Origin of the sequence: Pseudophaeobacter profundi (genome assembly GCF_029697505.1) — a bacterium.
Classification (GTDB): Bacteria; Pseudomonadota; Alphaproteobacteria; order Rhodobacterales; family Rhodobacteraceae; genus Pseudophaeobacter; species Pseudophaeobacter profundi.
This window is the reverse complement of record NZ_JARJEF010000006.1, coordinates 165751-223421: the sequence shown is the minus strand read 5'-3', so window position 1 is coordinate 223421 and position 57671 is coordinate 165751. Positions and strand designations below refer to the sequence as shown.

The window sequence follows — 57671 nt, the reverse complement described above, 5'->3', positions numbered from 1 at the left end:
CGGCTTTCTATCCGATCTTGGGCGAACGTGTCTGGGGCTGGTGGGGGCACGTAGTTGATATCGTTGCGGTGTTCGCCACGCTCTTTGGTCTGGCGACATCGCTTGGTCTGGGGGCGCAACAGGCCAATGCCGGGCTGGAGTTTGTCTACGGCATTCCAACGAACGTGACGGTTCAAGTCATCCTGATCATCGGCATCACCATGCTGGCGCTGATATCGGTGGTGCGGGGGCTTGATGGGGGCGTCAAGGTCCTGTCCGAGATCAACATGGTGGTGGCGATTGCGCTGCTCCTCTTTGTGCTGCTCACCGCAGGGGCCGCTGGCATCTTTACCGATTTCGGCAATACGCTTGTGGCCTACGCGCAGGAGATCGTGCCGCTGTCCAACCCCTTTGGTCGTGCGGATGATGGCTACCGTGAAGGCTGGACCGCGTTTTACTGGGCGTGGTGGATCAGCTGGTCACCTTTTGTCGGTATGTTCATTGCACGCGTGTCGCGTGGGCGTACTGTGCGGGAATTCCTGATCTGTGTGCTGATCATCCCATCTTTGGTCTGCATCTTCTGGATGGCTGTCTTTGGCGGCACTGCAATCAACGACATGATCGCGAATGTCGACGTCAGTGCGGTAAAAGCCAATGTGATTGATGCCTACAAACCGGAATTGTCGCTGTTTGCGATGCTGGCAAGCCTGCCGCTGGCCTCAATCACATCGACCATTGGTATTGTGCTGGTGATTGTGTTCTTCGTCACATCATCCGACTCTGGCAGCCTTGTGATCGATACCATCACAGCCGGTGGCAAGGTCGATGCACCCGTGCCGCAGCGGGTGTTCTGGTGCACCTTTGAAGGCCTGGTGGCCATTGTGCTCCTTCTCGGTGGTGGTCTTGCGTCGTTGCAGGCGATGGTGATCTCAACGGGCTTGCCCTTCACCATCGTGCTTTTGGTGATGTGTTGGTGCATCTTCAAGGGCCTCATGCAAGAGCATAAGCATGTCTAAAACTTAGCAGGGAACGGGCGCGGTGACGCGCCCGTTCTGACATGCAGGCCGGTTCCCACATGCAGGGCTGTCTGCCGTCAGCGTCACTGGGACAGTTTAGGATGATTTGATCAGGGAAGGTTTCTGGTACATCGTACCCACCAATGAGTGGAGATGAGACAGAAACGCGCTGGAAGTCCTGGGGCAAAGCCGTAGGAATACCCGTGCTGCCTGTCACGCGTTTTCTGTCCGTCCATGGCAAGATTTCACCATCCTCCCTTCAAAGCATCCAAACGCCACGCCCGGGCTGACGCGTTGAGTATGTGAAGCGATTATGCCGCCGGACTGGCCGCATAACGGCCGCATTCTTCTTGACCCGGCCCTGGATGGACAACATGACAAAGCCCCCTCAATGGAAATCCCGGCTCGGGAACAAGCGTTTGGCCTGTTCGCGTGGGTGACGGGCGGCGGGGGGCGGGCGCGTTCTGGGGGCGTCGTCGGCCTGGGGCTGGGTGATGCCCACGGCGTCGTCGCGCGGGTGGCCGAGATCGGAGAGCCTGTGGGACAGGTCCTCTATGTGATCGGCGATGAGGTGCACAACGATGCCTTCACGCTCTAGCCGTCCGGTTACACGCAACAGCCGTCCTCCCATAACGGTGTGCCGAAAGCGTTTATAGACCTTGGGCCAGACCACCACGTTGGAGACGCCGGTTTCATCCTCAAGCGTTAGAAAAATCACGCCAGACGCCGTGCCGGGGCGTTGGCGGGTAATGACGAGACCACAGACGCTGGTGCGTTTCAGCGGCGCGTTGGGCAAACGGTCATGCGGCGTCAGATCGGGGATCGTTGGGCGCAGCAGCTCCATCGGGTGGGCACGTAACGTGAGACGCAGAGAGATGTAATCTTCCACGACTTCTTCGCCCAGATGCATATTGGGCAGATGCACCTTTGGCTCATGAATACCCTCGCCATCCAGCGGATCAGCAAAGAGCGGCAGCGGGGCAGGGGCACGGATTGCCCGCACCTGCCACAGCGCATCGCGGCGCGTCAGTCCCATACCGATAAAGGCATCCGCCTCTGCCAGCCGTTCCAACACGGCGGGTGCGACTCCAGCACGCAGCCAGACGCTCTGGGGATCCTGATAGCCATTGCCCCGCGCCGCCCTGATCCAGCCTGCATCCTCCTCGCGAAAGCCTTTGATCTGGCGCAAGCCAAGACGCAGTGCCAGCGCTCCATCGGCGCGACGTTCCAGGATGTTGTCCCATTCGGAGTGATTGACGCAGACAGGCCGCACCTCAACACCGTGGTCACGCAGGTCACGTACGATCTGGGCAGGAGCGTAAAAGCCCATGGGTTGGGAATTCAGCAGCGCGCAGGCAAACACCGCCGGATGATGGCATTTGAGCCAGGATGAGACATAGGTCAGCATGGCAAAGGCGGCGGCGTGACTTTCGGGAAACCCGTAATCGGCGAAGCCTTCGATCTGGGCGAAACAGGCCTCTGCCACGTCTTGCGGATAGCCGTTTTTCAACATGCCCTGCACAAAGCGGTCGCGATGTTCGCCGATGGTGCCCATGCGCCGGAACGAGGCCAGCGAGCGGCGCAATTTATCGGCCTCTTCCGCCGTGTAGCCCGCGCCGACAACCGCGATTTGCATGGCTTGTTCTTGGAACAGCGGCACGCCGAGTGTCTTGTGCGTTACCTGTTTGAGGGCCGGGCCAAAGGGTTCGGGGGCTTCCAACCCTTGCCGCCTGCGGATGTAGGGTTTGACCATGCCGCCTTGGATCGGGCCGGGGCGGACGATAGCGACTTCAATCACCAAATCATAGAAACACGCGGGTTTCATCCGGGGCAGGAAGTTCATCTGCGCCCGGCTTTCGACCTGAAACACCCCGACGGCATCGGCGCGTTCCAGCATCTTGTAGGTGGCCGGATCTTCCTGTGGCACCGTGTCGAGGGTAAGCTGGGTCTTCTCGTGGGCATCCAAAAGATCAAAGCATTTGCGCAGGCAAGTCAGCATCCCGAGCGAAAGAATATCGACCTTCAGGATGCCGAGGGCGTCAATGTCATCTTTGTCCCACTCGATCACGGTGCGGTTTTGCATCGCGGCATTTTCAATGGGGCAGAGCGCATCAAGCCGCCCGCGCGTGATGATAAACCCGCCGACATGCTGGCTCAGATAGCGCGGGAAGCCGATGGTCTCGCCTATGAGTTTGAGCGTCTGCGCCAAACGCAGATCCGTCGGGTCAAGGCCAAGCGCCCTGACCCGATCCATATCGACCCCTGCGTTGGACATGCCCCAGATATCGCCCGAAAGCCGCGCCGTTAAGTCCTGGGACAGGCCCATGACCTTGCCCACCTCGCGGATCGCGGCGCGGGTCCGGAAATGGATCACCGTGGCGCAAAGGCCTGCACGATGACGGCCGTATTTCTCATAGATCCACTGGATAACCTCTTCGCGGCGTTCATGTTCGAAATCCACGTCGATATCGGGCGGTTCGCCGCGATGGCGAGAGATGAAACGCTCAAACACCATACCGATCATATCGGGGCTGACATCGGTGATCCCCAGCAGGTAACAGAGGATGGAATTGGCTGCCGAGCCGCGCCCCTGACACAGGATGCCACGGCTGCGCGCTTCCTGAACGATATCATGAACCGTCAGGAAATAGGGTGCATAGTGCAGCTCCTCAATCAGCGACAATTCCTTTTGCATCAACCGATGCACCCGCGCGGAGGCACCATCCGGGTAGCGCCGCTTCACCCCCTCCTGGGCCAAGCGTTCAAGACGGGCCTGCGGCACCTCACCTTCGGACATCTCGTCAGGGTATTCATAGCTGAGTTCGGACAAATCAAACCCGCAGCGCGCCGCGATTTCCAGTGTGCGTTTGAGCGCGGCCGGATGTCGGTGATAGAGCCGCGCCATGTCGGTGGCCCCTTTGAGGCGACGCTCGGCATTGGGCAGTGCCTTGGTGCCGATCTGGTCAATGGTCACGCTTTCGCGCAGACAGGTGAGCACATCAGCGAGCTGCCGGCGTTTGCCATGATGCATAAGCGCATCCCCCACCGCCACCATCGGTGTCGAGCAACGCTGCGCCATGGAGGCACAGGCATCGAACCATGCCTGATCAGAGCCATCGTACCGTGGTGGTGCACCGAGAAAGACCGCGCCGGGAAATCGACGTGCAAGCCGTTGTACAGGGGCCTGCGCGAGGGCAATATCAGACGGCGGCAGCGCAATGAGGATCACCCCCTGACACCCCGCCTCCAGGTCCTGCAGATCAAGGTGACACTCCGCCTTCTCCGCCCGCCGCTTGCCACAGGTCAAAAGCCGTGACAGCCGGTGATAGGCCGCGCGGTCTGTCGGCAAGGCCAGCCATTCTACCGGGCAGTCGCGCAGCACGAGACGGCTGCCGACGATCAATTTTGGAAGATGGGGCGGTAGCGTTTCGGCATTGTGCAAGTGCTTTGGCTGCCCGATTTCATGACGCGAGGAGGCATCGACCTGATGCGACGAGCGCACAGGCAGAGCTTGGGTTGGTTCCTCGCGCAGGGTCTTGAGCGCCGAATAGGCCCGCACAACGCCAGCGAGCGTGTTGCAGTCGGTAATCGCGATGGCTGCCAGCCCCAGTTCTGCCGCCCGAAGCATCAGTTCCTCTGGATGCGAGGCACCGGTGAGAAAGGTGAAATTCGTCGTCACGCACAGTTCCGCGTAACCCGCGCTGTCACGGTGCCGGAGCATCCTTTCGCAGCCGACGGCCTCGATTTGCCTCTGGTCGCGGACCTCTTTGATCATGCGAATTCCCCCTGTACGAACCAGCCGGGATTTTGCGGGGTATAGAACAGCCAGAGCCGCCGCCCCTCGCGCGTGTCCACCTTCCAATAATCGCGCAGCCCGCTGCGCCAGTTGTCGTCGGGCAGCCACCATTCCGGTGCGATTCGTTCGGGACCAATGGTGCGCCCCACCGTCAGGCGCATCCGCCGCCAGCGGAACTGCGCGGGGGGCTGTGATCCGGTGACCGATATTGCCTCCGGTGGGAATAGGCGTAATGGGCGGGGGCGGGGCGCGTACCACCCGCTCTCAGGTCTGCTGTAGGCTGCGGGCGCAATGGAAAAGGCGTGCTCGGGGATATGGCTGTCGGCGGGGAGGAACCGCTGGACATTTTCCAACCCGATGCGCGTGCCGATGCGCGTGATCAGATCGTTGAGTTGATCGGGAGAGGTCTGGCGGCTGCCAATCTGTTGCACGGGGAGAGGTTCGACCAGCGTTGCCTCAAACCGGATCTGGTCGATGCCAAACCCCGCATCAATCGCGCCCACGCCCCGTTCGAACAGCGGCAAGATGCGATGTGGGTCGCGCATGGGCGCGGCCAGGCGCAGCTCGACCTGTTGGCATCCCTGATCAACCCGGCGCAGGGTGAGGCACAGGCTGCGCGCCCCCATTTCCTGTGCTTTGAGCTTGTCGCATAGCGGCGTGAGCAGCCGTGCGGTGATCCCCATCACGTCCTCGGTCAGTCCAATCGGTTCAGGCAGGCTCATCCGTATCGCGTAATGTGGTGGCTCGCTTTCCGGGGTGGTTGGTTCGGACACATGCCCCATGGCCTGATCAAGCCGCAGCATCAGGTCGGGGCCAAAGCGGCGAGCCAGTGGTGCGCGGGCGGCAGCGGTGAGATCGCCAATGCGGCGCAGCCCTAACCGTTGCAGCGCTGTGACCATCTGATCCCCAAGCCGCAACGCGGCAACGGGCAACTCTGTCAGCGTAGTGTTCTCATCGCCGAAATGCGCACGGGCCCATGCCGCGCCACGGGTCTCGCCCAGCCCAAGTCGCAGTTCCAATCCGGCACGCGTGGCTCGCGCCCGCATATCAGCCAGCATCTTGCTCTCACCGCCCCAAAGATGCGCCGCGCCAGAAACATCAAGCACCAACCCATCCGCCCCCTCATAGCCCACCCAAGGGCAATAGCGCGTCGCCCAACGGCGCAGGGCAGCAAGGAATGGCCTATCAAGGTCGGGACGGGCCGGTTGACTGATGAGGTCGGGGCAAAAGGCGCGCGCATCGGCAAAGCTCATACTGCGGCTCAGGCCCACCCGCTCTGCCGCTTGATTGAGGCAATAAATCCGCTCGGCATTGTCGGCCTTCAGCGTCAGCGCAAAAGGCCCATCAACCGGACGTGCCCGCAGAACCCGGTCGCTCGCCAACCGGGGAAACCACATCGAGACGACTCTCTTTCTGATCCCATCGAACATGCCAAGCTCCAAGCGTTCCTGATTTGTTCTTGATAATTTCCCAATGCGTCAGAGTCGAGTCTTCCCGCGTGAGATCGAAAACCGGGGTGGCGCGCCAGCGGGTTTCCGCAGCATTCGAGCCCATGCCGTCAGGGATAATGCACAGCCCCGTCGTTCCGCCCGCCTTTGCTGCGAGTTGCAGCCGCCGCCCTTCGCGCAGATCAAGCGGGCGGGTCACTTCGAGGACAACATGGGGCAGCGCGCCGTCTTTGAGCGCCTCCTCGGCCACGGCAAGGGCATCGGTTTGATCCCTGGGGCGCGCCTGCAAAAGCTGCATCGGATCAAAGAGTGGCAACAGCCCCTGTGGCGTCAGAGTGTCGGAAAGCCACGCCTCCCGGATCCAAAGCACTGGCCCCTGCGCGGCCATCGCGGCAAACCCCATGGCACCGGCCCCGCAGACCTCATGGACGCGGGCAGGGCGTAGGGGGAAGACGCTGTGGAACTCGACTCGCATGAGTAAGAACATAAGCGGAACAAAAGGGCGTATCAATCACCATGGCCATGGCTGGTTGGCTGCGATGTCTGGGCCGTCTGCATCGGGGTAATCTTCCCATTATCCGAAATCTTGAAGTGGGCGGCCCGCTCGGCAAGTTTGGAGGCATCGCTCTTCAGCATGTGGATCGCGGCAGTGGCCTCTTCAACCATGGCTGCGTTTTGCTGTGTTACCTTATCGAGCTGGACGACCCCGGTGTTGATTTCCCTCAGAGCGGTGGATTGCTCAACCGCACCTTCTGCGATGCCGGTGACCAGCTTGGAGATGTGGTTGACTCGATCAATGATATTGGTCAGCGCTTCGCCTGACTTGCCGACAAGGTTCACACCACGTGTCACTTGCTTGCTGCTGTCGGTGATCACGCTGATGATCTGTGCGATCTGGGAGGAGGATTGCTCGATCTCGGTTATTGCAGCGACAACGCTCTGCACAATCTTGCCCCTGTTCTCAGCCTCGGCGACTTCATTGTGCCATTGCTTCAGGACGGTTTCAGCTTCGGTCAGTCGCTGAACCTGGGCCGGGTTGTCATGACCGTTTCACCCAGCTCCTCAAAGGCTACGTAGGCGTTTTCCTGACCCGCGTATAAGGTTCCAAGAGCGGCGCTTCACCGGCCAGAAAATAGCCTCTCATGCGGGGTTTCATGTCAAAAGCGGATGCGACAATGGAGCCGACCGCTTCAAGAATATTATACGCGTGGACGACCTAGTCGGAGGTGACCGACATCTTTGTTAGATTCGTCTTCGCAACGATGCCAATTCCGACCGTTAACAATAGCGGTGCTGAGGAGGCAGGTAATCCATTGGTTTTATAACTTAAATTCTCTTGGCCATGTGCCCCGATTTGTATCGCACCTGACTGCAAAGCTCATAACCATTCGCACCAGGGGCTGAGAAGCGCAGTGAGCGAAATTTGCAAAGCCTAGCATTCTTCGCGAAGCTGACATGCAGTTCGGGCATCTAGGCGGTTGCCTGAGTGCCCATACCAGACGAGCTTCGAGGCCGCTTCAGTTTGCAATCGCGCATGTTGCAGATGCAGTCTCCGGCTAGGTCCAAGCGGGGCACCAAAGAGTAGATATCTGCCTTTTCCAAGCGTCGAGGAGACTGCTCATGGTGAGACATCGAGCTGAACTCTCCTAAAACGTGTGAAACGGCTTGATCCGTATCCGCGCCATAGTACGCTCTCTTTGACTGCGTCATTCAAGTTCAGAATAGAGGGATCAAACGATGACACGAAGATCAACGCAGATACTGCTGGCTTTAGGCGCGAGCCTGGTCATGAGCGCTGCCAGTGCACAGGAGGTCGCCGATACGATCTACACAGGCGGCCCGGTTCTTACGATCAACGACGACCAGCCCGCTGCAGAAGCGGTCGCGGTCAAGGATGGTCGTATCATTGCCGTCGGTGATCTCGCTGAAGTCATGACGCGACAGGGTGACGGAACCGAAATCTTCGATCTCGACGGGCGCACAATGTTGCCGGGTTTTATTGATAGCCATGGGCATGTTGTGTTTGGTGGTTTGCAAGCCCTTTCCGCGAACCTGCTGGCACCACCAGATGGCGCGGTGAAGGACATTGCAAGCCTTCAGGCGACACTGCGCAAATGGGTTGAGAAAAACGCTGAAGCTGTCGAGCAAGCCGGTGTGATTATCGGGTTTGGGTATGACAATGCGCAACTTGCTGAACTGCGCCATCCGACTCGAGAAAACCTTGACGCCGTGTCTGAAGAGTTACCTATTATGATCGTTCATCAATCCGGACATCTAGGCGTAGCAAACTCAAAGGCACTCGAAATTATTGGTTTTGACGCGTCAACCGAGGACCCCGCCGGTGGGGTTATCCGACGCGGCGCGGATGGTGAACCGAACGGCGTACTAGAAGAATATGCGTTCTTTTCTGCTCTTGTTCCAGTTTTAAGCCAACTTGGTCCGGATGCCTTTCTGGCTTTTGCTCAAGCCGGTTCTGAACTTTGGGCGAGCTTTGGATATACGACAGGTCAGGATGGCCGGTCATCTGCATCTGCTGTCGAAGCGCTTAAGGCGGTCGCCGCTGCAGGTAAAATCCCGATCGATGTGGTCGCCTATCCTGATGTTTTGGAAGCCAGGGATTATATTGGCGAACACACCTCGCTGGAATACGCAGACGGTATTCGCGTCGGCGGATGCAAACTAACGATCGATGGTTCACCTCAGGGCTTCACAGCGTTGCGTGACCGCCCGTACTATGATCCGGTTGGCGCCTACCCCCCAGGTTACGCCGGTTATTCCGCCGTCACGATGGAGCAGGTTCAGGACGCCGTGAACTGGTGCTATGAAAAGGGTTTCCAGATTCTGACCCACGCCAATGGCGAAGGCGCGTCCGATATGCTGATTGCTGCGATTGATGCCGCGCAGGCAGAATATGGCGATCCAGGAAACCGCCCTGTTTTGATCCACGGGCAGTTCATGCGTGAAGATCAGGTCGATGCCTACAAAAGGCTTGGTGTGTTTCCCTCGGTATTCCCGATGCATACATTCTATTGGGGCGATTGGCATCGAGACCATACCGTCGGGCCAATCAACGCTGAGAATATTTCGCCTACAGGCTGGCTACTTGAACGGGGCATGATCTTTGGGTCACATCACGACGCCCCTGTCGCCTTTCCCGACAGCATGAGAATACTTGATGCAACAGTCACGCGCCGGACACGCTCGGGCGATATTCTTGGTCCGCATCAGCGCGTTGACGCGATGACGGCGCTAAAGGCGCTGACGATCTGGCCTGCTTGGCAACACTTCGAAGAAGATAACAAAGGTTCAATTGAGGTAGGTAAGCTTGCTGATTTTGTCCTTCTCTCAGACGACCCTACCGCGATTGATCCAGAAACCCTGGATCAGCTCCGTGTTCAGGTAACGATCAAGGAGGGCGAGGTGATCTATGAAGCGCAGGATGGCGAACAGGAGAGCCACCTAAGGCAGTCACCATTCATGAGTGATCCAGGGTCGGCACATCGCTTTCTCCATGCAATGTATCATGCCACAGGCGTTGAGAAGTAGATTGTAAGCTGTCTACTCAACGATGTGTCTTGAATAAGCCGCTAGAGCGTGCTGTCGTCGAATAATAAGGACGACAGCACGCTCCGCGTGGCCCCCGCAGTTCCGCTAAGATCTGGCATTTCCTACAATGTTCGTCATGGATCGTTTCACGCAATATGCATCGGGTGCTTAGGTCTGCCGTTTTTCTGCACCGGATTTTGGAACCCGCCTTCCAAGCGAAACTTCGGGGGGAACGGTGAAATACAGCGCTGCTGAGAATGGCCGTTTCGTCCGTACCCTGCCAATGCGCAGTGTGGTGCCATCGGGACCGGCCTTGTTGCAATGTGCAAGGGTCGCGCCGCAATCTTCTGCAGCGCGACCGTTTCAATCTTACACCTTCAGCGGGGTCTCGCTGCGCTGCCAGGTCAGGGGCTGGAAGACTTCGTCGACCGGGGTTTCGGCGACGTGGTTGATGTAGTTTGACATGGTTTTCTGCGCCAGGCCAAGGATCACGTCGAGAACGGCGCGGTGGTCAAAGCCTGCATCAAAGAAGGTTTTCATCTGCTCCTGCGAGACATTTCCGCGCGCACGCACCATCTGCACGGTGAAGGTCCGCAGCGCTTCGAGCTTGGCGGTCGGCAGCGGCGTTTCATTGCGCAGGGCGTTCGAAATCTCGTCCGAGACCTTCATCATCTTGGCGATTCCGGTATGGGCCGGGACGCAATAATGGCAGGCATGCTCGACATTGATCGACTGCCAGACAACGGTCAGCTCTTCGGCGTCGAAGTTGGTTTCGGTGAACAATTTGTGCAGCAGTTGATAGCCTTCATAGGCCTGTGGGCTTTCCGCCAGAACCTTGTGCAGGCCGGGCAGGCGGCCAAAGATTTTCAGCGAGGTTTCAAGCAGTGGCTTGGAGGCTTCGGGGGCGGAGTCGAGATCGTGTGAAGGGAAGGTCATGATACAGCCTTTGTAAAATTGTCATGGAGCTACATTTAGGCTTTCTTGAGTGATCGCTCAAGTATATATTTGAGCAACTACTCAAAAATTGGTGATCCTATGCCACGCAAACCGACCTATGACCGCGAAGACCTGATCAAGCGCGCCCGCGACCTGTTCTGGCGCCGTGGCTGGGCAGGGACATCGCTGAAAGACCTGGAGGCAGCCTTGCAGATGAAGCCGGGCAGCTTTTACGCGGCTTTTGGGTCGAAGGATGCGCTGTTTGAACTGGCAATGGACAGATACGCGCAGGACGGGGCTGAAAGGCTGCGTGTATTGGCGCAGGAACACGGCCCGCTCCAGGCGCTTCAGCAGTTTCCCGATGTCGCGATTGCCAATAAGGACGCCCCTGCCAAGGCCTGTATGTTGTCCAAGACGCTGCTTGAACTGCAGGCGCATAATCATCCCTTGGCAAGCAAGGCCAATCAGCATCTCTTGCGAATGGAGCAGTATTTTGCAGAGCTGTTTCAGCAGGCGCAGGCGGTGGGTGACATCGACAGCCGACATGACCCAAAGGTACTGGCGCGCCGGTATCAATCAGATCTGTTAGGGCTGCGGGTCTCGGCAGAACGGGAGGGCATTGATGCGAAGGCAATCGCAGAAGAGATCTCTGACAGTCTGACCTGCCTATGACGGCGCTGTCAGCGGCACCTGGAGTGGCGGCAGGGGCCTAGTCGCCCAGCGGTTGCGGGTCCGTGCGCCCGTGATAGGCGGTAAGAGAGGAACGGATGCGGCGCAGGTTTTCGCGCGTCTGGTCAGAATTCTGGTGCGCGACCGACAGGGCAAGCGCGTCGAGGATGGCAAGATATGCAAAGCGGGAAGCGGTTGGTTTGAAGATGTCGGTATCTTCTGCCAGGTTGATGCTGATCGAAAGTTCGCACACCTCTGTCAGCCGGGACCCGGTGCGGGTGATGCCAATGGTCTTTGCACCATAGCTGCGCGCCACCCGGGCGGCGCCAACCAGGGCATCCACCTCGCCGCTGGAGGAAAACATCAGCATGACATCGCCTTGGCGCAGCGTCGCGGCATGCATCTGCAGCGCGTAGCTGTCATTGACCGCGACACTGGGGATACCAAGGCGGAAAAACCGGTTGGCGGCTTCGGCAGCAAGCATGGAAGAGCCACCACCAATGCCAGCAGCAACCAGTTGATGGCATTTGGCCAATTGGTCGCTTGCCCTGGCAATATCCGCCGGGTCTACCTGGCTCTGCATGGTGGACATGGTGGCAAAGAGCGCGCCGAGAACCCGGTCCAGTGGCGCGTCGGAAGGGCCTGCCTCGCCAAGAACCATGTTAGGCTGCAAATATTGGTGGCTGACGGCCAGGTTCTGCGCCAGGCGCAGCTTGAACTCACGAAACCCTTCGCAACCCAGAGTACGACAGAACCGGATCACCGTCGGGGTGCTGACATCGGCCCCCTCGGCGACCTTGGCGATTGTCATTTCAGAAACGGTTTCAAGGTGGGCCTTGACGAAATCTGCAACCTTCTGTTCGCGGGCGGCAAAGCTGCCATCATGCATCCGGAGTTCCGAAATCACATCGGCTACCGCGGCGCGCCCGCGGACCGGCAGTTCAGCTATGGGCGCAGGATCGGGTGTCTTGTTTGACATGGCTAGGAACGGCTTTCAGATGTGTACCTTAGATACGCTTTAGGACACATAAGTACAGGAGAAGCAAGAATTTCAGCGCCATTATGTATCTTAGTAACGAATTTTGTTGATTTTGCGGCTCGATTTGCAGAAGTTGTATCTGAGGTACAAATGGGATTCGGGGAGACGCATCGTGAAATCTTGGGCTGAAAAAGCCAGCGCAGGGGTCAATTCGGTTGTTGAGGGCATCGTGGCCTGCCTGATGCTGGCGCTGGTCCTGGACGTTTGGCTGGGGGTCGTGGACCGGTATTATTTCCATTGGCAGCTGCCCTGGCCGGAAGAATTTGCCCGCTATTTGATGATCTGGGCGGCGATGCTGGGGGTGTCTTGCGGCGTTGCCGGGCGCGAACATATCGGCCTGACGGCCTTTATTGATCAATTGCCCAAACCGCTACGTCGCGCCAGCCTGGTTGCGATGGATCTGCTGGCGCTGGCGCTTTTCCTATATGTTCTGTGGTTTGGCATTGCCTTTGCCAATGGGGGGGCAACCCGGCAGGCAGCGATCTTTGGCACCAGCCTGCGCCCCTATTACGCTGCAATCCCTGTTTCGGCGGCTATTGCTTCGCTTCAGCTGATTTTGGTCTTGCTGCGCGATCTTGGCACCCATGGGGAACCCATGTTTGAAGAGGATGCGGTATGATCTGGGTTCTGGCGACATTCATTTTGCTGATCCTGTTTGGCATGCCCATCGGCTTTGCCATCGGCCTGGCCGGGGTGGTCGGTCTGATCGATCTTGGCGGGGCACAGTTTCTGGCCGTCGGTCCGTCCAAGATCTTCAACGGGCTGAATGTCTTTCCCTTTCTGGCGATGCCGTTCTTTATCCTTGCCGGTGAAGTCATGAACGACACGGGTATCACCAACCGGCTGGTGGGGCTGGCGCGGGTGCTGGTGGGGCGGTTCCGGGGCGGTCTGGCGCATACCAATATGCTGGCCTCGGTGTTTTTTGCCGGGCTGACCGGATCGGCGACGGCAGATGCGGCCGCCTTTGGCCGCACGCTGGTGCCGGCAATGGTGAAAGAGGGCTATAGCCGGGACTATGCCTGCGCTGTCACCGCTGCTGGCTCTATCATCGGGCCAACCATTCCGCCCTCTGGGTTGATGGTGGTCTATGGCTCGCTGATGGGGGTCTCTATTGCCGGGCTGTTTGCGGCAGGGTTGCTGCCGGGGCTGGTGATCTGCCTGGTCTGCATGGCGGTCATCGCCATTGGCGGCAACCGTGAGAACCTGCCCAAGGCGCTGCGCGGCGCGTCGCTGCGAGAGGTCTGGCAGACCTTTGTCTCTTCGCTGACGGCGCTGGCGATGCCAGTGATCATTCTGGGCGGTATCCTGGGCGGCGTGGTGACACCTACCGAGGCGGCCTCTATTGCTGTGGGCTATGCGCTGTTCATCGGCACCTTTGTCTACCGCACCCTGACCTGGCGCAGCCTCTATGGCATGCTGGTACGGACCGGGCGTATTACCGGGGTGATCTTTGTCATCATCGCCTTTGCCGGCATTCTTGGCTGGTGGATGAGCTTTGAGCGCATCCCGCAGATGATCGCTGAAGGCGTGCTGAGCCTGTCGGACAACCGTTACATCGTGATTGCAATTATCATCTGCCTGTTGCTGATCATTGGCATGGTGATGGATATCACCGCAATCCTGATCATTCTTGCGCCGGTTCTGGTGCCCTTGACCGAACAGGTCGGACTAGAGCCGATCCACGCCGGGATCATCTTTGTGCTGGCGTTGAACATATCCTTGATGACGCCGCCGGTGGGGGCCTGCCTTTTTGTGCTGGCCTCGGTGACGGGGGAGAAGCTCGAACGGATCTCGATCAAGCTGTTTCCGTTCTTGATCGCCGAGGTGGCTGTTCTTTTCATCTTTGCGTTCTGGGAGGACGCGGCGCTCTGGCTGCCGCGCCTGCTGGGATTTGCCCAATAATCGTTTCATATCAATTGGAGGAAATAACATGAAACATCTTGCAACCTGTGCCGCCCTGGCTGGCCTGATGACAGCATCTGCGGCCTTTGCCGACAGCACCATCAAGTTTGGCCACGACAACAAGGCCGATCCATTCGAGAACCCGGCCCATGCCTGTACTGCCGTGTTTTCCAACATTCTGGAATCGGGCACCAATGGCAGTGTCGAGGTTGAGGTCTTTGGCTCCAACCAGCTGGGCTCTGCCTCGGAGCATGTGCAGCAGGTGCGGGATGGAATTTTGCAGGCAACGCTGACCTCGACCGGCGCGCTGGCCAGCTATTATCCACGTATCGATGTGCTGAACATGCCTTTCGCCTTTGCCGATAACAGCGCGACATATGAACTGTTCGACGGCGCCTTTGGTGCCGCCCTTGCGCGTGACATCGAAGAAACACTGGGCGATGTGGTCGTGCTGGGCTTCCCCGATACCGGTGGGTTCTTTGCGGTGACCAATTCGGAACGCCCGATTGCCAAACTGGCAGATTTTGAAGGCGTCCGGGTGCGGACCATGTCTCTGCCGTCGCATCAGAAAATCATGCAGGCGCTGGGGGCCGAGGCCTATCCACTGGCCTGGGGAGAGGTCTACTCTGGCCTGCAAACCGGCGTGATCGACGGCCAGATGAACCCGGTGCCGATCATCTCTTTTGCGAATTTCGCCGAAGTGCAGAAATACATGACGCTGACCAACCACCTGTTTTCGCCCTACACGCTCATGATCAACCGGGCGTTCTACGAGGCGCTTTCTGATGATGAACGCACCGTGCTGCATCATGCGGCGGAAAACTGTGTCACCGCCAGCCGCGGCATCAGCCGGATCATCGAAGCTTCGGATCGGGGTCTTGCGGGCCTGATGGAGCAGATGGAAGTGACCGCGCTCAACGCTGAGCAGCGCAGTGCCATGGCGGCAGCAACCCAGCCGGTGTTCGAGGCCCATGTGCAGGAAAACCTGGACGCCAAGGCCGGCGAACTGCTGGAGCTTCTGAAGGCCAATGTCGCCACTGCCAATGGCAGTGTTTATCTCAAGTAGTTGTGAAAATGCGGGCCGGGGGCGCAGTGTCGTCGGCCCCAAGAAAATAGGTTTTCCAAAATGCGTGTCTTTTGTGCGTCCGTTGCGACGGAATGCAATACCTTCTCGCCGCTGCGCGCTGATTTCACTGATTTCGCCCAGAGCTTTTACGCCGCTCCGGGGGAGCATCCGGAAACGCCAACCCTGTGCAGTGCGGTTTTTCCAGCGCTGCGCCGCCGGGCTGCTGCCGGCGAAATAGAGCTGATTGAAGGCACCGCGACCTGGGCCGAACCGGGGGGCATCGTCAATGCACCGACTTGGGACCGGCTGCGCGACGAAGTGCTGGATCAATTGCGCGCGGCGCTGCCGGTACAGGCGGTTGTCCTGGGGCTGCATGGTGCGATGATCGCCAGCAATTGCGTCGATTGTGAGGGGGTGCTGATCGAACAGGTGCGCCAGATCGTTGGGCCGGATGTCACCATCGGCGTCAGCTTTGATCCGCATAGCCATCTTAGCGACAGGCGTATCGATAACGCCGATATCATCACTGTTTTCAAAGAGTTCCCCCATACGGATTTTGTCGAAGCGGCAGAGGCCTGCGTTGAGCTGACATTGCGCGCGGCGCGCGGCGAAATCACGCCTGTGCTGTCGGTTTTTGATGTGCGCATGATGGATGTGCTGCCCACCAGCCGTGACCCGATGCGCGGTTTTGTCGATAGGATGATCGCGCTTGAGACGCAGGGCGTGGCGCTGTCGATTTCGGCGATCCACGGGTTCATGGCGGGGGACTCTCCTGATCTTGGCGCCAAAATGATTGTCATAACCGACAATGATCGCGCCGCCGCAGACCAGCTGTCGCGGCGACTGGGGATGGAGCTGTTTTCCTTCCGGGGGGCGGCGCGGCCCGAATTCTTACCAGCTGACGAGGCGCTGCAACGCGCGGCTGCAGCCCCCAAAGGCCCGGTTGTTATTGCCGATGTCTGGGATAATCCCGGCGGCGGCGTGGCGGGGGACAGCACCCTTATCCTGCGGCAGGCGATGGCGCTGGGGCTGCGTGATATTGCCTTTGGCACCATTTGGGATCCGATGGCGGTCCGGCTGTGCCACGCGGCGGGAGAGGGGGGGCGGCTGAGCCTGCGGTTTGGTGGGAAGACCTCGCATTCGGCCGGTGATCCCGTCGATGGCGAGGTGCTGGTGAAACGGGTGCAAAAGGACGCGGTGCAGAGCTTTGGATCCTCGGTTGTGCCGTTGGGGGATTGTGCGGTGATCGAAATGGACGGGATCGAAATCGTGCTGAATTCAAACCGTGCCCAGGCCTTTTCGCCGGATCTGTTCACCGGCCTTGGTATTGACGCAGCTGCCCGCAAGATTCTGGTGGTCAAGTCGACCAACCACTTCCACGGGGCCTTTGCGCCACTGGCGGCTGATATTCTGTATGCGGCGGTTGATGGGCCCTATCCAAACGATCCGCGTACGAATGCCTATACCCGCGTGAACCGGAAGCTCTGGCCGATTGTTGACGCCCCGCATGAGGAAGAGGTGCTGTAATGTTTCCGGAAATTGACACGCCGGCGGTGCTGATCGATCTTGATATTGCCGAGGCAAATATCGACCGTTTCCAGGCGCATTGCGATGCCAAGGGGCTGCACTTGCGCCCGCATATCAAGACCCACAAACTGCCGCAGCTGGCGCGCAGGCAGATTGCGGCGGGGGCCATTGGCATCACCTGCCAAAAGATTTCCGAAGCCGAGGCGATGATCAGCGAAGGTGGCATCGAGGATCTGCTGCTGACCTATAATATCGTCGGCAAGGCCAAGTTGGCGCGCCTGCGCGCGCTGGCAGAGCGGGTGCGCCTCTCTGTGGTCTGCGACAATAGTCAGGTGGCACAGGGCCTGTCAGCGGCCTTTCAGGACGCACCAGGCCCTCTGGATGTGCTGGTTGAATGCGATACCGGTGCCGGGCGCTGTGGTGTCCTCTCGCCCAAAGCGGCGGCTGATCTTGCGGATGTCGTGAATGATCTGCCCGGTCTGCGCTTTGCCGGGCTGATGACCTACCCCCCGGTTGGCCACGAGGCAGAGGTGCAAGACTGGCTGGCCAATGCTATCGCCTTGATCGAAGCCCGCGGGCTGTCCGTGGGCGTTGTGTCAAATGGTGGCACACCGGGGATGTGGCAGGCGCAGGCCGTGCCCGCCACCACCGAATACCGCAGTGGCACCTATGTCTACAACGATCGCTCTCTGCAGGCGCGCGGGGTCTGCGGCTTTGCCGATTGCGCCCTGACGGTTTTGGCCACCGTGGTGTCGGTGCCCGCTGCGAACCGGGCAATCATCGACGCAGGATCCAAGGTGCTGACCTCTGACCTGCTTGGCCTGGAGGGGTTTGGCCATGTGCTGGGGCGCCCCGACATATCAGTCGCGGCCCTGTCAGAAGAACACGGTACGCTGAGCGCACAGGCCATTGGCCTGCAGGTGGGGGACCGGCTGCGCATTGTACCCAACCATGCCTGCGTTGTGACGAATATGCTGGATCAGATCGAACTGGTCCGCGGCACCACCCGCCTTGGCCCGGTGCCGGTCCTGGCCCGCGGCCAGGTCTGGTGAACGCCCGCGCCGCCCGCTTTCTTTCTCAACTTAGCTACACTCAATCAGGAGTTTTAACATGAGCAACCCGGCCCTTCGCCGCTTTGATACCGCCGACGCCCAGGCCGGCGGCCAGAAACGCCCCTTCGCCAAGGCTGTCCGCGCCGGCGATTTTGTCTATATCTCGGGGCAGGTGCCTACCGTTGACGGCGAGGTCGTGACCGGTGGCATCGTTGCCCAGACAGAGCAGGTGGTCGTCAATGTCAAAGCCGCCCTGGCCCTGGCCGACTGCGACCTGAGCGATGTCGTCAAGGTCAACTGCTGGCTGGATGATGCACGCGATTTTTCCTCTTTCAATGCGGTGTTCGAAAAGCACTTCATTGATCATCCGCCGACCCGGTCGACCGTACAGTCGCCGCTGATGGTCGATGCCAAGGTCGAAATCGACGTGATCGCATGGAAGCCTGTCGCGGCAGACTAAAAGCCGGTCCAAAGCTCTGCTGCGGCTTCGTAAAGGCGCCGCACAGGCCGCGGGGCTTTGGCACCATCCGCGCCGTTAAAACCTGGCGCAGCTTGCGGCCGGGGGCAGGCGTCAGACAGACCAGGCGATGGCAGCTATCTGTCTGGGGATCATAGCAAAAGCGCGGATGTCGGCGCGCAAAGGCACCCGCAACTGGGCAGCTGCCATCAATTTATCGTAAAAACATTCTGGTCCAGGCCCCGGTCGCGGGGCCTGCGTTTCCCTTTGGGGCATGGTTCCTTCGGGTGGCGGCCAGGCCTTGGTGGGGAAATCCCACTTACGGCCTGGATCAAGCCTGTCCTATTCTTGTCTCGCCATTTGCCGCAGCGTGATGAAATTTTACAATTTTCCACGCTGCCGACCATCGATATTAATAGGTTTGCAATACATTTTCATCTTATTGGGGTAACAAATTCCGTATCGTTATGAGAGCAATAGTGGAGTTTATGAAACTTCAACCCGAATATCATGATCATCTATGACCTGCCTGAACAACCTTGAGGTAAACTTGGCCTCTGGCTCTGCAGCCGTCCTTTGGGTGGTCTGTTTCTTTGTCATGGTGGCGGTGGCGCGAAATAACCCCTTTGGGGGGCAGCCTGCTTTTGTTTTGACACTGGCTGCGATGCTGTGGTGGCTGTTCACTGTTGGCTTTGATCTGGCATCGCCCAGCGAAGGCTGCAAGATTGGCTGGTCTCTGGCGGCATGGCCGGGCATCATCTTGCTGCCCATTGCCTGGACCTTCTTTATTTTCGACTACACCCTGAACACCACGCAAGAGCGCCACCCGATCCGACTGTTTACCTATATCGGGCTGCCGGGATTGGTGAGTGTAATTGCCCTGACGAACAGCTGGACGCAGTTGCTCTATGGGCCGGATACCCATCTGGTGACCGAAGAGAGCAGCCACTATGTCGTCTTTGACCATGGGCCGATATTTTACCTGATTGCTTCCTGCCTGTACCTCTTCATCATGGCCACCCTCGGGGTGCTTTGCCTTGCCTTATTGAAATCAAAGAAGGTTATCCGTCCTTTCCTGAGCGCGTTGTTCGTTGTCACTGCTGCTCCGGTGGGCGCCAATCTGGCCTATATTGGCTGGGGGGTAACGCTGTTTGGCTTTGATCCGACGCCGTATACTTTTGCGGTTTCGCTGATCGCATTGAGCTGGCTGTTGCTGAACAATTCGATGATGGACACGGCGGCCCAGGGGCAGGCGCTGATTTTCTCTGCCACGCATGATCCGGTCTTGCTGGTGGATGGGCGCGGGCGGCTTGCGGATGCAAACCCTGCGGCGCGGGCTCTTTTTGGCCTGCACATGCCGGGGCTTGGGGACAGGATTGACCGCTTGCCGGGCATTGGGCCAGTGATAGAAGAGCTGATCCATACCAAGGTTCGCTGCGCGGCAGAACCAATACGGATTGGTCATCGCATCTTTGATCCGCGTGCCTTGCCCATTGAAAGCCCGATCCAGACCACAACCTCGCTGCTGGGGTGGTCGGTTTCTCTTGTCGATATCACTGAAAGAGAGCGCACTGCCGAAGCCCTGCGCGCTGCCCTGGCCCAGGCCGAAGCTGCCAACCGGGCAAAGACGCATTTCCTGGCAAATGTCAGCCATGAGATCCGAACGCCATTGAACGGGGTGCTTGGCATGGCAACGGTGCTGAGCGAAACAAGGCTCGACGAGGAGCAGAAAGACTATCTGCAGGCGATTGAAGATTCCGGGCGCGTCTTGCTGTCGACAATCGGCGATGTGCTTGACCTGTCGAAGATCGAAGCTGGCAAAATGGAGCTGGAGAACAAACCCTTCCTGCTACGCGACGCTGTGAATGGCGCCTGCAATCTTTTCGCGGGGGTTGCCAAGGAAAAGAGCTTGCGGCTTAGCGTTATGGTCGATCCGGATTTGCCACAGACAATTGTTGCAGACGAATATCGCCTTCGCCAGGTTCTGCATAATCTGGTGTCGAACGCCGTCAAATTCACGCAGGATGGGGGCGTTACTATCATAGCAGAACCAACCGAGGGCGGCACGCTGCTGTTGCTTCGGGTCTGTGATACTGGGCCGGGTGTCCCGACGGCAGCGCGTGATACGATCTTTGAACCCTTCCAGCAGGCGGATGGCAGCGATGCCCGCAAATTTGGCGGTACGGGTCTGGGACTTTCGATTTCAAGACAACTTTGCCAGGCGATGGGCGGCAGTCTGCAATTGGCTGCAGAAACGGATCAGGGGGAAACCTTTGAAATCAGATTGCCACTCCAGTCGGGGGCTGATCTGGTGGCGGGGCCAAGCCGTGGCGACGCGGCGTTGCCTCTTGGCTCTGATCTTCCCGAGCTTGCCGTTCTGGTGGTGGATGACAACAAGACAAACCGGCTGATCCTACAAAAATTCCTGGCTTCAACCGCCTGCCGGGTTGAAACCGCGGCCAGTGGCGGCGAGGCGGTGGATCTGGTTAGCAGATCGGCATTTGATGTGATCTTGATGGATATCCAGATGCCGGGGATGGATGGTGTCGAGGCCACCCAGAAGATCCGCTCTGTTGAACAGGCCAAGGAGCGCGATCCCAGTTTTATTGTCGCTGTGACAGCCAACGCAATGCCCAAGCAGATGGCCTATTACCGTGCCACGCATATGGACGACGTCCTGGCCAAGCCGGTCTCAAAACCACAGTTGCTGGCGATGATGCAGGGGGTCAGCCGTCGGGCCGTCCAAGTCTGACTGCATGGCATTTGCGTTGCCAAGGCCAACCTGCCTGAAAGCGTCCGCAAGCTGGTTGGGAATGCCATCAGAAACCGCCCGGAGCAATTCTCCCTTCCCGAGGGTTGGCCTTCGCCCGGAAGGCCAACCCTGCTGGGTCTGCAATAATGTTATTGGCGCGCTGGCCCTAGGCCCCTGTGAACATTGATTGATAGCTGTCGCGTAGGATGTTCTTTTGTACTTTGCCCATCGTATTTCGGGGCAGCTCTTCCAGAACAACCAGCTTTTGCGGGTGCTTGAACCGGGCAAGCGACTGTTTCACCGCCGCCATGATGGCGTCAAGATCGGGGCTCTGGCCTGCTTCGGGGATGACGATGCCAACAACAGTTTCGCCAAAATCGGGATGCGGCACGCCGATAACGGCGCTTTCCAGCACGCCGGGCTGGTCATCCAGCACGAGTTCAATCTCTTTGGGGTAGATATTATAGCCGCCAGAGATGATCAGATCCTTGTTGCGGCCGACAATCTGCACATAGCCATCGGCATCAATGCTGCCCAGATCGCCGGTGATGAAGAACCCGTCGGCGCGCAGCTCTTCTGCGGTTTTCTCCGGCATCTGCCAGTAGCCCTTGAATACATTGGTACCACGCACCTCGATCTGGCCGACCTCGCCATCGGGCAGCGTGTTTCCGGTTGCCGGATCGGTGATCTTCAGTTCGACCCCAGGCAAGGGGAAGCCCACCGTGCCGGCGCGTCGCTCGCCCTCATAGGGGTTGGAGGTGTTCATGTTGGTTTCGGTCATGCCATAGCGTTCAAGGATCCGATGCCCGGTGCGACCCTCGAATTGGGCATGGGTTTCGCTCAAGAGCGGCGCAGAGCCGGAGATGAACAATCGCATATGCGCCGTCAGCGTGCCGGTGAAACGGCTGTCGCCCAACAGCCGGGTGTAGAAGGTCGGAACCCCCATCATCGTGGTGGCCTGGGGTAACATCTCGATGATCTGGTCCAGATTGAAACGGGGCAGAAAGATCATGCTTCCACCCGCCGCAAGAGTGATATTTGTCGCCACAAACAGCCCGTGTGTATGGAAAATCGGCAGGGCGTGCAGCAGCACATCCTCGGCTGTGAACCGCCAGTGTTCCACCAGGGTCTGGGCATTGGACAGCAGGTTTTCCTGCGTCAGCATCGCCCCTTTGGAACGCCCGGTTGTGCCAGAGGTATAGAGAAAGGCCGCCAGATCATCCCCGCCGCGCGCTACCGTTGCAAACTGCTTGGGGCTATTGTCTGCCAGGGCCATCAGGGATCCGGTGCCATCGTCATTCAAGGTTTCCAGTGTCGCGCCCAGAGAGGTGGCAATCGGCGTCAGGGCCGCTGCGCTGGTGCCACCACAGACAATCAGCGCAGCGCCGCTGTTTTCAATGAAATAGGTCAGCTCATCAACCGTGTAGGCGGTGTTGAGCGGCAGGAAGACCAGCCCGGACTGCACACAGGCAGCATAGAGCGCCAGCGCCTCGGGGGATTTTTCCACCTGAACAGCAACCCGATCACCGGGTTTCAGCCCGCTTTGCACCATGACATTGGCGATCTGCGCTGCCCGCGTGAGAAAGTCCTGATAGGTGACAATATCGCCATTTGACAGGTGTAAAAACGGTGCGGTCTTGCCAGCGTGGACCCCAAAAAGACTGTCATACAAAAGGTTTGCCATTGGATTGCCTTTCTTAGGCTTGCGATTGCGCGGCGGATTTTGCCAGCGCATGAACTGCGGTCGAGGCCACGACCTCTTTGCCTGCGGCAAAGGCTTCGTGGTTTTGGGCGATATTTTTCAGATCGTATAGGTAATTTACCATTGCGCCGCCAGATTGGGCCTGCCCCTTTTGCGAGGTATCCGCATCGGCGTGCACCGCATGCACGATGGCACCATTGCCAAGGTGAAACCGCGCTACCGGGTCAAAGGGCGCACCGCCGCGCCCCTTTGCCGTCAGCAGGTAGTGCGCGGCGCGGGCCTGCATGTCCTGCGGCGTGGCGGGCTGCCAATCGGGGTCCTCCTGCGCGAGCCACTGCATCAATCCCGGAATGGGCGAGAGGGTGACAAAGGTGTCCAGCCCCGCCAGTTCTGCCGCCAGATCCGATGCAACCTGCTTGATCAGAGAATTGCCAAAGGAAATGCTGGCCAGCCCGGCCTGACAATTTGAGATCGAATAGAACACCGCCGTATCGGCATCTTCGGCGGGCAGGGGGGTGCGGTCTTCAGCCAGCAACATCTGGATAGAGCCGGGAATGCCACGGGTCAGGGCCACTTCGACAAAGATTAGCGGCTCATCCGGCATTGCCGGGTGAAAAAAGGCAAAACAGCGCCGGTCGGCGGGTTGCAACCTGCGGCGCAGATCGTCCCAGCTGTGGATGGCGTGCACCGCCTCATAGGCGATGATCTTTTCCAGAATATATGCGGGGCTTTGCCAGTTGATCGGGCGCAGCACCAGAAAACCACGGTTGAACCAGGACGCAAAGAGATGGCGGAAATCCTGATCCAGTGCTTCCAGTTCTGGCATGCCCTTGCCCAGTCGCAACAGATCAGCCCGCATCCGCACCAGTGCCTCGGTGGTGCCGGGTATTCGGTTGATCCGGCGGATCAGCTCCTGACGGCGGGGCTCTGCTGCGGCCATAAAGGCCCGGTAACTGGCTTTGGAAGGATCCTGTTCATAGGCCGCCAGGGTGCTGCGCACCGCATCTGGGTCGATGTTCAGCGCGGTGGCGATATGGCGAAAAAACGCCAGCTTCTCATCATCATTCATTGCGGCGAAGCGCGATAGCAAATCCCCCGCCAGCGCCAGACCAGAGGTTTCGTCGGCCGAGCCAACCAGGGCTTCGGCCAGGTCTTCGGCGGGGCGATCATCGCGTACCTGTCGCGCAGGCTGGCGATAGCGCCGTTCGAAAACGGTGGAAAGGAGATCGGCCAACAGGGTCATAGTGCTGCTCCCATTACATAGTTTGGTAACCAGGTGGCAATTCCGGGGAAAAGGCATAGCAGCACAATGGCCAGCACCATACAGGCCACAAAGGGCAGTGATCCCGTCAGGATGGTCTTGAGCGAGATATCAGGCGCAATGCCGTTGATCACATAGAGGTTCAGACCGACAGGCGGAGAGATCAGGCCGATTTCCATGTTTATGGTCAGCACCACGGCAAACCAGATCGGGTCAAATCCAGCGGTGTCGATGATCGGCAGCAGGATTGGCGCCGCCATCAGGATCACCGCGACCGGCGGCAGGAAGAAGCCGGCGATCAGCAGAAAGACATTCACTACCCCCATCAGGACCCAGCGGTTTACATCCAAGGTGCCGATCCATTCGGCAATCGACTGGGTGATGAACAGCGAGCTGAGCATATAGGAAAACACGCCGGCCGCCGCGATGATGAACAGAATCATCACGGATTCCTTGGTGCTGTCGCGCAGCACCACCCACAGATCCGCCGGATGCCACAGCTTGTAGATCACCATGGCGATCACCAGGCAGAGCAGGGCCCCGACAGCCGCTGTTTCAGATGGCGTGGCGATGCCGCCATACATGGCGTAAAGCACCCCAAGGATAATGGCGAGAAAGGGCAGGACGCGGGGCAGGATCTCAAATTTCTGTGCCCAGCTGTAGCTGCCCGCGCCCAGGCGCGCGGCATCACCCGATTTCCAGGTAGAATAAAGTGACCAGGCCATGAACAGCCCCACCAGCATCAGCCCCGGCAGCACACCGGCAAGGAACAGCCGCCCGATAGAGGTTTCGGTTGCGATGCCATAGACGATCATGGTGACGGAGGGTGGGATCAGGATGCCCAGGGTGCCGCCCGCCGCGATCGACCCGGCGGCGACGCCATCGGGGTAGCCGCGTTTGCGCATCTCGGGGATGCCCATCTTGCCGATCGCCGCACAGGTTGCAGGCGACGACCCGGACATTGCCGCGAACAATGCGCAGGCACCGAGGTTGGAGACAACCAGCCCACCGGGCACCCGCGTCAGCCAGCGCTCCAGCGCCTCGTAAAGATCGGCACCGGCGCGGGTAGAGGCAATCGAGGCCCCCATGATGATGAACATCGGAATGGACAGCAGGGCAAAATTGTCCAGCTTGCCAAACAGCAGTTCGGGCATCAGTTCTAGCGAGCGTGCGCCATCAAATACCAATAGAAATCCGGCTGAGACGATCAACAGCCCGATAGCCACCGAAACGCCAGAGAATAGAACGAGGATCGTGACAATCGCCACAAGCCCGCCAAGCAAGAGAGGATCCAAGGGAGTTACTCCAGACCAAAGGGTTTTTCGATGCCGAGCAGCACAGCAACGAGGTCGGCGATAAGTTGCAGCAGGAACAGGCCAAAGCCGATGGGCAGGGCCAGATAGGGAATCCAGAGGCGCACGCCCCAAACGGTGTCTGATCGCCAGCCGCGTTCCCAGGCGAAATGCCAATACTCGGCGCCGTAAAACAGCATCAGCGCGACAATGGCGATCGACAGGCAAGAGGTCATGATGGCCATGACCAGGCGCGGGCGTGGTGGCAGTGACAGCGGGATCAGATCCACATTCACATGACCGCGCAGCCGCTGAACATAGGGCAGGCCAATCAGGGTGGCGGCGATGATCAGATAGATCACCGCTTCGGTCTGCCAGACGGTCGACCCGTTCAGCACGTAGCGGACAAAGATCATCTGACAGGTGATCGCCACGGCCGCGACGATCATGCCGGCGGCGCACCAGCCGGCGATGTTGGACAGCATCGCGACAAGGCGCAGAAACAAGTTGTTGCCGGATTGAGCAACGGGTACCGAGCTACCATGACCTGACATGATTGCTTCCCCCTTATATAGGTGTGTTTTTCGTCGTGCGGGGGCAGCATTTCACGGCTGCCCCCGACGAGATGAAAGCTATGTGCGCCCCAAAACAGGGTGCTCAGCGTTGGCTATTCGACAGCCAGCGCCAGATCGAGCAGGGCCTGCCCATCCGGAACTTCGGCGACGAATTTGGCATAGGATGTTTCCTGTGCCAGGGCGCGCCAGGCGGCAAAATCTTCGGCTGACATTTCAGCGATTTCAACACCTGCATCGCTGAACACCTTGGCTGAGGCCGCGTCTTGCATCTTGGCCTCTTCCAGATAGAACGCTTCGGCCTTTTCGGCTGCGGCACGCAGGGCGTTTTGCTGATCTTCGTTCAACCCGTCAAAGGTGCTCTTGTTCATCAGGACCGGCTGATACATGAACCACAGCGCCACATCGCCCGCCGGGGTGTAGCATTTCACCTGTTCATAGACCCGGTAGGATACAAAGGACGAAGACGATGTATTGGCGGCGTTCAACACCCCGGTCTGCATCGCGTTATAAATCTCGGATGAGGCCATAGAGGCAATCGAGGCCCCGGCGCCGGCCAGCATCTGTTCAAAGGCCTTGCCCGCCGCGCGGGTTTGCAGCCCTTTCACGTCGTCAGGGTGGGTGATGCATTTTTCAGTGCCGGCAAAGCCACCTGCCAGGTAGCCATGCACCAGCACCATAACATCATCCTCAGCCATCTTGGCCTCCAGGGCCTCCATGAAGGGGGATGCGCTGAGACGGGCGGCATGGTCGTGGTTCTTTACCAGCCCCGGCATCAGGGTCAGGTTATAGGCCGGCTGCTGTCCGCCCGCATAGCTGAGCGGCAGAACGGTCATGTCCAGCTGGCCGCGGCTAAGCGGCTTGTATTGCTCGCGCGGTTTGAACAGCGATTTGGAGCCAAAGATCTTGATGTTCAGATCGACATCGGCAGCCGCCACATCATCCGCGATCATCTGCGCAACTTGATGCCGGATATCCTTGTTCGACCACTGGTGCGACAGGCGCAATTCAGTTGCATTGGCCATGCTGGAAAGCGCCATCATCGCAACTGCGGCGCCGGTCATTAGCAAATTCTTTTTCATGTCATCCTCCCTAGGTGCCCATGATTTGAACTATGGGCTGACCATCGCAAGCATCGGTGAATGGCATTCAAAGTCAATCTTTTTGTATACAAGAAATAACATATTGCGCACAAATGCGCGACTTGCTACCTGTTTCATATGGGAATGAAGCGCGCAGATATTATTGCACAAGAACTGGAAGAGGCGGTTTTTTCTGGTGAATTCCAGGATGGAGACCGGCTGGATGAGATCAAGCTGGCGGCTCAGTTCAATGTGTCACGCACCCCCATTCGTGAGGCGCTGCAAAAACTGGTGAATTCAAACCTGGCGGAACAAATCCCACGGCGCGGGGTCTTTGTGCGCCAGCCCGGCCCGGTAGAGCTGATGGAAATGTTTGAAACCATGGCGGAGACAGAGGCCGTCTGCGGTCGCCTTGCCGCGATGCGCATTTCCGACACCGCCCTGGCAGAGCTGGAGGCCGCCAACCGCCGCTGCAAGGAGGCGATAGAGGCAGGCGATACCGATGGCTATTACCTTCATAATGAACGCTTTCACCACATCATCTACCATCAGGCGGGCAATGCCTATCTTGAATGTGAGGTGCTGAAACTGCATCGCCGTCTCAAACCTTATCGCCGGATGCAGCTGCGGGTGCGGGGCCGGATGGAGCAATCCATGACGGAGCACCTGGCGGTGGTTGCCGCCCTGCGTGCCGGAGATGCCACGGAAACGGCCAATATCCTGCGCGACCACATTGCGATCCAGGGCGAGAAATTTCACCATCTGATGGCCGGCCTCAAGATCGGTGCTTGACGGCCATGCGGCTGTTCTGTGTGGCGGCAGTCTGGCATTGACCGCCGCCATATTGGGGGCTGGGCTTGGGGCGCTTGGGGCAACAGGCGGCAGCTGATTAGCGCCGCAACGTCGGCCCCATGTTTTCAAATCGTTTGAAGGCCAGGCCAATCAGTGCCGCGATGACCATATAGACCAGGGCGAGCAGCAAGAGTGGCTCGTAGACGATAAAGGTATCCGCGCGCACCCGTGAAGAGACGGCATAGATTTCAACCACGGTGATGGTGGCCACCAGCGGTGTCGCTTTGAGCTGCAGGATGGTTTCGCCGCCCAGGGTGGGCAAAACGTTGCGGATGGCCTGCGGCAGCCAGATGCGGCGGAACATGGTGAATCGCGGCATGCCAAAGGATTTCGCCGATTCCAGTTGCCCCTTGGCAACCCCGGAAAAGGCGCCACGCATCACTTCGCCCTCATAGCCGGCATAAGACAGGGTCAGCGCCAGCACCGCATAGGGCCAGGCCTGACGCAGATAGGGCCAGAGTTCGCTTGAGCGGATCCAGGGGAACTGCGGAAACAGCGATCCCAGCCCATAGTACAGCAGCCAGATCTGCAACAGCAGTGGCGTGCCGCGAATGACGGTACAAAAGATCCGTGCCGGGGCCGAAAGATACCAAGGCCCGATGGCCTGGGCCAGCCCAAGGGGCACGGCCAGCAAAAAGCCAAGCACGGTGGTGACTGCCAGGATCCAGAGCGTAGTCCAGAGCCCTTCGAGCGCGAGCGGCGCATATTTTGGCAACCAGTCCCAGCGCATCGACAGCGCGCACCACAGGACAAAAGCGGCAAACAGGGCCATCAGCACAAGGCGATGGGGCTGCATAAGAGACTTCAAACCAGTCATAGGCCCCCCTGTCTCAACGAAGGTTGGCCGCGGCGGGCCCATTTCTCGATGCGGGCAAAGACCACGCCAGAGCAAAGTGTCACCATCAGATATAGGCCGCCAGCAGCAAGGAAGAAGGTAAAGTATGAGCGGGTGCTGCTGGCAGCCTGCTTGGTTTCAAGCGTCAGTTCATTAAAACCGACAACCGCCAAAAGCGCCGTGTCCTTGGTTGCAATCAGCCACAGATTGGCCAGACCCGGCGTGGCAAAGGCCATCAGTGCCGGGATGGTCACCCGGCGCAGGGTCAGCAGGGCGGGCATGCCATAGGCGCGCGCCGCCTCGATCTGGCCGGGCGGGACCGCCTGAATGGCACCGCGCAGAATTTCGGTGGCATAGGCGCCCTGAACAATGCCCAGAACCCAGATGCCAGCTACCACGCCGCTGATCTCGACCCGGCCATAGCCCATGAACTGGGCCAGTTTGTTGATCAGGTCGGTGCCAACATAATAGAGGATCAGGATCAGCACCAATTCCGGTACTGCCCGAATAACGGTGGTATAGATGGCGAGCAGATCCCGTAGAATTGGCCCGCCATATAGTTTGCCATAGGCCCCAAACAGCCCGATCACCAGCCCCATGCCAAAGGCCCCCAGCGCAATCTGGAGTGAATTTGCCAGACCGCGCAGCAGATTTGCGCCCCAGCCTGGGGAAGAGAGCGACAGCAAGGCCGCAGTCTCAGTGAGACCGAGCGTTTCGAGGATCAGTTCCAAGGGAAGCCTTATTCGCTGTAGATGCTGGCGTTGAAGAAGCGCGCGGTGATGGCCTCGTGTGTGCCATCTGCCAGAATGGCGGCAATCCCGCTGTTCAGCGCAGCCTGCAGATCTGCATCGCCCTTGCGGATGGCTGCCCCAACGCCAAGACCGAGGATGGCGGTGTCATTGGCAACGGCGCCCTTGATCTCGCAGCAGGCGCCCGCGTCAGAGCCGACAAAGTCGGCCATGGCGATGCTGTCCGCCTGGGTTGCGTCGATCCGCCCGGCAAAGAGATCCTGGTTGGCTTCATCCTGGGTCTGATAGACGCGGATTTCGGAATCCTTGAAGTATTCCTGGGCATAGGTCTGGTGGATGGTCGAGGCCTGAATGCCAACGATCTTACCTGCCAGCCCTTCGGGCGTGGGCGCGATATCCATGGATTTATCTGCTACGATCACCGCCGGAGTGTTGTAGTATGGGTTTGAAAAATCGATGGTTTTCAGGCGCTCTTCGGTGATCGACATGGATGCCATGATGGCGTCGATCTGCTGACCTGTAAGCGACGGAATGATGCCATCCCAGGCCACCGGCGTCAGCACGCAGTCCAGTTCTGCGGCGGCACAGACCGCATCAATCACTTCAATTTCCCAACCAACCCAGGTGCCGGAGGAATCCAGCGATGCAAAGGGCGGATAGGGTTCGGCGGCGATGCCGATCTTGACCTGATCAGCCTGGGCGGCACCAGCGGTGAGGGCCGCAAGCGACAGGCCTGCGGCCATAAGTGTTTTCAAAGACATTTGAGATCTCCCTGTTTTGGATTTGTTTTTCTTGTTTGTCGTTACGAGACGGACTGGAGGAACTGGCGCAGGCGATCGGATTTTGGATTGCCAAAAACCTCGGCCGGGGGGCCCTGTTCTTCGATCTGTCCTTGATACAGATAAACCACGTGATCAGCCACTTCGCGGGCAAAGCGCATCTCGTGGGTGACCAGCAACATTGTGCGCCCTTCGGCAGCCAGGTCGCGGATTACTGTCAAAACTTCTCCAACCAGTTCGGGGTCAAGCGCGCTAGTAGGTTCATCAAACAGCATTACCGAAGGATCCACCGCCAAGGCGCGGGCAATCGCGGCGCGCTGCTGCTGGCCACCAGACAAAAAGGCCGGAAATGAATCTTCCTTGTTGGCCAGCCCGACGCGCTGCAACAGGGTACGGGCCTGGGCGATGGCCTCAGCTCGTGGTACCTTCAGCACATGGATTGGAACTTCGATGACGTTTTCCAGCAATGTGCGGTGGGTCCAAAGGTTGAAGGATTGAAACACCATTGCAAGGCGGGTGCGGATCCGCTCAATCTGGCGGCGGTTGGCGGGGCTGCCATCGGCGCGCATCTCGATTTCTTCGCCATCAATCACGATCTTACCCGCAGAGGGCGTTTCGAGGAAATTGATGCAGCGTAACATGGTCGATTTCCCCGAACCGCTGCCGCCGATGATGGCCACCACATCGCCCTGCTTGGCTGTGAGGGAGACCCCTTTGAGGACCTCTAGTGTGCCAAAGGATTTATGTAGCCCCTCAATTCGCACGGCGTCCTGTCCGGACTGGCCTTGCGCGGCAGAGGGGGGGCGGGTGCCGGGGGTCGCGGTGGCTGCGGGGTCGGGATCTGCGCTGGCAGCTGTTGGCATTGTCGGGCGTCCTTGGTTATTGGGGGTAGTAAGGCGTAGTTGGCTTAATTATGCAAGTGTATAATTAGCTTGACGCCAGGGAGAGGGCAGGAATGCAGGAAGAGCGCCGAAAATTTACCCGCGAAAGCGCGGATGAACGCAAGCGGGCCTTGATCAACGCAACCCTGGAGCTGGTGGCGGACAAGGGGGTGCGCGGTGCAACCGTGCGTGGCATTGCCGAGCGGGCCCAAGTCACGCAGGGGCTGATAAGACACTATTTTTCCTCAAAAGAGGACCTGATAACCGCCGCTTTTGAATACCATATGACGCAGATGACGGACCAGACCTTTGCTCCGGCGGCTTCGGTCACGGACTCGGCGCGGGCGCGGCTGCGGGTTTTTGTGAAATCCTCGCTAGAGCCGCCAGTGGTGGACCCGCGCTCCATTGCGCTCTGGGCTGGGTTTCTGAACAAGGTGCAGCACGATGCGCAGATGAAGGCGACCCACGAGCGCACCTATGTCTATTTTCGCGATCAGCTAGAGGCCTTGATTCGTGCCGCCTTGGAAGAGGCCGGAATCGCCGCAGCGCCGGAACGGTTGTACCAGCTGGCAACTGCCTGCAACGCCTTGATCGACGGGCTATGGATGGAAGGCGGCGCACTGCCCGAAGCCTTTGCCCCCGGCGAGCTGCCGCAGATCGGGCTAACCTCGGTTGGGGCGATCATCGGTTTGCCATTGGAACCGTAGTCTGCGCGACACTGTTCTGCCCGAACTGTTCAGACGGGGATGCCGAAAGTGCCGGGGCGGCAAAAACCGGGGGAAGCAGTGTTGACTCTGTCTCCGTTGCGCCTATAAGCGCCTCTTCATTGGTGTTGGTGGACCCCGCAAGGGGAAACCTGTCATAGGTGTGGATCTTCGGACCCAACCCTAAGAGGACAACGCCCTTCGAATGTTGCGGTGAACCCGGAGCAGGTTAGCATTTTGGCTGGCATGTGCGAAAGCAGATGCAGCTGAACAGTGACAACCGGTTTTGGCAGAGCCCGTAACGCCATTTATGAAGGAGAACAGCCGTGACTAAACGTACGTCTGCCAAGTATAAAATTGACCGCCGCATGGGCGAAAACATCTGGGGCCGCCCAAAGTCCCCAGTCAACCGTCGTGAATATGGCCCCGGCCAGCATGGTCAGCGCCGCAAGGGCAAGCTGTCCGATTTCGGTATTCAGTTGCGCGCCAAGCAGAAGCTGAAAGGCTACTACGGCGATATCACCGAGAAGCAGTTCCGTCGCGTTTACGCCGAAGCTGAGCGTGTAAAAGGCGATACCGGTGAAAACCTGATCGGCCTGCTGGAGCGCCGCCTGGATGCCGTCGTCTACCGTGCAAAATTCGTACCAACCATTTTTGCCGCACGCCAGTTCGTCAACCACGGTCACGTCACCGTGAACGGCCAGCGCGTGAACATCGCCTCTTACCGGGTGAAAGAAGGTGACGTAATCGCCGTGCGCGACAAGTCCAAGCAACTGGCTGTTCTGCTGGAAGCCGTTGCCCTGGCCGAGCGCGATGTGCCTGACTACATCGAAGCCGACCACTCCAAAATGACAGCCACATTCGTGCGCGCCCCCGGTCTGGCCGATGTGCCTTACCCCGTTGTTATGGAACCAAACCTGGTCGTGGAATTCTACGCCAAAAACTAATCCCGTCGCCCCTTTGGGCGCTGGATTGGACTGTTTTGCAAAGGGCTGCCTTCGGGTGGCCCTTTTTGCGTATTGCGCTTTGCTGACGCCCGGCGCGCTGCACGATTGAGCCAGATCAGCGCCTGTCACGGACAGGATGTGGTATAATCATGATCTGACCCACGCGGAAAAGCAGTTGTCTTTTGCCGGGACTCGTCGCTACCGTATGGGAAATCGGCCGGGCCAGTTTGGTGTCGGGCAAAACGGGAGTGTAGAATGAAACGCCTTTTGACCAGTGCAATTGCCGCTATTGTTGTGACCTGTGCGACGGCGCTCAGTGCGGCACCGCTGAAATTGCAGCCTGCCAGTCCACAGCCCTCTGGCCTGCAGCCGGGGCTTTCGGTGCGCTACGCCTATCCGCATGATGTGAAAACGCTGGTGGATGCGTCATCTGCCTTGAAGATCAAGTCTGAGCGGGGGAGCCCATTAAGCGGGCTGGATTACCGCGATACCAATGAAGGCGACCTGACCCTGACCTCGAAGCGGGCCGAACATGTGGTGGCCGCAATCACGGGCTATGTGCATTTCGACACGCCCGGCATTCACAATATCGACTTTCTGACCAACGATGGGCTGCGCGCCAGAATCGGCGGCCAGGTGGTGGGCCAATTTGATGGGCGCCAGACCTGCGACACCACAATCATGAGCGAAGTTGAGGTGCCATCGGCTGGCTGGTATGATCTGGATATCCTGTATTTTCAACGCTATGGCACCGCCTGCCTGCATATGCGTATGGGGGCGGCGGGCAAGCGGGTCTCCTGGATGGCAAACAAGGCTTTTGGCCACTAGGCGTTTACGATCCTCTTTTCAGGCCCCACTCGGTGGTCTGAAAAGGCACTGCTATAGTGGCAGGGGGCGCGCCTCGGCAATGGTTTCCATCGCAAAATAAGAGGTGACGCTGTCCAGTTCGACGCCGCTGATCAGCCGTTGATAAACCCGATCATAGCTGGCCATATCCTGTGTCACCACCTTGAGTTGATAGTCGTAATCGCCGCCGATACGGTGGAAATCGACCACTTCGGGGATGGTCAGCACATGGCGGCGAAAGGTGTCGAGCCATTCAGCCGAATGGTGCCGGGTGCGCAGCATCACAAAGACCACCAGATCCAGACCAAGTTTGACCCGGTCCACCCGCATGCTGGCGCCCTTCAGCACGTTCTTGTCATTCAGCGCTTTCAAGCGGCGCCAGCAGGCGTTCTGCGACAGGCCGACGACCTCGGCCAGTTCGCGTTGGGACAGGCTGGCATCGCGTTGCAGGGCACGCAGGATGGACAGGTCTATTTGGTCTATATTTTTGCTCATACTAAGATCATATGACACATATTTTTCTGGTTTCAATGAAAAAGATAGGAAGTTTTCGCGGGTTTAACGTGGGAGATTATCTGAACAGATACTTTGGAGACTCGCGCATGACCCTGGCAATATTCAAGGAAGAGCTGCAGCAGGCGGCGGTGGACGGCAGCCTGGCACAGGGGGTGATCGGTGAGGGGGCGATGATCCCCGGTGCCAAGGGTGATGTTCCATTGGTCTATGCCGATTACGTGGCCTCGGGGCGGGCGTTGCGCCAGGTCGAGGAATATATCGCCACGCAGGTTTTGCCCTATTATGCCAATTCCCATACCGAAGCGTCTTTCTGCGGTGCCTATATGACCCAGCTGCGCCGTGCGGCCCGCGCGGAAATTGCCCGCCTGACCCAGGCAACAGAGCGCGACGCGGTGATTTTTGCAGGCGCCGGGGCGACAGCGGGTCTCAATCGGCTGGTGAGCCTGTTTGGCGTCAATGAGGCCCGCAACCCGGTGGTGTTTATTGGCCCGTATGAACATCATTCGAATATTCTGCCCTGGCGTGAAAGCCGGGCCAGGGTGGTGGAAATTCCCGAAGCGCCAGAGGGTGGCCTTGATCTGCAGGCGCTGCAGCAGGCCCTGTTGGATCACGCCAGCAGTGATTTGATCATTGGCAGCTTTTCCGCCGCCTCCAACGTGACTGGCATCCTGACCAATCCAGATGCGATAAGCTGCATGATACATGCAGTTGGTGGGCTGGTGGTCTGGGATTACGCCGGGGCCGGCCCCTATGTGCCGATTTCCATGGCGGGCGGTCAGGACGCAGCGGACAACCAGCCGAGCCTGGGTACCCATAAGGATGCGGTGGTGATTTCGCCGCATAAATTCGCCGGTGGGCCGGGGGCGTCCGGGGTGCTGATCGTCAATCGCGATGCGGTGCGGCGGCGCAGCCCATCCTGGCCCGGCGGTGGAACGGTCAGTTTTGTGTCGCCCTGGGGGCATGACTACAGCACGGATCTGGTTGCCCGCGAAGAAGCTGGCACCCCCAATGTAATTGGCGATATCCGCGCCGCCCTGGCCTTTCTGGTGAAAGAGGCGGTCGGCGCGGATGAGATCGCGGCCAAAGAGGCCCGCTTTGCCGCCATGGCGCGCGCCGGTTGGGGGGGGAATCCGCAGCTTACCCTGTTGGGCCACCCTTCGGCGCACCGGCTGCCGATCTTTTCTTTCACGGTGCGCGGGCGGTCTGGCGCACCTGTGCATCAGCAACTGTTCACCCGTATGTTAAGTGATCACTATGGTATCCAGGCCCGTGGCGGCTGTGCCTGTGCAGGCCCCTACGCCCATCGCCTGCTGGATATCGACGAGGCGGAATCCACCGCGCTGTTTGATGCGCTAAAGGCAGGCAGAGAATTGCAGAAACCCGGTTGGATACGGCTTAATTTTTCCTATCTGATGACAGAGGAAACGGCGCAATACATTATCGACAGCGTCAATGATTTGGCCCTGCGCGCCGAAAAACTGGCAGCCAGCTATGAAGCCGATCCCAAGACCGCCCGCTTTCAGCCCTTTGCCGCCTGAGGGGGAAAGCGGCAGTCAAATCACCCCTGACAGGGGTCTGAACCTGTGGCAGACTTTACCTCTGTTACCTTTGTTTATTAGTTCGGAGCCTTGTTATGGCAATAAAGTTGTCAGCCCCGGTTGGGGATAGCACCCGCATTACCAAACCTGATGCCAAGGCGGGTGAAGGGAAATTCAAACCGGTCAAAAACGCTGCCGCCGACGTAGAACTGGTGCGTTTGATGCTGAAGGCAAATGGCTTTGGCAGCATCAAGATCTCTGGGAAATGCGATGCCGGGCTGATCAAGGATATCCGCAGCTTTCAGAAAAAATCACTTGGTTTCAAGAAGCCGGACGGCATCGTCGACCCTGGCATGCGCACCTGGAAGGCGGGGTTGGCAAAGCTGCAGGCCATGATCGCCCAGGATCAGAAGGTCGCGGTCTATGAGGTCAAGGAAGACGGCAAGATCAAGCAGGTCGAGGTGGCAGAGTTTGAAGCCGCAGAAAAGGCGCTGCGGCATCAGATCCTGTCAAAGGCCAATATGATGCGGGGGCAGGCCGATACCTGGGTAGATTTCTGCGACGATGTGGAAAAGACCCGTCAGGCCGAAGAGGGCCTGATGATGGCAATTACCGAATTCACCATGTCGACGCTGAATGACGATACCGACCCGCCCTGGACACCGATCTTGAATGCACGCTCCGAAGCCTCATTTCTCAAGACACTGGCGAGCCAGTCCAAACCGGATTGGAAGAAGATCCAGAAACAGGATGCCAAGGCAACCAAGGCCTATAATTCCGGGCAAAAGGCCTTTGATAAATTCATCAAGGCCCGTATCGGCACGGCGGGTAAGGCGGTCTTTACGCTGGAAATCGTGCGCGAGACCTCTTTTACTGTGATCGAGGTCTATGCCACGGCACGTCTGATGGCAACCAAGGGGATGGATCCGGTACGGGCCCATGCCATTGCAGCTGCCGGGACCGAAGCGATGAAATCCAGCGCAGGGCAATATGGCGAATACCTGGCTGGGAACAAGGTTACCTTTGACGGCGCTGCCAAGAAGGTCGTGCTGGACACCCTGTTTGCCGGAGCGGCGGGTGCGGCGGGGGGCAAGCTGGGCGGTGCGTTTCTGAAAGGCATCGCAGGAAAAGTGGCGGCGCAATTGCCGGCAAAGATGTTCCAGACCTTTTCGCAAAAGGCGCTGACCAAGTTCATGGAAAAGATGCTGACCACTGGCGTTGGCCAGGAAATGGTCAAAAATGCCGCCAAAGAGGCGATCATGCTGTTCAAGCCGTTGGTGGAAAAGGGCCGCGCCCCCAACCAGAAAGAGGTAACGGATGCTGTGGTCAAGATCCTGTCTGGCGGCATCATGGCCTCGGGGCCGATGAAAAGCGTCTCCAGCTTTGGTGCAAGCTACATCTCCAAATCTCAGGGTTTTCTGGCGCAGAAACTGGTGCCCAGTGCCATGGATGGGATGGTAAAGAAGGATCTCGTCGCCAGATATGGTGCCGATGTAGTCGAAGAATTCTCCAAGAAACATGGGCCTGCGATCTATGCGGATGTGGCTGCGGCAGTACAGGACAAGGTCTTTGTTGCCTATGGCAACAAGGTGCTTGAAAGCTCGGATGGGACGCAGTCTGCCAAAGTCTTGCAAAAGATGATGGAGGAAACGCTGCGCAAAGACACCCAACTGCGCAAAGAACTGGCGAAGATGGTGAAAAAGCAGGCCGAGGCCAAGCTGGATAAAATGGCTGGGGCCAAAGCTAGATAATACCGGCGCAGTGATCGCGGGCCGACGGAATTTTCGTGCCCTGTCCCGTGCGCTGTGCCGTTTTGCCCCGCGTCTTGGCACAGTCCTACCCAGGCTGTGTGGGCGGTGCCGCTCTCTGGTTGATCTTGCCGCTTTCCCATTGGCTTGCGCCTCGTTATTACGAGGAGAACCAAGGAGCCAGACCAATGACCCAGATCACGCCGCAGCCAGGTATTATGGATATCGCCCTCTATCAGGGCGGCGCGGCCCATGTGGCGGGGGTGAGCAACGCAATCAAGCTCTCCTCCAATGAAAACCCACTGGGGCCCAGCCCGCTTGCGATTACAGCCATGCAAGAGGCCGCGGCGGATATGCATCGCTACCCCAGCTCTGACCACAGGGCGCTGCGTCAGGCGATTGGAGCGGTCGAGGGGTTGAACCCAGAGCAGATTATCTGTGGTGCCGGCAGTGACGAAATCATCGCCTTCCTGTGCCAGTGTTATGCCGGGCCGGGGGATGAGGTGCTCTATACGGAGCACGGGTTTGCCATGTATCGTATCAGCGCACTGGCCGCAGGGGCCACCCCGGTCGAGGTCAAGGAACGCGAGCGTGTCACCGATGTGGATGCGCTGCTTGCGGGCTGTAGCGACCGCACCAAGCTGGTCTTTATCGCCAATCCGAACAATCCGACCGGCACGATGATTTCGGCGGCCGAGGTTGCGCGTCTGGCCGATGGCCTGCCCAAGGGGGTGCTCTTGGTGCTGGATGGGGCCTATGCGGAATATGTCGAAGGCTTTGATGCCGGGGCGGATTTGATCGCGGCGCGCGACAATATCTTCATGACCCGTACGTTTTCCAAGATCTACGGTCTTGGCGGGGCACGCATTGGTTGGGGCTATGGCCCGGCGCCTATCATTGATGTGCTAAACCGGGTGCGCGGGCCGTTCAATGTCTCCGCCACGGCGCTGGCCGGGGCCGAAGCGGCAGTGCGCGACCGGGACTACCTGGAGCGCTGCCGACAGGAAAATGCCCAATGGCGCAGCTGGTTGGCACGCGAGCTGGCAGAGCTGGGCGTGGCGTCGGATACCTCTTGTACCAATTTCATTCTGGCACGGTTTGCCGATCAGGCCGAGGCCGAGGCCTGCGATCTCTATCTGCAACAACAGGGGCTGATTGTGCGCCGGGTGGCTGGATATAACCTGCCCAATGCCCTGCGTATAACCGTCGGAGACGAGGCGGCCTGCCGCCGCCTGGTTGCTGCGATCCGAGACTTCAAAGCAAAGCAAGGTGCCGTATGAGCAATGTCGTTTACAACCGTGTCGCCCTGATTGGCTTGGGGCTGATTGCGTCTTCGATGTTCTGGGCCATGAAGCGCGCCGGTTTGGCAGGCGAGGTCACGGGGTTTGCCCGCAGTGCGCAAACCCGTGAAACCGCCCGTCGCATTGGCCTGTGTGATCGCATCTGCGACAGTGCCATCGAGGCGGTCGAAGGTGCCGATCTGGTGGTGCTTTGTGTGCCGGTGGGGGCCATGGGGCCAGTCATGGCTGAAATTGGTCCGCATCTGAAACCCGGCGCGACGGTTTCGGATGTGGGGTCGGTCAAGGGGCATGTGATAGAGGTGGTGACACCGCATATTCCCGAGGGGGTTCATTTTGTGCCAGCCCACCCGCTGGCGGGCACCGAACATTCCGGCCCGGAATCCGGCTTTGCTGAACTGTTCGACAACCGCTGGAGCCTGCTTGTTCCGGTTGATGGCAGCGACCCCGCAGCGGTGGCACAGCTGCGCGCCCTGTGGGAAGGCATGGGCGCCAATGTCGATGAAATGGAGGCGGACCATCATGATTTGGTACTGGCTGTCACCAGCCACGCGCCGCATTTGATTGCCTATACGATGGTAGGGGTTGCGGATGATCTGCGCCGGGTGACCGATAGCGAAGTGATCAAGTATTCGGCAGCCGGCTTTCGGGATTTCACCCGCATCGCTGCTTCGGATCCAACCATGTGGCGCGATGTCTTTTTGACCAACAAAGAGGCAACGCTGGAAATCCTCGGGCGCTTTACCGAAGAACTGTTTGCACTGCAACGCGCCATCCGGACCGGAGACGGCGACCATCTGCACGACTATTTCACCCGCACGCGGGCGATCCGGCGCGGTATCATCGAGGCGGGCCAGGATACAGCCGCGCCTGACTTTGGCCGGGGCAACAAGCCGTGATCGGCGGGGAACAGCTCCGGGGCTGGGCGGTGGCGCTGGCCACTGTGACCTGCCTTCTGCCCGCCAGCAGTCTGGCCGTTCAGGCCGACGCGCCTGAAACATCGCTGCGTCCGATCCTGCGCCCCAGCCCGGCACCGGCCGTGGCAGCGACCGTGGCATCAGATGGGGCGGTTGCGCGTGCCGATGTGGTGGCAGCAGTCGCCACCGGTGCGGGATCAAGCCGCGTGGCCAGCCCTTCATCCGGGCTGCGGCCCCAATTGCGCCCGGTATCAGCCCAGCTCCTCGCGGTGGCGGCGCGGCCTGCGGATCTGGATGCGTCGCTTCTGGATCAGTCCTTGGTGCCGCTAGTCCGCCCGGATGGCATTGCGCAACAGGCCCTGTTCAAACGCCGCCGTCTGCGTCAGGGCTCTGTCTGCGGTGATATTGATATTCAGGGCAAAGAGATTGGCGCAGTGGTCGGCACCATGCCCGGCTGTGGGGCCGCGGATGCGGTGCGGGTGACCTCTGTCGCCGGGGTCACGCTGAGCCAGAGTTCAGTGATGACCTGCGAAACCGCTGCGGCGCTGAAACGATGGGTTTCAAAGGATGTGGAAAAGGCCTTTGGTCGCCGCAATCGGGTGGTCAGCCTGCGGGTGGCGGCGCACTACGCCTGCCGCACCCGCAACAATCGCCCCGGCGCCAAAGTGTCGGAACACGGGCGCGGCAAGGCGATTGATATTTCCGGCTTCAAACTGGAAGATGGCACCCTGGTAAGCGTGCTGTCAGGGTGGAACGCCCGTGCCACCCGCAAACCGATGCGCAAGATGTGGAAAGCGGCCTGTGGTCCCTTTGGCACCGTTCTGGGCCCCGAATCTGATCGCCATCACCGGGATCATTTCCACCTTGATGTGGCCAGCTATCGCAGTGGGTCCTACTGCCGCTAGGGCTGGGACATGCGGGGCAGGGCGCGGTGGTCTTAGAGCATATCGCTCGAAAGTGGTTGCCGGTTTCGAGCTATTCGACATGCGACATCAATAAACGAGCGCCTGTCGCCTGAATGCAAATGAACGCGACAGGCTCTAGCGCAGCCGGATTGGCGGTGCGGTGCCGATGGGCAGCGGCCCGATCCACATCTGCCCCTGCTGAAAGCGCAGGGTGGTGTTGATTCTCTCCCCCTGGCCAGCAGGGCTGGAAAACAGCGCCAGCACCCGTTCTATGGCGGCGCGGGTCTGCGGCGGCAGCAGGCTGCTGCGTTCTGCCATATCAAGGATCGCGCGCCAGTTCCTGACCTGTAGCGCCAGATCGCCCGTTGCGCGGCCCTGATCATCCATCTGCAGCTGGCCGCTGGCCTTGAAATGCATCTCGCCCCATTTGGCCTCGGCCAGGTCAAGGGTGATCTGACGCGGCTGCGGGCGGCGCTGTTCAAGCGCCCGGCGATCCCAGGGGATATCAAAGTCGATCGCCCCCTGCAGCTGTAGCGCGTCAAACTGTTTGGGCAGATCATTTGCCAGCTGGCTGATGCGGCGAAAGGCACCACCGGGGGCAAAGCCGGTGATGGCCATACGCAAATCATACTGGTTTGGCTGCGCGCTCTGCTGATGCAGGATCAACTCAAGATCCTGCGCCTGCCACTGGGGCATGGTCGCCTGCTGTTGCAGGATCTTCCAGACCTGCGCCTGCAGTTCAAGGCGCTCTAGCGTCAGGGCTGCCCCCGGTGCCAGCTGCATTTCGGCGGTCATGTCCTGCGCGGTAAGGGCGCTGCTTTGATCAAAGACGGAAAACCGCTGCTGGGTCTCCGGAAAGGAGAGCGTCAGCGCCCCGGGCCAGATCGCCGGGCTGTCGAGATCCAGCCAATCTGCGCTCCAGGCGGCGCCGGTTCCGGGGTCGGCCAGCAGGGGCTGATCAATGCGGGTGCGGTGGCGCAGTGGAAAGCCAGCAGTCGAGAGCTGCCCATGTGAGACCTGCCAACCCTGGCGCGCTTGTGCGTCGAACCAGCTTTCCAATCCGCTGCGCAGTGCCCAGGCCGCCAGCCCCCAGTAGAGCCCCCAGACCAGTGCCCCAAGGCACAGGTATTTCAGCAGTCGCATTCTGCGAAGACCCCTTTTTCTAGCCGTCAATTTGCTGTTTATAGGCGAGGATAAGAAAGGGCCATAGATCATGACAATGTGGGTATTCGGATATGGATCGCTGCTGTGGAATCCGGGCTTTCCGGTGGCTGGCAGCGAGATCGCAACCCTGCAGGGCTATGCCCGCTCTTTTTGCATGTCGTCGATCCACCATCGTGGCAGCGAAGAGGTGCCGGGGCTGGTGCTGGCCCTGGATGAGGTCCAGGGGGCACAGTGTCAGGGATTGGCGCTGGCGGTTGCGAGTGGCGCGGAAGACCAGACGCTGGACTATCTGCGCGAGCGCGAATTGATCTCTTCGGCCTATCTGGAGCGTAACCTCGCGGTGCAGCTTGCTTCTGGCCAAGAGGTCATGGCCGTGACCTATGTGATTGATCCGCATCACGAGCAGTATTGCGGCGGCATGGCGCTGGAAAAACAGGCGCAGATTATCGCCACTGCGGTGGGCGGGCGTGGGCCCAATACCGAATATCTGTATAATACCGCTGAACATCTCAGCGAAATTGGCCTTGGCGATGCAGAACTTGAATGGTTGATGGGACGCGTGCGGCAAATAACAGCATAAAGCCTTGGGCTTTGCGATCTTTGTCTTTAAGCTCTTTTGGGAATTGAGCAAAAATCCGTCAGGACCTTTTGAATATGGCCCAACCAGCCCGTAAGACAAGGCCGCAGTTTTCCCAACCGGTCAGACAGATTATCATGATGCTGATTGCCCTTGGCCTTGCTGGCTTTGGGATATTTATGGCCCTGCCCAAGGTGCTGCCGGTGTTTCAGGCAAATCCTTGGCTCAATGGTTTTATCGTCATTGTCTTTGTCATCGGGGTGCTGGCCTGTTTCTGGCAGGTGGCGCAGCTGGTCGGATCGGTGCGCTGGATTGAAAGCTTTGCCTCTGGCGGTACGCGCGGCGACAAACGGGCACCGTCGCTGCTGGCTCCGCTGGCGGCTTTGCTACGCTCGCGGGCGGCGCGGATGCAGTTGGGGTCATCGTCGACCCGGTCTATTCTGGATTCGGTGGCACAGCGGGTGGACGAAGAGCGTGAGATCACGCGATATATTGTCAACCTGCTGATTTTTCTTGGACTTTTGGGCACGTTTTATGGTCTTGCCACCACTGTGCCTGCGGTTGTCGATACCATTCGCAGCCTGGCCCCGCAGGAGGGCGAGGAAAGCATTGCGGTCTTTAACCGGTTGATGACCGGGCTGGAAGCACAGTTGGGCGGCATGGGCGTGGCCTTTGCCTCTTCGCTTTTGGGACTGGCAGGGTCGCTGATCGTTGGCCTGCTAGAGCTGTTTGCCGGCCATGGCCAGAACCGGTTTTACCGCGAGCTGGAAGAATGGCTCTCTTCTTTCACGCGGGTCAGCTTTTCCTCTGGCGAGGAGGGCAGCGGCGGCGAGACCGGCGTTGTATCCGAGGTGCTGGATACCATGGCAGAGCAGATGGACGCCTTGCAGGCGATGTTTGCCCAAAACGCCGAGAGCCGGGCCGAGATCGACAATAAACTGTCCAATCTGGTGGATGTCATCAGCGATATGAACGCGCGTCAGGATCAGTCCACTAGCGTTGCCAATGCGCTAGAGCGGGTTGCCGTGGGGCAGGAAACCCTGACCGAGATCATGCGCGCCCACGGCGATGTGGGCATGGATGCCGAAAGCCGGATGCGGCTGCGCTCGATCGATGTGCAGATGCTGCGCATTCTGGAGGAAATCTCTGCCGGTCGACAAGAAAGCCTGGCAGAGTTGCGCAAGGATATCGACCTCATGGTCAAGGCCTTTGCAGTGCCGCGTGGCCGGGGCCGTCGGCCGGCAGAGCTAGCGCCAGCCGGGCCGGACGGCGGGCAGTTTCTGCAGGGCGAGGATTAGAGCATGGCCTTGTCGCGGCGCAGTGGGCAGCGATTTCAAAGCTCGATCTGGCCGGGTTTCGTCGATGCGATGACCGGGCTGTTGCTGGTGCTGATGTTCCTGCTGACCATCTTTATGGTGGTGCAATTTGTCCTGCGCGAAACCATTTCAGGCCAGGAAAGCGAGCTGGACGAACTGTCCACTGAAGTGCAGGCGCTGGCCAATGCGCTGGGGCTGGAAGAACGTGACAACAGCCGCCTTTCGGCGCGGCTTGGGGCGCTAAGTGCGACGCTAACCACCACCCAGAGCGATCTGGCGCAGGCGCAGGATGCCATTGATCAACAGCGTGCGGTGATTTCTGGGCTGACCGCCGAACGCGACCAGCAGCTGGCAGATCTGGCGCGCGCCCAAAGTGATATCACCGCCTTTGAGGCCCAGGTGGCGACCCTGCTTGCTGGTCGCGCCGAGGCCGAGGCACAGATCGCGCAGCTGAGCGAAGACCGCGACCAGTTGGATGCGCAGCGCGCCGACTTGGTTGATGAACGCGAGTCCTTGAATCTGGCGCTGGCACAGGCGCGGCAGGAAATTGACGCTGGCGTAGAGACCGCGCGCCTGGCCGCAGCCAGACGCGAGGCGCTGGAGGCAATGATTGCTGATTTGCAGCAGCAAGACGATGCCCGCGCGGCAGAGATGGCTGATCTTTCAACCCGGCTGAGCGCCGAAGAAGAGGCCCGCCTGGTTGAAAGTGCCGCTGCCGAGGCCCTGCGCGCCCGGCTGCAAGACGCCGATGCCGAGTTGACGGCCATGACCCTGTCGCTGGAACGTGAGCGGCAAGAGGCCGAAGATACGCTCACGCTTTTGGCTGCTTCCAAATTGGCACAAGAGCGCCTAGCACAGGATCTTGAAGAGGCGCTGACCACGCTGGATGCCGCCACAGCGCAGAGCAAAGAGCGTGATGCCCTGGCCGAGCGCCTGACCCGTGTTCTGGCGCAGATGCAGGTGTCGCAATCCTCTGCCGAAGGCCGGGTCACTGCCCTGGAGGCAGAGCTGGACCGGCTGCGCCTGGAAAATGACACAACCCAGGCCCGGCTGAACCAGGAATTGGACAGCGCCCGCCAGCAGGCCGCGCAAAGCAAGGCCGCGCTGGAGGCAGAGCTGGCCCGTCAGCGGGCAGCAAACGTCGAGACCGAAACCCAGTATCAAAGCGAATTGACAAATCTGCAAAAACAACAGGCTGCCGCGCTTGAGAAGTTGGAACAGCAACTGACCCGCCAGCGCAGCACGGCAGAGGCAGAGCAGCGTCGCCTGCAAGAAGAACTGGCCAGCCTGCAGGCCGATACCGCCGCAGTGATGTCTGGTCTGCAGGCCGAGTTGGCCCAGGCTCAGGATGATCTGGCCGCCGCCCGCAAGGCCGCCTCTTCGACGGCGCAGGATCGGGCCGCGGTAGAGCTGCGTCTGCTAGCCGCGCTGGATGCGCTGGAAAATGCCCAGGCTGCCGCTGGTGATCAGGCTGTCTTGCAACAACGGCTCTTGGCGGCGCTGAACGCGCAGGACGAGGCCAGGGGGAGCGCGGCAGAGGCGCGCAGCCTTGCCGAGGAACGCGCGGCGCTGTTGGCGCAGGCCAAGGCGGCGCTGTCAGAGCAGACAGCAGTTTCGACCAAGGCGCAGCGCGAGACCGCCTTGCTGAACCAGCAGGTGGCGGCGCTGCGGGAACAACTGGGCGGATTACAGGCGATTCTGGATGACTACCAGGCACGCGATGCTGCCCAGAAGGTGCAGTTGCAAAACCTCGGCCAGGATCTGAACGCGGCGCTGGCACGGGCCGCCTCGGAAGAGCGCCGCCGCCGTCTGACAGAAGAAAAAGAGCGCAAGCGACTGGAGCTGGAGGCGGCAGAGCTTGCCAGCAAGGCGGATAGTCTGGAAACCAAGGCCGAGGAGTTGGAGCGCTACCGCTCTGAGTTCTTTGGCCGCTTGCGCAACGTGTTGGGCAAGCAAGAGGGGGTGCGCATCGAAGGCGACCGCTTTGTCTTTGCATCAGAGGTGCTCTTTGCGCCGGGCAGTGCCAGACTGTCGTCGTTGGGCGAAGTCGAGATCGCCAAGGTGGCGCGAATTTTGCAGACTGTGGCGGCAGATATCCCACCCGAGATCAACTGGATCATCCGGGTGGATGGCCATACCGACAATACCGCCATGCTGGGCCACCCCAAGTTTTCCGATAACTGGGAGCTGAGCCAGGGTCGGGCACTGTCGGTGGTGCGCTACATGATCGAGAGCCTCGGCGTGGCGCCGGATCGGCTGGCGGCAAACGGATTTGGTGAGTTCCAGCCGGTAAACACGGCTGATACACCGGAGGCCCGCGCCCAGAACCGCCGGATTGAGTTGAAGTTCACTGAACGATAAGGCGCCCCGGTCTGGGGCAAGAGGCCGCAGCCCGGACCCAAAGGGCGCCCTGGGCCGTTATCTTAAAGAAATGGCTTGCTCGATCCGATCGATTTCCACGTCATCGCGCAGCAATACTGCCAGACCGGTATAGAGGCCATACTCCCAGATCTGGTCGCGCAACCGTTTGCCCGAAGCGCGGAAAAACTGGGCCTGATTGCGATCCAGCGTGATTTCATGCACCGAAAAGACCCCGGTTGGGCCAGAAATGGTCAGCCGCACCCGGTCGCCTTGTTGGCCGCCAAAGGCATAGGCCCAGAAAACCAGGGCCGGTGATTGCCGCGTCATGCGGATCTGGCTGGCCTTGCCGGATTTGATCTGCCGGAAACTGGGCACCTGGGTGCTGAAGCCAGCGCCCAGAAATCCCCCGGGTTCATAGGCAGGCGGATCGGCCCAGAGGTTGGTCGTATCGGCGGTTGCACCGGCCGCGCTTACCTGATCGATGCCAGCCGCACAGTCCTGCGCTCCGTTGGGGGCAAAGGGATCGATCACCTTCCCATCGCGGCGCAGGGACAGATGAAGATGCGGGAATTGTGTCTTGCCGGAAAGGCCGACCTCACCCAGCTGGGTGCCGGCTTGAACCTGCTGGCCCTTTTGCACCCGCACAGAGCCCTGGCGCATATGGCAATATTGGGTTTCCCAGCCATCCGCGTGCAGCAGGACCACGCCATTGCCGCACTCGCGCCCCTGCAGGGCGGCAGCGTTTTCTTCGGTGGAATAGGTGTCGGGCATCCGATTGCGCAGGCCCTGAACCACGCCTGGTGCGGCGGCGCGCACGGCAACACCGCGATACATATCGCTTAGATAGGGCAGGGCGATATCTGTTCCCTTGTGACCAGAGTAAGTCAGCCCTTGGCAAGCATAGTCACGGCTGCCGGGGCCGGGATCGTGGTCGACATATTGCTGAATGTGACAGGTATCGCCCTGGCTGCAATCAAGCGGCCATTGCAAGGAAATGTCGCCCGCCACGGCGGGGGCCGTGACGAGCGTGAGCAGCAAAGCTGCAAGGGAGAGCCGCATGATTAGTCGGCAGTCAGCAATGGCGGCTTGTCACCAGAGATGCGCGGCTTGATCGGACCTTCTATGCGCAGATCCAGCTTGCCATCCTTGATGCCAACCTTGACCAGCCCACCCTTTGCCAGCTTGCCAAAGAGCAATTCTTCGGCGAGTGGTTTCTTGATGTGCTCCTGGATGACCCGCCCCAAAGGCCGTGCCCCCATGCGATCATCATAGCCCCGGTCCGCCAGCCATTCAGCCGCCTTGCGGGTCAGTTCGATCGAGACATTCCGGTCCATTAGCTGGGCTTCCAGTTGCAGGACGAATTTCTCGACCACCTGCAGGATGACCTCTTTGGGTAGCGGTGCAAAGGCGATCACGGCGTCCAGCCGGTTGCGGAATTCCGGCGTGAAGGTGCGTTCAATCGCGGCGGTGTCTTCACCCTCGCGGCGATCACGGCCAAAGCCGATGGCAGCCTTTGCCATATCCGATGCACCCGCATTGGAGGTCATGATCAACACAACATTGCGGAAGTTCACCGCGCGGCCGTTGTGATCTGTCAGCTGGCCGTTATCCATCACTTGCAACAGGATGTTGAACACATCCGGGTGCGCCTTTTCGATTTCGTCCAGCAGCAGCACACAGTGGGGATGCTGGTCAACGCCATCGGTCAGCAGGCCACCCTGGTCAAAGCCGACATAGCCCGGAGGCGCGCCGATCAGACGGGAAACCGCGTGTTTCTCCATGTATTCCGACATGTCAAAACGTAGAAGCTCTACCCCGAGTGTATCGGCCAGTTGTTTGGCCACCTCGGTTTTGCCAACCCCGGTGGGGCCTGCAAAGAGATAGTTGCCGATGGGTTTTTCCGGTTCGCGCAGCCCTGCACGGGCCAGTTTGATGGCACTGGAGAGCGCGTCGATCGCATCGTCCTGGCCAAAGACCACGCGCTTCAGGCTCTTCTCCAGATCTTTCAGCACCTCTGCATCGTCTTTGGTGACGCTCTTGGGCGGAATGCGGGCGATCTTGGCCACCACGGCTTCGATTTCCTTGACGCCAATGGTTTTGCGACGTTTGCTTTCCGGCACCAGATGCTGTGCCGCACCTGCTTCGTCGATCACGTCGATCGCCTTGTCGGGCAATTTGCGGTCGTTGATATACCGCGCCGCCAGTTCCACGGCGGATTTGATCGCATCCGCTGTAAACTTGACGCTGTGATGTTCTTCAAAATAGGGTTTCAGCCCTTTCAGAATTTCAACCGCATCCTGTACCGAGGGTTCGTTCACATCAATCTTCTGGAAGCGCCGCGCCAGGGCGCGGTCTTTTTCAAAATGCTGGCGGAACTCTTTGTAGGTAGTGGATCCCATGGTGCGCAGTTTGCCGCCCTGCAGGGCAGGTTTCAGCAGGTTGGAGGCATCCATTGCCCCACCAGAGGTGGCACCCGCACCAATCACGGTGTGGATCTCATCAATGAACAACACACCATCCGGGTGGTCTTCCAGCTCTGTCACCACGGCCTTCAGACGTTCTTCGAAATCGCCACGATAGCGGGTGCCAGCCAAGAGCGCCCCCATGTCGAGCGAGAAGATGGTGGTCTTGGACAACACTTCAGGAACTTCGCCCTGCACGATCTTGCGGGCCAGGCCTTCCGCGATGGCGGTCTTGCCGACGCCAGGATCGCCCACTAGCAGCGGGTTGTTCTTGCGGCGGCGGCACAGCACCTGGATGCAGCGCTCTACCTCGTGGCTGCGTCCGATCAGCGGGTCAATGTCGCCTTCGCGCGATTTGGCGTTGAGATCGACGCAGTATTTATCCAGCGCGCTCTCTTTTTTGTCGCTCTCGGGGGCACCGCCGCCCATAGAGGCATCTTCGCCCTCGGGGGCGCCAGTGATGGGACGGGATTCGCCAAAGGCAGGATCCTTGGCCACGCCATGGGCAATGAAATTCACGGCATCATAGCGGGTCATATCCTGGTCCTGCAGGAAGTAGGCGGCATCGCTTTCGCGTTCTGCAAAAATCGCGACGAGGACATTGGCCCCTGTAACTTCGGTGCGCCCCGAGCTTTGCACATGGATCGCGGCGCGCTGAATGACCCGCTGGAAGGCTGCGGTGGGGACCGCTTCGGACCCGTCGACATCAGTCACCAGATTGGCAAGATCTTCATCGACAAATTCAATCAGTGAAGTGCGAAGATGCCCAAGATCGACGCTACAGGCGCGCATTACACGGGCGGCTTCCGGTTCTTCGATCAATGCCAACAGCAGGTGTTCCAGCGTGGCAAACTCGTGGCGCCGCTCATTCGCCAACGCGAGCGCGGCGTGAATGGCTTGTTCTAGTGTGCTCGAGAATGAAGGCACGGGCGTGCTCCTCTGTTCTTGGGGTGACCGGGGCTTGGACGTTCTGCCGCTTCCCCTGTATCAACCATGTCCTGATAGTATTAGAGTTTGGTTGATAGACGCGGAGCTTCAAGGGCTTTCTTTCAAAATTAGGTCACATTCTTTGTGAGAGAGGTTAATTTATGACCCCTTTGAGCCGGTCACGATAGCATCAGACCGGCAGAAATGGGGTTAAAAGCGGTCTTTCAGACCCCGAATTTTTGCAAAAACATCCTTACTTTCAGCGCCTTGCATCCCGATAGCGGTTTTTACCTCATCCAGGTGGGCCCGCAAAAAGGGATTTGTCTCCAGCTCTTGCTGCAACAGTGACGGAATCGTGGCCTCGCCTTTTGCGCGTGCCTTGATGATTTGCGCAGCGCGCAGTTGCAATGCGGTGTTGTCCGGTTCAATTGTCAGGGCAAAGCGGGCGTTGGATTGGGTATATTCATGGCCGGAATAGACCCAGGTCTGCGGTGGCAGGGCCATCAGACGGTTGAGGCTGTGCCACATCATATCGGGGGTGCCTTCGAACAGGCGCCCACAGCCAAGCGCCATCAGGCTGTCGGCAGTAAAGACGGCTTGGCTTTCGGGCAAGTAAAACGCGATATGGCCGATTGTATGGCCCGACACATCCAGAACCTGGACCGGCTCCCCGAAGAGGTCAAAGCTGTCACCGTCTTCCAGCGCATGGGTCAGGGGCGGCAGGCGGGCGGCATCCGCCTTAGCGCCATAGACCGCAGGATTATACTGCGCGCAGAGCTCGGCGACGCCATCGATGTGATCATAGTGATGGTGCGTCAAGAGAATCACATCCAGGCGCCAGCCACGGGCCGCGAGCGCGGTTTTGATGGCATCGGCCTCGGGCGCATCGACCAAAGCGGTTTTACCGCTCTTGGAATCATGCAGCAGATAGGCATAGTTGTCCGAGAGACAGGGCAGGGTAACGATTTCTAGGGGCATGGTCTTTCGCCTCCGCATGAGTAAACTGCCCCCAGATTGGCCCAAGCAGCAGGCACCCGCAATGCACCTTGATGTTCAGGACCTTAGGAATTTCTACTATCGCAGCACCCTGGGGCGGGCGTCGCAGGCATCGGTGCGCAATCGGCTGCTGGAGTTCTGGCCGGAAGCAGCCGGGCAGACCGTGGCTGGCTTCGGCTTTGCCGCGCCCTTGATGCGCCCCTATCTGGCCGAGGCCCGCCGGGTGATTGCCCTGATGCCGGGGCCGCAAGGGGTGATGCAATGGCCGGCGGGGATGCCGAATGTATCTGTGCTGTGCGAAGAGACCTTTTGGCCGATTGAAACCGGTCGGGTGGATCGGCTGGTGGTGATGCATGGGCTGGAAACCTCGGAACGGCCCACCCAGGTGCTGGAAGAGTGCCGCCGGGTGCTGGGGCCTGGCGGGCGGGCGATCTTTGTGGTGCCCAACCGGGCCGGGTTCTGGGCGCGGTCGGATAATACGCCCTTTGGCTATGGGCGGCCCTATACCTTGACCCAGCTGGAAAACCAGCTGCGCCTGCATGAATTCACCATCCAACGTCATACAGCGGCGCTGTACCGGATGCCCAGCCAGAAACGGTTTTGGCTGAAATCCGGGGCACTGCTGGAACGGGCGGGGCGCCGCCTGCCTGCCATGTTGGTGGGGGGCGTCTTTATGGTCGAGGTCAGCAAACAGACGCATCCCCAGCATGGGCATATGACACGCGTCAAACGGTCTAGTCCGATCCGGGTTTTGGAGGGGCTTTCCAACCCGGTGGCGGAACCGGCCTGAGCGGGTCGGCTGACAACAAGGAGGCATCGGGCAAAAGAGGTGCCCTGTGGTCGATCCGGGGTGACGCGGACAGATGATTCTGTTTTTCAAAATTGTCGATCCGCGGTGAGGCCGGAAAAGACCTGTGAGCGCTGATTTGCGCCTTTCGTGCGGATTTTGACCTGTTCGGAAAGGTAAATAACACGCCCGAGGTGCATAAAAATAGTCGAGTTTCGGGAGGCAAAGAGCCGCACTTTGGCTAAGGTGTTGAAAACATTAAGGTCGATCATTTTGCCCCTGCCACTATAGACAGTTGATAGGTTGCTACCGCTCTGTTACATCCACGCTGATTTTAACGCCCTGCCGTCTTGGTGGGGTATGCTCACGCCCCCGGTGCCGTCTGTCTTGCGACAGGCCAGTCGGGGCCAAATGTCGGAAGGGTGGACGTGTCCGAACCAGCTTCGATTTCAGCAGGCATTGCTGCACGCTATGCCACTGCGATCTTTGAGATCGCCGAAGAGAGCAAGGCACTTGATAGCCTTGAAACCAGCATCAATGATCTGGCAGCTGCCCTGGCTGACAGTGACGACCTGCAAACCCTGCTCAGCTCTCCGCTGATTTCGCGGGATGAGCAGGAAGCCGCAATTGCGGCGATCGCCAAGAAAATGGGTCTGGCACCTGTTTTGGGCAACAGCCTGGCGCTGATGGCGCAAAAACGCCGCCTGTTCGTGGTTCCTGCTCTGATTTCTGCCCTGCGGGATCGTCTGGCAGAGGCACGCGGTGAAGTGACCGCCGAGGTGATTTCCGCCAAGGCACTGACAAAAACCCAAAGCGACAAGCTGGCCAAGACGCTGGCCGCGCGCGTGGGCAAACAGATTACCATCAATGCAACCGTCGATGAAAGCATCATTGGCGGTCTCGTCGTTAAAGTGGGCTCGAAGATGATCGATAGCTCGATCCGCTCCAAGCTCAACTCCCTACAGAATGCAATGAAAGAGGTCGGATAAATGGGTATCCAAGCAGCAGAGATTTCTGCGATCCTAAAAGACCAGATCAAGAACTTTGGTCAGGAAGCCGAGGTGGCTGAAATTGGTCGCGTGCTGAGCGTTGGCGATGGTATCGCCCGCGTCTACGGCCTTGACAATGTTCAGGCTGGCGAAATGGTCGAATTCCCTGGTGGGATTATGGGCATGGCGCTGAACCTGGAGGCCGATAACGTAGGTATCGTTATCTTTGGCTCCGACCGCGACATCAAAGAAGGTGACACTGTAAAGCGCACCAACTCGATCGTGGACGTTCCTGTCGGCCCCGAGCTGCTGGGCCGCGTTGTTGACGGTCTGGGTAACCCGCTGGACGGCAAAGGCCCGATCAACGCTGCAAAGCGTGGCGTTGCCGACGTCAAGGCACCTGGCATTATCCCACGTAAATCGGTTCACGAACCGATGGCGACAGGCCTCAAATCTGTTGATGCGATGATCCCCGTTGGCCGTGGCCAGCGTGAGCTGATCATTGGTGACCGTCAGACCGGTAAAACCGCGATCGCCCTGGACACCATGCTGAACCAGAAATCCTACAACGATGCAGCAGGCGACGATGAGTCGAAGAAACTGTACTGCGTCTACGTAGCGGTTGGTCAGAAGCGTTCCACCGTTGCCCAGCTGGTGAAAAAGCTGGAAGAAGCCGGCGCCATGGAATATTCGATCGTGGTTGCTGCAACCGCGTCCGATCCTGCGCCTCTGCAGTTCCTGGCCCCCTATGCGGCCACCGCGATGGCGGAATATTTCCGCGACAGCGGCAAGCACGGTCTGATCATCTATGATGACCTTTCCAAGCAGGCTGTTGCCTATCGTCAGATGTCGCTGCTGCTGCGTCGTCCGCCCGGCCGTGAAGCCTATCCTGGTGACGTTTTCTATCTGCACTCCCGTCTGCTGGAACGTTCGGCCAAGCTGAACGAAGATTTCGGCGCTGGTTCGCTGACGGCTCTGCCCGTTATTGAAACCCAGGGTGGTGACGTTTCCGCCTTTATTCCAACCAACGTGATTTCGATCACCGATGGCCAGATCTTCCTGGAAACCGAACTGTTCTACCAGGGCATCCGTCCTGCTGTGAACACCGGTCTGTCGGTTTCGCGTGTTGGCTCCTCTGCGCAGACAAACTCGATGAAATCTGTTGCGGGTCCGGTGAAACTGGAACTGGCTCAGTACCGCGAAATGGCGGCCTTTGCGCAGTTTGGTTCCGACCTTGACGCCGCCACCCAGCAGTTGCTGAACCGTGGTGCCCGTCTGACCGAACTGATGAAGCAGGCTCAGTACTCGCCGCTGACCAACGCAGAAATCGTCTGCGTGATCTTCGCCGGGACCCAGGGTTACCTCGACAAGATCGACGTAAAGTCTGTTGGCCGCTACGAGGAAGGCATGCTGGCGCATCTGCGCAGCAAGCACGCCGATCTGCTCGAGTGGATTTCCAACGAAGATCCGAAGATCAAGGGCGATGCTGCCGACAAGATCAAAGCAGCGCTGGACGAATTCGCCGCAGATTTCGCGTAAGGGGATAAGGCAATGCCAAATCTCAAGGACCTGAAAAACAGGATCGCGAGTGTCAAAAGCACGCGTAAGATCACAAAAGCCATGCAAATGGTGGCCGCGGCGAAACTTCGCCGCGCCCAGGAAGCTGCTGAAGATTCGCGTCCCTATACCAAACGGTTCAATGCCGTGATGGCAGGGCTTGCGGCTTCGGTTGGCGGCAGCGATAGCGCACCAAAACTGCTGCGCGGCACCGGCAGCGATCAGGTACAACTTCTTGTTGTTCTGACCGCCGAGCGGGGGCTGTGTGGTGGCTTTAACGCCAATATCGCCAAGCTGGCGCGCCAAAAGGCGCAGGAGCTGAAAGCGGCTGGCAAGACGGTCAAAATTCTGACCGTTGGCAAAAAGGGCCGCGACGCGCTGCGTCGTGACCTGGGTGATGATTTCGTCGGCCACGTGGATCTGAGCGAGGTCAAGCGGATCGGCTATGCCGATGCGCAGGGCGTCGCCAAGGATATCCTGACCCGCTTTGACGCTGGTGAATTCGATGTTGCGACCCTGTTCTTTGCAGAGTTCGTCAATGTCGTGACCCAGGTGCCAACAGCGCAGCAGATCATTCCGGCCTCTTACGAGGGCGGTGTCGTCGAAGAAGCATCGGCCGTTTACGACTACGAACCCAGCGAAGAGGCAATCCTTGCCGATCTGCTGCCACGTGGCGTATCGACCCAGATCTTTTCGGCGCTGCTGGAAAATGGTGCATCCGAGCAGGGTGCCCGGATGAGCGCGATGGATAACGCCACGCGTAACGCTGGCGAGATGATCGACAAGCTGACAATCGAGTTCAACCGCTCGCGTCAGGCCGTCATCACCAACGAGCTGATTGAAATCATTTCGGGCGCAGAGGCGCTCTAAGAGACAACCGGAGACAAACACATGGCAAACGCAAAAGGCAAAATCACGCAGGTGATTGGCGCCGTTGTGGACGTGCAGTTCGAGGATGCCCTGCCGGAAATCCTGAACGCCGTTACCACGGACAACAACGGTAAGACACTGGTTCTCGAGGTTGCTCAGCACCTGGGTGAGAGCACAGTTCGGACCATCGCTATGGACGCAACCGAAGGTCTGGTTCGCGGCCAGGACGTGACCGACACCGGCGCGCCTATCTCGGTTCCAGTTGGCACCGCCACACTGGGCCGTATCCTGAACGTCATCGGCGAGCCTGTTGACGAAAAGGGCCCCGTAGAGGCGACCGAAACCCGTGGCATCCACGGCGATGCACCTTCCTTCGCTGATCAGTCGACCGCAACTGAGATCCTGACCACAGGTATCAAGGTTATCGACCTTCTGGCCCCCTACACCAAGGGTGGTAAAATTGGTCTGTTCGGCGGTGCCGGCGTTGGTAAAACCGTTCTGATCATGGAACTGATCAACAACATCGCGAAGGTGCACTCTGGTGTGTCCGTGTTCGCCGGTGTGGGCGAGCGAACCCGTGAAGGTAACGACCTTTACCACGAGATGATCGAATCCGGCGTTATCGTTCCCGATAACCTGGTCGATTCCAAAATTGCGCTGGTCTACGGCCAGATGAACGAACCTCCCGGTGCGCGTATGCGGGTTGCTCTGTCGGGTCTGACCCTGGCGGAACAGTTCCGTGACGACAGCGGCTCGGACGTTCTGTTCTTTGTGGACAACATCTTCCGCTTCACCCAGGCCGGTTCCGAAGTTTCGGCTCTGCTGGGTCGTATTCCTTCGGCTGTTGGCTACCAGCCAACACTGGCCACCGACATGGGTGCGATGCAGGAACGGATCTCTTCGACCAAGAACGGTTCGATTACCTCCGTTCAGGCCGTTTATGTTCCTGCGGATGACCTTACCGACCCTGCGCCTGCAACCTCGTTTGCGCACCTGGATGCGACAACCGTTCTGGATCGTGCGATCTCGGAAAAGGGTATCTACCCTGCGGTTGACCCACTTGGTTCGACATCGCGTCTGCTGGATCCACTGATCATCGGTGACGAGCACTACAAAGTTGCCACCGACGTGCAGCAGATTCTTCAGCGTTACAAATCGCTGCAGGACATCATCGCGATCCTCGGCATGGACGAGCTGTCAGAAGACGACAAACTGGCCGTGGCCCGTGCACGTAAGATCGAACGCTTCCTGTCCCAGCCGTTTGACGTTGCTAAAATCTTCACCGGTGCCGACGGTAAGCAGGTTCCGCTGGAAGAAACTATCGCATCGTTCAAGGCCGTTGTGGCTGGCGAATACGATCACCTGCCCGAAGGCGCCTTCTACATGGTTGGCGGCATCGACGAAGTGATCGCAAAAGCCGAGAAAATGGCTGCTGACGCGGCCTAAGGAGGGCCCTGATGGCTGATACCATGCAATTTGACCTCGTAAGCCCGGAGCGCAGCCTCGCTTCGCTTCAGGTGAACGCGGTGCAGATCCCCGGCGCGGAGGGTGACATGACGGCGATGCCGATGCATGCACCCACCATCACCACCCTGCGTCCGGGTGTCCTGCGGGTTGAAAGCTCGCAAGGCACTTCGGAATTCGTGGTCACTGGCGGTTTTGCCGAAATCAGCGCCGAGGCCCTTTCGGTTCTCGCTGAAAAGGCAATCCCAATGGATGAGATGACCCGCGCCCATCTGGACGAGCTGATCGAAGAGGCCCGCCAGACCTACAAGACCGCCAAGGAAGACGATCAGCCCCATGGGTTGGTCGAAGATGCAGCCAAGCTGTTGGCGGATATGGAGGCCCTGGGCACCCATATGAGCCTGTAACGGCGCATGTGATCACCTGCCTGGTGTATCTCTCTGCACTTTTAGAACCGGCCCTCCGTTGTGATGGGCCGGTTTTTCCGTATTGTTACCTTGACTGTATCAAGGGCAAAGACCGGGCCTACACACCGGCAAGCTCTGGTGCGTATGCGAGCGGAGCCGAGGGTGATGAAAAGACTACGCAATCTACATATCGGAATAGACCAGGGCGATCTGGCGCTGTTCTCTGAGTTTGAAGAGGGCGGCAGCATGTGGACCGGCGAGGGGGCACGCGAGCGGCGCATGCAGGTCCCCTTCAAACAGACCTATCGGCGGGTGCCGACGGTGCATGTGTCGATGTCGCTCTGGGATATGGACACCAGTGCCGCCATTCGCGCCGAACTGGTGCCCGAGAACATTACAACCTCTGGCTTTGACATGGTCTTTCGCACTTGGGGCGATAGCCGTGTGGCCCGTGTGCGTGCGGCCTGGATGGCCATTGGCGATCTGCCGCATGAGGATGACTGGGAGGTTGACTAGACCCTGTTGCGCAACCTGGAAGGAGATAAGCGGGCAGGATCTGCCCTGCATTTCACCGGGCCAGACCATAAAAAAAGGCCCCGCGCAGGATACTGCGCGGGGCCTTTTTCTTGTCTCATTCCTTGGCGTCAGACGCCGTTTGAATAAAGCGACTCGTAGATGGGAACCAAGGTCTTGTCTTCAAACAGCGAGGACACGGAGGTGCCGTGCCAGATGTTCAGGATCGCCTGGGTAAACAGCGGCGCTGTGGGCAGGATGCGGATGTTGGGTGTGTTCAGGATCTCTTCGCTGGGCTGAATGGAATCGGTCAGCACCAGAGATTTCATCACTGAGTTCGACACACGCTCAACCGCAGGGCCGCTCATCACGCCGTGGGTGATATAGGCGTGGACTTCCTTGGCCCCATTGTCCAGCAGCACCTGGGCGGCCTTGCACAGGGTACCGGCCGTGTCGCACATGTCGTCGATGATCAGGCAGATCTTGTCCTGCACATTGCCGATGACGGTCATCTCGGCCACTTCGCCGGCTTTTTCGCGGCGTTTGTCGACGATCGACAGCGGCGCATTGATGCGCTTGGCCAGTTCCCGCGCGCGGGCAACGCCGCCCACATCAGGAGAGACCACCATCAGATCATCCATGCTGTCCTTGAACTGGTTTTTGACATCCAGT

Annotated in this window: 50 protein-coding genes and 2 pseudogenes (2 of these 52 only partly in view); 29 read left to right on the top strand and 23 right to left on the bottom strand. The window is 59.2% G+C overall.

Annotated features, from left to right (window positions below; all coding sequences use genetic code 11):
* On the top strand, positions 1-995 hold the 3' portion of the coding sequence (locus tag P2081_RS12040) for a BCCT family transporter (protein ID WP_278923113.1). 664 nt of this gene lie to the left of the window's left edge; only the last 995 of its 1659 coding nucleotides appear in the window; its start codon lies beyond the left edge, outside the window; its stop codon occupies positions 993-995.
* 388 nt (positions 996-1383) lie between these two features.
* Here P2081_RS12040 and P2081_RS12035 read toward each other — a convergent pair whose 3' ends face one another.
* The 5 genes and pseudogenes from P2081_RS12035 to P2081_RS20970 form a co-directional block, all read right to left on the bottom strand.
* The gene (locus P2081_RS12035) at positions 1384-4716 is read right to left on the bottom strand and encodes an error-prone DNA polymerase (RefSeq protein WP_278923136.1); all 3333 of its coding nucleotides are present in this window, start codon (positions 4714-4716) and stop codon (positions 1384-1386) included.
* 50 nt (positions 4717-4766) lie between these two features.
* Positions 4767-6221 (bottom strand): Y-family DNA polymerase, encoded by a 1455-nt coding sequence (locus P2081_RS12030; protein ID WP_278923112.1) that lies wholly within the window; start codon positions 6219-6221, stop codon positions 4767-4769.
* A complete protein-coding gene (locus tag P2081_RS12025) occupies positions 6136-6714 on the bottom strand; it encodes an ImuA family protein (RefSeq protein ID WP_278923111.1) in 579 nt (192 codons plus the stop codon). The genes P2081_RS12030 and P2081_RS12025 overlap by 86 nt, the downstream gene beginning before the upstream one ends.
* Positions 6715-6749: 35 nt before the next feature.
* Positions 6750-7208 (bottom strand): annotated as a pseudogene (locus tag P2081_RS12020) (methyl-accepting chemotaxis protein); the annotation flags it as partial.
* A 100-nt stretch (positions 7209-7308) separates the two neighbouring features.
* Positions 7309-7443, bottom strand: a pseudogene (locus tag P2081_RS20970) (hypothetical protein); the annotation flags it as partial.
* 533 nt (positions 7444-7976) lie between these two features.
* Here P2081_RS20970 and P2081_RS12015 point away from each other — a divergent pair.
* Positions 7977-9785: an amidohydrolase gene (locus P2081_RS12015; RefSeq protein WP_278923110.1), complete on the top strand. Its 1809-nt coding sequence runs from the start codon at positions 7977-7979 to the stop codon at positions 9783-9785.
* A gap of 369 nt (positions 9786-10154) precedes the next feature.
* Here the strand turns inward: P2081_RS12015 and P2081_RS12010 are convergent, their stop codons facing one another.
* Positions 10155-10721 (bottom strand): carboxymuconolactone decarboxylase family protein, encoded by a 567-nt coding sequence (locus P2081_RS12010; RefSeq protein ID WP_278923109.1) that lies wholly within the window; start codon positions 10719-10721, stop codon positions 10155-10157.
* A 99-nt stretch (positions 10722-10820) separates the two neighbouring features.
* Here P2081_RS12010 and P2081_RS12005 point away from each other — a divergent pair, with 99 nt between their 5' ends.
* Positions 10821-11393 (top strand): TetR/AcrR family transcriptional regulator, encoded by a 573-nt coding sequence (locus tag P2081_RS12005; protein ID WP_278923108.1) that lies wholly within the window; start codon positions 10821-10823, stop codon positions 11391-11393.
* Positions 11394-11430: 37 nt separating this feature from the next.
* Here P2081_RS12005 and P2081_RS12000 read toward each other — a convergent pair whose 3' ends face one another.
* Entirely contained in the window at positions 11431-12369 is a 939-nt protein-coding gene (locus P2081_RS12000; protein WP_278923107.1) for a MurR/RpiR family transcriptional regulator, read from the bottom strand.
* Positions 12370-12541: 172 nt separating this feature from the next.
* Here P2081_RS12000 and P2081_RS11995 point away from each other — a divergent pair, with 172 nt between their 5' ends.
* From P2081_RS11995 to P2081_RS11965, 7 genes are all read left to right on the top strand, one after another.
* Positions 12542-13048, top strand: a complete 507-nt coding sequence (locus P2081_RS11995) for a TRAP transporter small permease (protein ID WP_278923106.1) — start codon at positions 12542-12544, stop codon at positions 13046-13048.
* Positions 13045-14331 carry a TRAP transporter large permease gene (locus tag P2081_RS11990; RefSeq protein WP_278923105.1) on the top strand — a complete coding sequence of 429 codons (1287 nt, stop codon included), beginning with the start codon at positions 13045-13047 and terminating at the stop codon, positions 14329-14331. Before P2081_RS11995 ends, P2081_RS11990 begins: the two co-directional genes overlap by 4 nt.
* Positions 14332-14359: 28 nt before the next feature.
* The gene (locus P2081_RS11985) at positions 14360-15397 is read left to right on the top strand and encodes a TRAP transporter substrate-binding protein (protein ID WP_278923104.1); all 1038 of its coding nucleotides are present in this window, start codon (positions 14360-14362) and stop codon (positions 15395-15397) included.
* Positions 15398-15457: 60 nt separating this feature from the next.
* Positions 15458-16924 carry a M81 family metallopeptidase gene (locus P2081_RS11980; RefSeq protein WP_278923103.1) on the top strand — a complete coding sequence of 489 codons (1467 nt, stop codon included), beginning with the start codon at positions 15458-15460 and terminating at the stop codon, positions 16922-16924.
* Positions 16924-17976 carry a D-TA family PLP-dependent enzyme gene (locus P2081_RS11975; RefSeq protein WP_278923102.1) on the top strand — a complete coding sequence of 351 codons (1053 nt, stop codon included), beginning with the start codon at positions 16924-16926 and terminating at the stop codon, positions 17974-17976. The genes P2081_RS11980 and P2081_RS11975 overlap by 1 nt, the downstream gene beginning before the upstream one ends.
* A gap of 58 nt (positions 17977-18034) precedes the next feature.
* Positions 18035-18436: a RidA family protein gene (locus tag P2081_RS11970; RefSeq protein WP_278923101.1), complete on the top strand. Its 402-nt coding sequence runs from the start codon at positions 18035-18037 to the stop codon at positions 18434-18436.
* Positions 18437-18953: 517 nt separating this feature from the next.
* Complete coding sequence (locus P2081_RS11965) at positions 18954-21185, top strand: histidine kinase N-terminal 7TM domain-containing protein (protein WP_278923100.1); 2232 nt, start codon at positions 18954-18956, stop codon at positions 21183-21185.
* A gap of 166 nt (positions 21186-21351) precedes the next feature.
* Here P2081_RS11965 and P2081_RS11960 read toward each other — a convergent pair whose 3' ends face one another.
* The 5 genes from P2081_RS11960 to dctP all read right to left on the bottom strand — a co-directional run bounded on the left by P2081_RS11960 (position 21352) and on the right by dctP (position 27094).
* A complete protein-coding gene (locus P2081_RS11960; protein ID WP_278923099.1) occupies positions 21352-22869 on the bottom strand; it encodes a malonate--CoA ligase in 1518 nt (505 codons plus the stop codon).
* Positions 22870-22882: 13 nt separating this feature from the next.
* Entirely contained in the window at positions 22883-24130 is a 1248-nt protein-coding gene (locus tag P2081_RS11955) for a malonyl-CoA decarboxylase (RefSeq protein ID WP_278923098.1), read from the bottom strand.
* Positions 24127-25443 (bottom strand): TRAP transporter large permease, encoded by a 1317-nt coding sequence (locus P2081_RS11950; protein ID WP_278923097.1) that lies wholly within the window; start codon positions 25441-25443, stop codon positions 24127-24129. The genes P2081_RS11955 and P2081_RS11950 overlap by 4 nt, the downstream gene beginning before the upstream one ends.
* Before the next feature lie 5 nt (positions 25444-25448).
* Positions 25449-25994 (bottom strand): TRAP transporter small permease, encoded by a 546-nt coding sequence (locus tag P2081_RS11945; RefSeq protein WP_278923096.1) that lies wholly within the window; start codon positions 25992-25994, stop codon positions 25449-25451.
* Between the two features lie 113 nt (positions 25995-26107).
* Positions 26108-27094, bottom strand: coding sequence for a TRAP transporter substrate-binding protein DctP (dctP, locus tag P2081_RS11940; RefSeq protein ID WP_278923095.1), 987 nt, complete (start codon positions 27092-27094; stop codon positions 26108-26110).
* A 138-nt stretch (positions 27095-27232) separates the two neighbouring features.
* Between dctP and P2081_RS11935 the strand changes: the two genes are divergently transcribed.
* Entirely contained in the window at positions 27233-27886 is a 654-nt protein-coding gene (locus P2081_RS11935; protein WP_278923094.1) for a GntR family transcriptional regulator, read from the top strand.
* Positions 27887-27983: 97 nt separating this feature from the next.
* On the opposite strand, the gene P2081_RS11930 is transcribed toward P2081_RS11935, so the two are convergent.
* From P2081_RS11930 to P2081_RS11915, 4 genes are read right to left on the bottom strand one after another with little or no spacing between them, the layout of a single operon-like run.
* Positions 27984-28763 (bottom strand): ABC transporter permease, encoded by a 780-nt coding sequence (locus tag P2081_RS11930; RefSeq protein WP_278923093.1) that lies wholly within the window; start codon positions 28761-28763, stop codon positions 27984-27986.
* Positions 28760-29512: an ABC transporter permease gene (locus tag P2081_RS11925; RefSeq protein ID WP_278923092.1), complete on the bottom strand. Its 753-nt coding sequence runs from the start codon at positions 29510-29512 to the stop codon at positions 28760-28762. Before P2081_RS11925 ends, P2081_RS11930 begins: the two co-directional genes overlap by 4 nt.
* Positions 29513-29520: 8 nt before the next feature.
* Complete coding sequence (locus P2081_RS11920; protein WP_278923091.1) at positions 29521-30291, bottom strand: transporter substrate-binding domain-containing protein; 771 nt, start codon at positions 30289-30291, stop codon at positions 29521-29523.
* 41 nt (positions 30292-30332) lie between these two features.
* Positions 30333-31172, bottom strand: a complete 840-nt coding sequence (locus tag P2081_RS11915; RefSeq protein ID WP_278923090.1) for an ABC transporter ATP-binding protein — start codon at positions 31170-31172, stop codon at positions 30333-30335.
* A 92-nt stretch (positions 31173-31264) separates the two neighbouring features.
* On the opposite strand from P2081_RS11915, the gene P2081_RS11910 reads away from it, so the two are divergent.
* The 3 genes from P2081_RS11910 (at position 31265) to P2081_RS11900 (ending at position 33669) form a co-directional block, all read left to right on the top strand.
* The gene (locus P2081_RS11910) at positions 31265-31897 is read left to right on the top strand and encodes a TetR/AcrR family transcriptional regulator (RefSeq protein ID WP_278923089.1); all 633 of its coding nucleotides are present in this window, start codon (positions 31265-31267) and stop codon (positions 31895-31897) included.
* Positions 31898-32220: 323 nt separating this feature from the next.
* Positions 32221-32841 (top strand): 30S ribosomal protein S4, encoded by a 621-nt coding sequence (gene rpsD, locus P2081_RS11905; protein WP_278923088.1) that lies wholly within the window; start codon positions 32221-32223, stop codon positions 32839-32841.
* A 255-nt stretch (positions 32842-33096) separates the two neighbouring features.
* Positions 33097-33669 carry a PA14 domain-containing protein gene (locus tag P2081_RS11900; protein WP_278923087.1) on the top strand — a complete coding sequence of 191 codons (573 nt, stop codon included), beginning with the start codon at positions 33097-33099 and terminating at the stop codon, positions 33667-33669.
* A gap of 51 nt (positions 33670-33720) precedes the next feature.
* Here the strand turns inward: P2081_RS11900 and P2081_RS11895 are convergent, their stop codons facing one another.
* The gene (locus P2081_RS11895; RefSeq protein ID WP_278923086.1) at positions 33721-34182 is read right to left on the bottom strand and encodes an Lrp/AsnC family transcriptional regulator; all 462 of its coding nucleotides are present in this window, start codon (positions 34180-34182) and stop codon (positions 33721-33723) included.
* A 107-nt stretch (positions 34183-34289) separates the two neighbouring features.
* On the opposite strand from P2081_RS11895, the gene P2081_RS11890 reads away from it, so the two are divergent.
* From P2081_RS11890 to P2081_RS11870, 5 genes are all read left to right on the top strand, one after another.
* Positions 34290-35741 carry an aminotransferase class V-fold PLP-dependent enzyme gene (locus P2081_RS11890; RefSeq protein ID WP_278923085.1) on the top strand — a complete coding sequence of 484 codons (1452 nt, stop codon included), beginning with the start codon at positions 34290-34292 and terminating at the stop codon, positions 35739-35741.
* A gap of 95 nt (positions 35742-35836) precedes the next feature.
* On the top strand, positions 35837-37492 hold the full coding sequence (locus P2081_RS11885) for a peptidoglycan-binding protein (RefSeq protein ID WP_278923084.1): 1656 nt from the start codon (positions 35837-35839) through the stop codon (positions 37490-37492).
* A 185-nt stretch (positions 37493-37677) separates the two neighbouring features.
* Positions 37678-38769, top strand: coding sequence for a histidinol-phosphate transaminase (gene hisC, locus P2081_RS11880; RefSeq protein ID WP_278923083.1), 1092 nt, complete (start codon positions 37678-37680; stop codon positions 38767-38769).
* Positions 38766-39686, top strand: coding sequence for a prephenate/arogenate dehydrogenase family protein (locus P2081_RS11875; RefSeq protein WP_278923082.1), 921 nt, complete (start codon positions 38766-38768; stop codon positions 39684-39686). Before hisC ends, P2081_RS11875 begins: the two co-directional genes overlap by 4 nt.
* The gene (locus tag P2081_RS11870) at positions 39683-40609 is read left to right on the top strand and encodes an extensin-like domain-containing protein (protein WP_278923081.1); all 927 of its coding nucleotides are present in this window, start codon (positions 39683-39685) and stop codon (positions 40607-40609) included. The genes P2081_RS11875 and P2081_RS11870 overlap by 4 nt, the downstream gene beginning before the upstream one ends.
* A gap of 135 nt (positions 40610-40744) precedes the next feature.
* Here the strand turns inward: P2081_RS11870 and P2081_RS11865 are convergent, their stop codons facing one another.
* Positions 40745-41752: a DUF2125 domain-containing protein gene (locus P2081_RS11865; RefSeq protein WP_278923080.1), complete on the bottom strand. Its 1008-nt coding sequence runs from the start codon at positions 41750-41752 to the stop codon at positions 40745-40747.
* Positions 41753-41822: 70 nt separating this feature from the next.
* Between P2081_RS11865 and P2081_RS11860 the strand changes: the two genes are divergently transcribed.
* The 3 genes from P2081_RS11860 to P2081_RS11850 all read left to right on the top strand — a co-directional run bounded on the left by P2081_RS11860 (position 41823) and on the right by P2081_RS11850 (position 46027).
* Entirely contained in the window at positions 41823-42353 is a 531-nt protein-coding gene (locus tag P2081_RS11860) for a gamma-glutamylcyclotransferase (RefSeq protein ID WP_278923079.1), read from the top strand.
* Between the two features lie 74 nt (positions 42354-42427).
* On the top strand, positions 42428-43648 hold the full coding sequence (locus P2081_RS11855; RefSeq protein ID WP_278923078.1) for a biopolymer transporter ExbB: 1221 nt from the start codon (positions 42428-42430) through the stop codon (positions 43646-43648).
* 3 nt (positions 43649-43651) lie between these two features.
* Positions 43652-46027 (top strand): peptidoglycan -binding protein, encoded by a 2376-nt coding sequence (locus tag P2081_RS11850; protein ID WP_278923077.1) that lies wholly within the window; start codon positions 43652-43654, stop codon positions 46025-46027.
* Positions 46028-46084: 57 nt separating this feature from the next.
* Here P2081_RS11850 and P2081_RS11845 read toward each other — a convergent pair whose 3' ends face one another.
* From P2081_RS11845 to gloB, 3 genes are all read right to left on the bottom strand, one after another.
* Entirely contained in the window at positions 46085-47086 is a 1002-nt protein-coding gene (locus tag P2081_RS11845; RefSeq protein ID WP_278923076.1) for a M23 family metallopeptidase, read from the bottom strand.
* A 2-nt stretch (positions 47087-47088) separates the two neighbouring features.
* Positions 47089-49416, bottom strand: a complete 2328-nt coding sequence (gene clpA / locus P2081_RS11840) for an ATP-dependent Clp protease ATP-binding subunit ClpA (protein ID WP_278923075.1) — start codon at positions 49414-49416, stop codon at positions 47089-47091.
* Positions 49417-49626: 210 nt separating this feature from the next.
* A complete protein-coding gene (gene gloB, locus P2081_RS11835; protein ID WP_278923074.1) occupies positions 49627-50394 on the bottom strand; it encodes a hydroxyacylglutathione hydrolase in 768 nt (255 codons plus the stop codon).
* 61 nt (positions 50395-50455) lie between these two features.
* Here gloB and P2081_RS11830 point away from each other — a divergent pair, with 61 nt between their 5' ends.
* On the top strand, positions 50456-51202 hold the full coding sequence (locus P2081_RS11830; protein WP_232405213.1) for a class I SAM-dependent methyltransferase: 747 nt from the start codon (positions 50456-50458) through the stop codon (positions 51200-51202).
* Positions 51203-51288: 86 nt separating this feature from the next.
* On the opposite strand, the gene P2081_RS11825 is transcribed toward P2081_RS11830, so the two are convergent.
* Entirely contained in the window at positions 51289-51471 is a 183-nt protein-coding gene (locus P2081_RS11825) for a hypothetical protein (RefSeq protein WP_278923073.1), read from the bottom strand.
* A 156-nt stretch (positions 51472-51627) separates the two neighbouring features.
* On the opposite strand from P2081_RS11825, the gene P2081_RS11820 reads away from it, so the two are divergent.
* The 6 genes from P2081_RS11820 to P2081_RS11795 all read left to right on the top strand — a co-directional run bounded on the left by P2081_RS11820 (position 51628) and on the right by P2081_RS11795 (position 57002).
* Positions 51628-52188, top strand: coding sequence for a F0F1 ATP synthase subunit delta (locus tag P2081_RS11820; protein ID WP_278923072.1), 561 nt, complete (start codon positions 51628-51630; stop codon positions 52186-52188).
* On the top strand, positions 52189-53727 hold the full coding sequence (gene atpA, locus P2081_RS11815) for a F0F1 ATP synthase subunit alpha (RefSeq protein WP_278923071.1): 1539 nt from the start codon (positions 52189-52191) through the stop codon (positions 53725-53727).
* Between the two features lie 12 nt (positions 53728-53739).
* Entirely contained in the window at positions 53740-54615 is an 876-nt protein-coding gene (locus tag P2081_RS11810) for a F0F1 ATP synthase subunit gamma (RefSeq protein ID WP_278923070.1), read from the top strand.
* Positions 54616-54636: 21 nt separating this feature from the next.
* On the top strand, positions 54637-56061 hold the full coding sequence (gene atpD / locus P2081_RS11805; RefSeq protein ID WP_278923069.1) for a F0F1 ATP synthase subunit beta: 1425 nt from the start codon (positions 54637-54639) through the stop codon (positions 56059-56061).
* Positions 56062-56072: 11 nt separating this feature from the next.
* The gene (locus tag P2081_RS11800; protein ID WP_278923068.1) at positions 56073-56486 is read left to right on the top strand and encodes a F0F1 ATP synthase subunit epsilon; all 414 of its coding nucleotides are present in this window, start codon (positions 56073-56075) and stop codon (positions 56484-56486) included.
* 165 nt (positions 56487-56651) lie between these two features.
* Positions 56652-57002 carry an H-type lectin domain-containing protein gene (locus P2081_RS11795; protein WP_278923067.1) on the top strand — a complete coding sequence of 117 codons (351 nt, stop codon included), beginning with the start codon at positions 56652-56654 and terminating at the stop codon, positions 57000-57002.
* Between the two features lie 128 nt (positions 57003-57130).
* Here the strand turns inward: P2081_RS11795 and P2081_RS11790 are convergent, their stop codons facing one another.
* A protein-coding gene (locus P2081_RS11790) for a ribose-phosphate pyrophosphokinase (protein ID WP_278923066.1) crosses the window boundary here: on the bottom strand, positions 57131-57671 show its 3' portion. It continues 482 nt past the right edge of the window; the window shows 541 of its 1023 coding nt (coding positions 483-1023); its start codon lies beyond the right edge, outside the window; the stop codon is at positions 57131-57133.

Bases quoted from the DNA above. Each gene is read 5' to 3' on its own strand.
- P2081_RS11900 (WP_278923087.1), top strand. From the start codon at position 33,097: ATGAAACGCCTTTTGACCAGTGCAATTGCCGCTATTGTTGTGACCTGT.
- P2081_RS12025 (WP_278923111.1), bottom strand. From the start codon at position 6,714: ATGCGAGTCGAGTTCCACAGCGTCTTCCCCCTACGCCCTGCCCGCGTC.
- P2081_RS11910 (WP_278923089.1), top strand. From the start codon at position 31,265: ATGCAGGAAGAGCGCCGAAAATTTACCCGCGAAAGCGCGGATGAACGC.
- P2081_RS11860 (WP_278923079.1), top strand. From the start codon at position 41,823: ATGACAATGTGGGTATTCGGATATGGATCGCTGCTGTGGAATCCGGGC.
- P2081_RS11890 (WP_278923085.1), top strand. From the start codon at position 34,290: ATGACCCTGGCAATATTCAAGGAAGAGCTGCAGCAGGCGGCGGTGGAC.
- P2081_RS11830 (WP_232405213.1), top strand. From the start codon at position 50,456: ATGCACCTTGATGTTCAGGACCTTAGGAATTTCTACTATCGCAGCACC.
- P2081_RS11920 (WP_278923091.1), bottom strand. From the start codon at position 30,291: ATGTCTTTGAAAACACTTATGGCCGCAGGCCTGTCGCTTGCGGCCCTC.
- P2081_RS12005 (WP_278923108.1), top strand. From the start codon at position 10,821: ATGCCACGCAAACCGACCTATGACCGCGAAGACCTGATCAAGCGCGCC.
- P2081_RS11795 (WP_278923067.1), top strand. From the start codon at position 56,652: ATGAAAAGACTACGCAATCTACATATCGGAATAGACCAGGGCGATCTG.
- P2081_RS11945 (WP_278923096.1), bottom strand. From the start codon at position 25,994: ATGTCAGGTCATGGTAGCTCGGTACCCGTTGCTCAATCCGGCAACAAC.
- P2081_RS11955 (WP_278923098.1), bottom strand. From the start codon at position 24,130: ATGACCCTGTTGGCCGATCTCCTTTCCACCGTTTTCGAACGGCGCTAT.
- P2081_RS11935 (WP_278923094.1), top strand. From the start codon at position 27,233: ATGGGAATGAAGCGCGCAGATATTATTGCACAAGAACTGGAAGAGGCG.
- P2081_RS11885 (WP_278923084.1), top strand. From the start codon at position 35,837: ATGGCAATAAAGTTGTCAGCCCCGGTTGGGGATAGCACCCGCATTACC.
- P2081_RS11990 (WP_278923105.1), top strand. From the start codon at position 13,045: ATGATCTGGGTTCTGGCGACATTCATTTTGCTGATCCTGTTTGGCATG.
- P2081_RS11875 (WP_278923082.1), top strand. From the start codon at position 38,766: ATGAGCAATGTCGTTTACAACCGTGTCGCCCTGATTGGCTTGGGGCTG.
- P2081_RS11960 (WP_278923099.1), bottom strand. From the start codon at position 22,869: ATGGCAAACCTTTTGTATGACAGTCTTTTTGGGGTCCACGCTGGCAAG.
- P2081_RS12010 (WP_278923109.1), bottom strand. From the start codon at position 10,721: ATGACCTTCCCTTCACACGATCTCGACTCCGCCCCCGAAGCCTCCAAG.
- P2081_RS11865 (WP_278923080.1), bottom strand. From the start codon at position 41,752: ATGCGACTGCTGAAATACCTGTGCCTTGGGGCACTGGTCTGGGGGCTC.
- P2081_RS11855 (WP_278923078.1), top strand. From the start codon at position 42,428: ATGGCCCAACCAGCCCGTAAGACAAGGCCGCAGTTTTCCCAACCGGTC.
- P2081_RS12035 (WP_278923136.1), bottom strand. From the start codon at position 4,716: ATGCTCCGGCACCGTGACAGCGCGGGTTACGCGGAACTGTGCGTGACG.
- P2081_RS12000 (WP_278923107.1), bottom strand. From the start codon at position 12,369: ATGTCAAACAAGACACCCGATCCTGCGCCCATAGCTGAACTGCCGGTC.
- atpA (WP_278923071.1), top strand. From the start codon at position 52,189: ATGGGTATCCAAGCAGCAGAGATTTCTGCGATCCTAAAAGACCAGATC.
- P2081_RS11970 (WP_278923101.1), top strand. From the start codon at position 18,035: ATGAGCAACCCGGCCCTTCGCCGCTTTGATACCGCCGACGCCCAGGCC.
- dctP (WP_278923095.1), bottom strand. From the start codon at position 27,094: ATGAAAAAGAATTTGCTAATGACCGGCGCCGCAGTTGCGATGATGGCG.
- atpD (WP_278923069.1), top strand. From the start codon at position 54,637: ATGGCAAACGCAAAAGGCAAAATCACGCAGGTGATTGGCGCCGTTGTG.
- P2081_RS11965 (WP_278923100.1), top strand. From the start codon at position 18,954: ATGACCTGCCTGAACAACCTTGAGGTAAACTTGGCCTCTGGCTCTGCA.
- P2081_RS11895 (WP_278923086.1), bottom strand. From the start codon at position 34,182: ATGAGCAAAAATATAGACCAAATAGACCTGTCCATCCTGCGTGCCCTG.
- P2081_RS12015 (WP_278923110.1), top strand. From the start codon at position 7,977: ATGACACGAAGATCAACGCAGATACTGCTGGCTTTAGGCGCGAGCCTG.
- P2081_RS11975 (WP_278923102.1), top strand. From the start codon at position 16,924: ATGTTTCCGGAAATTGACACGCCGGCGGTGCTGATCGATCTTGATATT.
- gloB (WP_278923074.1), bottom strand. From the start codon at position 50,394: ATGCCCCTAGAAATCGTTACCCTGCCCTGTCTCTCGGACAACTATGCC.
- P2081_RS11825 (WP_278923073.1), bottom strand. From the start codon at position 51,471: ATGATCGACCTTAATGTTTTCAACACCTTAGCCAAAGTGCGGCTCTTT.
- hisC (WP_278923083.1), top strand. From the start codon at position 37,678: ATGACCCAGATCACGCCGCAGCCAGGTATTATGGATATCGCCCTCTAT.
- P2081_RS12030 (WP_278923112.1), bottom strand. From the start codon at position 6,221: ATGTTCGATGGGATCAGAAAGAGAGTCGTCTCGATGTGGTTTCCCCGG.
- P2081_RS11915 (WP_278923090.1), bottom strand. From the start codon at position 31,172: ATGCCAACAGCTGCCAGCGCAGATCCCGACCCCGCAGCCACCGCGACC.
- P2081_RS11985 (WP_278923104.1), top strand. From the start codon at position 14,360: ATGAAACATCTTGCAACCTGTGCCGCCCTGGCTGGCCTGATGACAGCA.
- P2081_RS11845 (WP_278923076.1), bottom strand. From the start codon at position 47,086: ATGCGGCTCTCCCTTGCAGCTTTGCTGCTCACGCTCGTCACGGCCCCC.
- P2081_RS11810 (WP_278923070.1), top strand. From the start codon at position 53,740: ATGCCAAATCTCAAGGACCTGAAAAACAGGATCGCGAGTGTCAAAAGC.
- P2081_RS11930 (WP_278923093.1), bottom strand. From the start codon at position 28,763: ATGACTGGTTTGAAGTCTCTTATGCAGCCCCATCGCCTTGTGCTGATG.
- P2081_RS11850 (WP_278923077.1), top strand. From the start codon at position 43,652: ATGGCCTTGTCGCGGCGCAGTGGGCAGCGATTTCAAAGCTCGATCTGG.
- P2081_RS11980 (WP_278923103.1), top strand. From the start codon at position 15,458: ATGCGTGTCTTTTGTGCGTCCGTTGCGACGGAATGCAATACCTTCTCG.
- P2081_RS11800 (WP_278923068.1), top strand. From the start codon at position 56,073: ATGGCTGATACCATGCAATTTGACCTCGTAAGCCCGGAGCGCAGCCTC.